Source organism: Kribbella sp. NBC_01510, assembly GCF_045040325.1.
Classification (GTDB): domain Bacteria; phylum Actinomycetota; class Actinomycetes; order Propionibacteriales; family Kribbellaceae; genus Kribbella.
In genome coordinates this window covers 4,415,801-4,469,452 of sequence record NZ_CP109418.1, presented here as the reverse complement: position 1 = coordinate 4,469,452, position 53,652 = coordinate 4,415,801, and the positions used below count along the sequence as shown (strand labels likewise).

General features: G+C 66.4%; 69 protein-coding genes and 1 pseudogene (2 of these 70 only partly in view). 37 read left to right on the top strand and 33 right to left on the bottom strand.

Annotated features, from left to right (window positions below; genetic code table 11):
* From OG558_RS22420 to OG558_RS22405, 4 genes are all read right to left on the bottom strand, one after another.
* On the bottom strand, window positions 1-196 hold the 5' end (the start) of the coding sequence (locus tag OG558_RS22420; RefSeq protein ID WP_405072044.1) for a ferredoxin reductase. It extends 479 nt beyond the left edge of the window; 196 of the gene's 675 nt are visible here — the first part of the coding sequence; the start codon lies at window positions 194-196; its stop codon lies beyond the left edge, outside the window.
* A 47-nt stretch (window positions 197-243) separates the two neighbouring features.
* Window positions 244-840 carry a sulfite oxidase-like oxidoreductase gene (locus OG558_RS22415; RefSeq protein ID WP_405072043.1) on the bottom strand — a complete coding sequence of 199 codons (597 nt, stop codon included), beginning with the start codon at window positions 838-840 and terminating at the stop codon, window positions 244-246.
* Window positions 840-1,337: a Dps family protein gene (locus OG558_RS22410; RefSeq protein ID WP_405072041.1), complete on the bottom strand. Its 498-nt coding sequence runs from the start codon at window positions 1,335-1,337 to the stop codon at window positions 840-842. Before OG558_RS22410 ends, OG558_RS22415 begins: the two co-directional genes overlap by 1 nt.
* Before the next feature lie 66 nt (window positions 1,338-1,403).
* Complete coding sequence (locus OG558_RS22405) at window positions 1,404-1,799, bottom strand: MmcQ/YjbR family DNA-binding protein (RefSeq protein WP_405072040.1); 396 nt, start codon at window positions 1,797-1,799, stop codon at window positions 1,404-1,406.
* Window positions 1,800-1,893: 94 nt separating this feature from the next.
* Between OG558_RS22405 and OG558_RS22400 the strand changes: the two genes are divergently transcribed.
* The 7 genes from OG558_RS22400 (at window position 1,894) to OG558_RS22370 (ending at window position 6,536) form a co-directional block, all read left to right on the top strand.
* On the top strand, window positions 1,894-2,433 hold the full coding sequence (locus OG558_RS22400) for a carboxymuconolactone decarboxylase family protein (protein WP_405072039.1): 540 nt from the start codon (window positions 1,894-1,896) through the stop codon (window positions 2,431-2,433).
* Between the two features lie 4 nt (window positions 2,434-2,437).
* Window positions 2,438-3,259: an isocitrate lyase/phosphoenolpyruvate mutase family protein gene (locus tag OG558_RS22395; protein ID WP_405072037.1), complete on the top strand. Its 822-nt coding sequence runs from the start codon at window positions 2,438-2,440 to the stop codon at window positions 3,257-3,259.
* Between the two features lie 31 nt (window positions 3,260-3,290).
* Complete coding sequence (locus OG558_RS22390; protein WP_405072035.1) at window positions 3,291-3,938, top strand: nitroreductase family protein; 648 nt, start codon at window positions 3,291-3,293, stop codon at window positions 3,936-3,938.
* 34 nt (window positions 3,939-3,972) lie between these two features.
* Window positions 3,973-5,316, top strand: coding sequence for an MFS transporter (locus OG558_RS22385; protein ID WP_405072033.1), 1,344 nt, complete (start codon window positions 3,973-3,975; stop codon window positions 5,314-5,316).
* Window positions 5,228-5,560 (top strand): GNAT family N-acetyltransferase, encoded by a 333-nt coding sequence (locus OG558_RS22380; RefSeq protein WP_405072194.1) that lies wholly within the window; start codon window positions 5,228-5,230, stop codon window positions 5,558-5,560. Before OG558_RS22385 ends, OG558_RS22380 begins: the two co-directional genes overlap by 89 nt.
* Before the next feature lie 81 nt (window positions 5,561-5,641).
* Window positions 5,642-6,052, top strand: coding sequence for a hypothetical protein (locus OG558_RS22375; protein ID WP_405072031.1), 411 nt, complete (start codon window positions 5,642-5,644; stop codon window positions 6,050-6,052).
* 106 nt (window positions 6,053-6,158) lie between these two features.
* The gene (locus OG558_RS22370) at window positions 6,159-6,536 is read left to right on the top strand and encodes a hypothetical protein (RefSeq protein ID WP_405072030.1); all 378 of its coding nucleotides are present in this window, start codon (window positions 6,159-6,161) and stop codon (window positions 6,534-6,536) included.
* Here OG558_RS22370 and OG558_RS22365 read toward each other — a convergent pair.
* Genes OG558_RS22365 through OG558_RS22355 form a run of 3 tightly spaced genes read right to left on the bottom strand, consistent with a single transcriptional unit; the run spans window position 6,526 to window position 8,343 of the window.
* Window positions 6,526-6,828, bottom strand: a complete 303-nt coding sequence (locus tag OG558_RS22365) for a DUF427 domain-containing protein (protein WP_405072029.1) — start codon at window positions 6,826-6,828, stop codon at window positions 6,526-6,528. The genes OG558_RS22370 and OG558_RS22365 overlap by 11 nt on opposite strands.
* Window positions 6,812-7,858: a GNAT family N-acetyltransferase gene (locus tag OG558_RS22360; protein WP_405072028.1), complete on the bottom strand. Its 1,047-nt coding sequence runs from the start codon at window positions 7,856-7,858 to the stop codon at window positions 6,812-6,814. Before OG558_RS22360 ends, OG558_RS22365 begins: the two co-directional genes overlap by 17 nt.
* On the bottom strand, window positions 7,855-8,343 hold the full coding sequence (locus OG558_RS22355; protein ID WP_405072027.1) for a DUF5709 domain-containing protein: 489 nt from the start codon (window positions 8,341-8,343) through the stop codon (window positions 7,855-7,857). The genes OG558_RS22360 and OG558_RS22355 overlap by 4 nt, the downstream gene beginning before the upstream one ends.
* Window positions 8,344-8,518: 175 nt before the next feature.
* Here OG558_RS22355 and OG558_RS22350 point away from each other — a divergent pair, with 175 nt between their 5' ends.
* Complete coding sequence (locus tag OG558_RS22350) at window positions 8,519-9,154, top strand: TetR/AcrR family transcriptional regulator (RefSeq protein WP_329474907.1); 636 nt, start codon at window positions 8,519-8,521, stop codon at window positions 9,152-9,154.
* Window positions 9,155-9,165: 11 nt separating this feature from the next.
* Here OG558_RS22350 and OG558_RS22345 read toward each other — a convergent pair whose 3' ends face one another.
* Window positions 9,166-9,537 carry a GNAT family N-acetyltransferase gene (locus OG558_RS22345; protein ID WP_405072192.1) on the bottom strand — a complete coding sequence of 124 codons (372 nt, stop codon included), beginning with the start codon at window positions 9,535-9,537 and terminating at the stop codon, window positions 9,166-9,168.
* Here OG558_RS22345 and OG558_RS22340 point away from each other — a divergent pair.
* The 3 genes from OG558_RS22340 to OG558_RS22330 all read left to right on the top strand — a co-directional run bounded on the left by OG558_RS22340 (window position 9,477) and on the right by OG558_RS22330 (window position 12,544).
* Window positions 9,477-9,827, top strand: a complete 351-nt coding sequence (locus OG558_RS22340; RefSeq protein WP_405072026.1) for a hypothetical protein — start codon at window positions 9,477-9,479, stop codon at window positions 9,825-9,827. The two genes, OG558_RS22345 and OG558_RS22340, sit on opposite strands and share 61 nt — an antisense overlap.
* Before the next feature lie 169 nt (window positions 9,828-9,996).
* The gene (locus OG558_RS22335) at window positions 9,997-10,557 is read left to right on the top strand and encodes an SLC13 family permease (protein ID WP_405072025.1); all 561 of its coding nucleotides are present in this window, start codon (window positions 9,997-9,999) and stop codon (window positions 10,555-10,557) included.
* Window positions 10,558-10,672: 115 nt separating this feature from the next.
* Window positions 10,673-12,544: a CASTOR/POLLUX-related putative ion channel gene (locus tag OG558_RS22330; protein ID WP_405072024.1), complete on the top strand. Its 1,872-nt coding sequence runs from the start codon at window positions 10,673-10,675 to the stop codon at window positions 12,542-12,544.
* A gap of 65 nt (window positions 12,545-12,609) precedes the next feature.
* Here OG558_RS22330 and OG558_RS22325 read toward each other — a convergent pair whose 3' ends face one another.
* Window positions 12,610-13,050 (bottom strand): SRPBCC family protein, encoded by a 441-nt coding sequence (locus tag OG558_RS22325; RefSeq protein WP_405072023.1) that lies wholly within the window; start codon window positions 13,048-13,050, stop codon window positions 12,610-12,612.
* Window positions 13,051-13,211: 161 nt separating this feature from the next.
* Between OG558_RS22325 and OG558_RS22320 the strand changes: the two genes are divergently transcribed.
* The 3 genes from OG558_RS22320 (at window position 13,212) to OG558_RS22310 (ending at window position 15,181) form a co-directional block, all read left to right on the top strand.
* The gene (locus OG558_RS22320) at window positions 13,212-13,469 is read left to right on the top strand and encodes a hypothetical protein (RefSeq protein ID WP_405072022.1); all 258 of its coding nucleotides are present in this window, start codon (window positions 13,212-13,214) and stop codon (window positions 13,467-13,469) included.
* A 180-nt stretch (window positions 13,470-13,649) separates the two neighbouring features.
* Entirely contained in the window at window positions 13,650-14,006 is a 357-nt protein-coding gene (locus OG558_RS22315; RefSeq protein WP_329474903.1) for a YciI family protein, read from the top strand.
* A 5-nt stretch (window positions 14,007-14,011) separates the two neighbouring features.
* Window positions 14,012-15,181: an RNA polymerase sigma factor gene (locus OG558_RS22310; protein WP_405072021.1), complete on the top strand. Its 1,170-nt coding sequence runs from the start codon at window positions 14,012-14,014 to the stop codon at window positions 15,179-15,181.
* Window positions 15,182-15,201: 20 nt separating this feature from the next.
* Here OG558_RS22310 and OG558_RS22305 read toward each other — a convergent pair whose 3' ends face one another.
* The 5 genes from OG558_RS22305 to OG558_RS22285 form a co-directional block, all read right to left on the bottom strand.
* Complete coding sequence (locus OG558_RS22305; protein WP_405072020.1) at window positions 15,202-15,660, bottom strand: nitroreductase family deazaflavin-dependent oxidoreductase; 459 nt, start codon at window positions 15,658-15,660, stop codon at window positions 15,202-15,204.
* Between the two features lie 49 nt (window positions 15,661-15,709).
* A complete protein-coding gene (locus OG558_RS22300; protein WP_405072018.1) occupies window positions 15,710-16,282 on the bottom strand; it encodes a TetR/AcrR family transcriptional regulator in 573 nt (190 codons plus the stop codon).
* 150 nt (window positions 16,283-16,432) lie between these two features.
* Window positions 16,433-18,751 carry an ABC transporter permease gene (locus tag OG558_RS22295; RefSeq protein ID WP_405072017.1) on the bottom strand — a complete coding sequence of 773 codons (2,319 nt, stop codon included), beginning with the start codon at window positions 18,749-18,751 and terminating at the stop codon, window positions 16,433-16,435.
* 5 nt (window positions 18,752-18,756) lie between these two features.
* The gene (locus OG558_RS22290) at window positions 18,757-19,494 is read right to left on the bottom strand and encodes an ABC transporter ATP-binding protein (RefSeq protein ID WP_405072016.1); all 738 of its coding nucleotides are present in this window, start codon (window positions 19,492-19,494) and stop codon (window positions 18,757-18,759) included.
* Complete coding sequence (locus tag OG558_RS22285) at window positions 19,491-20,105, bottom strand: TetR/AcrR family transcriptional regulator (RefSeq protein ID WP_405072015.1); 615 nt, start codon at window positions 20,103-20,105, stop codon at window positions 19,491-19,493. Before OG558_RS22285 ends, OG558_RS22290 begins: the two co-directional genes overlap by 4 nt.
* Window positions 20,106-20,220: 115 nt before the next feature.
* Here OG558_RS22285 and OG558_RS22280 point away from each other — a divergent pair, with 115 nt between their 5' ends.
* From OG558_RS22280 to OG558_RS22270, 3 genes are read left to right on the top strand one after another with little or no spacing between them, the layout of a single operon-like run.
* Entirely contained in the window at window positions 20,221-20,775 is a 555-nt protein-coding gene (locus tag OG558_RS22280; RefSeq protein WP_329474897.1) for a TetR family transcriptional regulator, read from the top strand.
* Complete coding sequence (locus tag OG558_RS22275) at window positions 20,768-21,481, top strand: ABC transporter ATP-binding protein (RefSeq protein ID WP_405072014.1); 714 nt, start codon at window positions 20,768-20,770, stop codon at window positions 21,479-21,481. Before OG558_RS22280 ends, OG558_RS22275 begins: the two co-directional genes overlap by 8 nt.
* Window positions 21,478-22,233 (top strand): ABC transporter permease, encoded by a 756-nt coding sequence (locus tag OG558_RS22270; RefSeq protein ID WP_405072013.1) that lies wholly within the window; start codon window positions 21,478-21,480, stop codon window positions 22,231-22,233. The genes OG558_RS22275 and OG558_RS22270 overlap by 4 nt, the downstream gene beginning before the upstream one ends.
* Window positions 22,234-22,237: 4 nt before the next feature.
* Here the strand turns inward: OG558_RS22270 and OG558_RS22265 are convergent, their stop codons facing one another.
* The 3 genes from OG558_RS22265 to OG558_RS22255 form a co-directional block, all read right to left on the bottom strand.
* Window positions 22,238-22,384: a hypothetical protein gene (locus OG558_RS22265; RefSeq protein ID WP_405072012.1), complete on the bottom strand. Its 147-nt coding sequence runs from the start codon at window positions 22,382-22,384 to the stop codon at window positions 22,238-22,240.
* Between the two features lie 328 nt (window positions 22,385-22,712).
* Window positions 22,713-23,918 (bottom strand): MFS transporter, encoded by a 1,206-nt coding sequence (locus OG558_RS22260; RefSeq protein ID WP_405072011.1) that lies wholly within the window; start codon window positions 23,916-23,918, stop codon window positions 22,713-22,715.
* Window position 23,919: 1 nt separating this feature from the next.
* Window positions 23,920-24,399: a peroxiredoxin family protein gene (locus tag OG558_RS22255; protein ID WP_405072010.1), complete on the bottom strand. Its 480-nt coding sequence runs from the start codon at window positions 24,397-24,399 to the stop codon at window positions 23,920-23,922.
* Window positions 24,400-24,495: 96 nt separating this feature from the next.
* On the opposite strand from OG558_RS22255, the gene OG558_RS22250 reads away from it, so the two are divergent.
* Entirely contained in the window at window positions 24,496-25,128 is a 633-nt protein-coding gene (locus OG558_RS22250) for a TetR/AcrR family transcriptional regulator (RefSeq protein WP_405072009.1), read from the top strand.
* A gap of 127 nt (window positions 25,129-25,255) precedes the next feature.
* Here the strand turns inward: OG558_RS22250 and OG558_RS22245 are convergent, their stop codons facing one another.
* Window positions 25,256-25,975, bottom strand: a complete 720-nt coding sequence (locus tag OG558_RS22245; RefSeq protein ID WP_405072008.1) for an SDR family NAD(P)-dependent oxidoreductase — start codon at window positions 25,973-25,975, stop codon at window positions 25,256-25,258.
* A 62-nt stretch (window positions 25,976-26,037) separates the two neighbouring features.
* Between OG558_RS22245 and OG558_RS22240 the strand changes: the two genes are divergently transcribed.
* Window positions 26,038-27,087, top strand: a complete 1,050-nt coding sequence (locus OG558_RS22240; RefSeq protein WP_329474890.1) for an AraC family transcriptional regulator — start codon at window positions 26,038-26,040, stop codon at window positions 27,085-27,087.
* Between the two features lie 345 nt (window positions 27,088-27,432).
* Here the strand turns inward: OG558_RS22240 and OG558_RS22235 are convergent, their stop codons facing one another.
* Window positions 27,433-28,716 carry a hypothetical protein gene (locus OG558_RS22235; RefSeq protein WP_405072007.1) on the bottom strand — a complete coding sequence of 428 codons (1,284 nt, stop codon included), beginning with the start codon at window positions 28,714-28,716 and terminating at the stop codon, window positions 27,433-27,435.
* Between the two features lie 275 nt (window positions 28,717-28,991).
* Window positions 28,992-29,639, bottom strand: coding sequence for an ABATE domain-containing protein (locus tag OG558_RS22230; protein WP_405072006.1), 648 nt, complete (start codon window positions 29,637-29,639; stop codon window positions 28,992-28,994).
* 99 nt (window positions 29,640-29,738) lie between these two features.
* Here OG558_RS22230 and OG558_RS22225 point away from each other — a divergent pair, with 99 nt between their 5' ends.
* From OG558_RS22225 to OG558_RS22200, 6 genes and pseudogenes are all read left to right on the top strand, one after another.
* The gene (locus OG558_RS22225) at window positions 29,739-30,275 is read left to right on the top strand and encodes a carboxymuconolactone decarboxylase family protein (protein ID WP_405072005.1); all 537 of its coding nucleotides are present in this window, start codon (window positions 29,739-29,741) and stop codon (window positions 30,273-30,275) included.
* A complete protein-coding gene (locus OG558_RS22220; protein WP_405072004.1) occupies window positions 30,272-30,736 on the top strand; it encodes a nuclear transport factor 2 family protein in 465 nt (154 codons plus the stop codon). Before OG558_RS22225 ends, OG558_RS22220 begins: the two co-directional genes overlap by 4 nt.
* Before the next feature lie 26 nt (window positions 30,737-30,762).
* Window positions 30,763-30,897, top strand: a pseudogene (locus OG558_RS22215) (MOSC N-terminal beta barrel domain-containing protein); the annotation flags it as partial.
* A gap of 132 nt (window positions 30,898-31,029) precedes the next feature.
* Complete coding sequence (locus OG558_RS22210; protein WP_405072191.1) at window positions 31,030-31,488, top strand: MOSC domain-containing protein; 459 nt, start codon at window positions 31,030-31,032, stop codon at window positions 31,486-31,488.
* A 740-nt stretch (window positions 31,489-32,228) separates the two neighbouring features.
* A complete protein-coding gene (locus OG558_RS22205) occupies window positions 32,229-32,462 on the top strand; it encodes a hypothetical protein (protein ID WP_405072003.1) in 234 nt (77 codons plus the stop codon).
* A 624-nt stretch (window positions 32,463-33,086) separates the two neighbouring features.
* Window positions 33,087-33,959: an LLM class F420-dependent oxidoreductase gene (locus OG558_RS22200; protein ID WP_405072002.1), complete on the top strand. Its 873-nt coding sequence runs from the start codon at window positions 33,087-33,089 to the stop codon at window positions 33,957-33,959.
* A gap of 116 nt (window positions 33,960-34,075) precedes the next feature.
* Here OG558_RS22200 and OG558_RS22195 read toward each other — a convergent pair whose 3' ends face one another.
* The 4 genes from OG558_RS22195 to OG558_RS22180 all read right to left on the bottom strand — a co-directional run bounded on the left by OG558_RS22195 (window position 34,076) and on the right by OG558_RS22180 (window position 37,081).
* Complete coding sequence (locus OG558_RS22195; protein WP_405072001.1) at window positions 34,076-34,513, bottom strand: hypothetical protein; 438 nt, start codon at window positions 34,511-34,513, stop codon at window positions 34,076-34,078.
* A gap of 453 nt (window positions 34,514-34,966) precedes the next feature.
* A complete protein-coding gene (locus OG558_RS22190; RefSeq protein ID WP_329474852.1) occupies window positions 34,967-35,368 on the bottom strand; it encodes a hypothetical protein in 402 nt (133 codons plus the stop codon).
* A gap of 689 nt (window positions 35,369-36,057) precedes the next feature.
* Window positions 36,058-36,924, bottom strand: a complete 867-nt coding sequence (locus tag OG558_RS22185; protein WP_405072000.1) for an alpha/beta fold hydrolase — start codon at window positions 36,922-36,924, stop codon at window positions 36,058-36,060.
* 4 nt (window positions 36,925-36,928) lie between these two features.
* Window positions 36,929-37,081 (bottom strand): DUF6596 domain-containing protein, encoded by a 153-nt coding sequence (locus OG558_RS22180; protein ID WP_405071999.1) that lies wholly within the window; start codon window positions 37,079-37,081, stop codon window positions 36,929-36,931.
* A gap of 55 nt (window positions 37,082-37,136) precedes the next feature.
* Between OG558_RS22180 and OG558_RS22175 the strand changes: the two genes are divergently transcribed.
* From OG558_RS22175 to OG558_RS22165, 3 genes are read left to right on the top strand one after another with little or no spacing between them, the layout of a single operon-like run.
* Window positions 37,137-37,925: a YafY family protein gene (locus OG558_RS22175; protein WP_329474850.1), complete on the top strand. Its 789-nt coding sequence runs from the start codon at window positions 37,137-37,139 to the stop codon at window positions 37,923-37,925.
* 23 nt (window positions 37,926-37,948) lie between these two features.
* Window positions 37,949-38,338, top strand: a complete 390-nt coding sequence (locus OG558_RS22170) for a VOC family protein (protein ID WP_405071998.1) — start codon at window positions 37,949-37,951, stop codon at window positions 38,336-38,338.
* A complete protein-coding gene (locus OG558_RS22165) occupies window positions 38,338-38,715 on the top strand; it encodes a hypothetical protein (protein WP_405071997.1) in 378 nt (125 codons plus the stop codon). Before OG558_RS22170 ends, OG558_RS22165 begins: the two co-directional genes overlap by 1 nt.
* 81 nt (window positions 38,716-38,796) lie before the next feature.
* Here the strand turns inward: OG558_RS22165 and OG558_RS22160 are convergent, their stop codons facing one another.
* The gene (locus tag OG558_RS22160) at window positions 38,797-39,285 is read right to left on the bottom strand and encodes a VOC family protein (protein ID WP_405071995.1); all 489 of its coding nucleotides are present in this window, start codon (window positions 39,283-39,285) and stop codon (window positions 38,797-38,799) included.
* 348 nt (window positions 39,286-39,633) lie between these two features.
* Between OG558_RS22160 and OG558_RS22155 the strand changes: the two genes are divergently transcribed.
* Both OG558_RS22155 and OG558_RS22150 read left to right on the top strand, forming a co-directional pair.
* Window positions 39,634-40,839, top strand: coding sequence for an MFS transporter (locus tag OG558_RS22155; protein ID WP_405071994.1), 1,206 nt, complete (start codon window positions 39,634-39,636; stop codon window positions 40,837-40,839).
* A gap of 280 nt (window positions 40,840-41,119) precedes the next feature.
* On the top strand, window positions 41,120-41,896 hold the full coding sequence (locus OG558_RS22150; protein ID WP_405071993.1) for a GNAT family N-acetyltransferase: 777 nt from the start codon (window positions 41,120-41,122) through the stop codon (window positions 41,894-41,896).
* A gap of 67 nt (window positions 41,897-41,963) precedes the next feature.
* Here the strand turns inward: OG558_RS22150 and OG558_RS22145 are convergent, their stop codons facing one another.
* Window positions 41,964-42,602 carry a TetR/AcrR family transcriptional regulator gene (locus OG558_RS22145; protein WP_405071992.1) on the bottom strand — a complete coding sequence of 213 codons (639 nt, stop codon included), beginning with the start codon at window positions 42,600-42,602 and terminating at the stop codon, window positions 41,964-41,966.
* 203 nt (window positions 42,603-42,805) lie between these two features.
* Between OG558_RS22145 and OG558_RS22140 the strand changes: the two genes are divergently transcribed.
* From OG558_RS22140 to OG558_RS22125, 4 genes are all read left to right on the top strand, one after another.
* Window positions 42,806-42,922: a DUF5709 domain-containing protein gene (locus OG558_RS22140; RefSeq protein ID WP_405071991.1), complete on the top strand. Its 117-nt coding sequence runs from the start codon at window positions 42,806-42,808 to the stop codon at window positions 42,920-42,922.
* A gap of 78 nt (window positions 42,923-43,000) precedes the next feature.
* A complete protein-coding gene (locus OG558_RS22135; RefSeq protein WP_405071989.1) occupies window positions 43,001-44,050 on the top strand; it encodes a GNAT family N-acetyltransferase in 1,050 nt (349 codons plus the stop codon).
* A gap of 73 nt (window positions 44,051-44,123) precedes the next feature.
* Window positions 44,124-44,897, top strand: coding sequence for an SDR family NAD(P)-dependent oxidoreductase (locus OG558_RS22130; protein WP_405071987.1), 774 nt, complete (start codon window positions 44,124-44,126; stop codon window positions 44,895-44,897).
* Window positions 44,898-45,168: 271 nt separating this feature from the next.
* Window positions 45,169-46,014: an alpha/beta fold hydrolase gene (locus OG558_RS22125; protein WP_405071985.1), complete on the top strand. Its 846-nt coding sequence runs from the start codon at window positions 45,169-45,171 to the stop codon at window positions 46,012-46,014.
* Between the two features lie 85 nt (window positions 46,015-46,099).
* On the opposite strand, the gene OG558_RS22120 is transcribed toward OG558_RS22125, so the two are convergent.
* Entirely contained in the window at window positions 46,100-46,768 is a 669-nt protein-coding gene (locus OG558_RS22120; protein WP_405071984.1) for a sigma-70 family RNA polymerase sigma factor, read from the bottom strand.
* A gap of 382 nt (window positions 46,769-47,150) precedes the next feature.
* Between OG558_RS22120 and OG558_RS22115 the strand changes: the two genes are divergently transcribed.
* Window positions 47,151-47,780 carry a uracil-DNA glycosylase family protein gene (locus OG558_RS22115; RefSeq protein ID WP_405071983.1) on the top strand — a complete coding sequence of 210 codons (630 nt, stop codon included), beginning with the start codon at window positions 47,151-47,153 and terminating at the stop codon, window positions 47,778-47,780.
* Window positions 47,781-47,900: 120 nt separating this feature from the next.
* Here the strand turns inward: OG558_RS22115 and msrA are convergent, their stop codons facing one another.
* The 3 genes from msrA to OG558_RS22100 all read right to left on the bottom strand — a co-directional run bounded on the left by msrA (window position 47,901) and on the right by OG558_RS22100 (window position 49,016).
* Window positions 47,901-48,449, bottom strand: a complete 549-nt coding sequence (gene msrA, locus OG558_RS22110) for a peptide-methionine (S)-S-oxide reductase MsrA (RefSeq protein ID WP_405071982.1) — start codon at window positions 48,447-48,449, stop codon at window positions 47,901-47,903.
* Window positions 48,446-48,607: a hypothetical protein gene (locus tag OG558_RS22105; protein ID WP_405071981.1), complete on the bottom strand. Its 162-nt coding sequence runs from the start codon at window positions 48,605-48,607 to the stop codon at window positions 48,446-48,448. Before OG558_RS22105 ends, msrA begins: the two co-directional genes overlap by 4 nt.
* A gap of 148 nt (window positions 48,608-48,755) precedes the next feature.
* The gene (locus OG558_RS22100; RefSeq protein ID WP_405071979.1) at window positions 48,756-49,016 is read right to left on the bottom strand and encodes a hypothetical protein; all 261 of its coding nucleotides are present in this window, start codon (window positions 49,014-49,016) and stop codon (window positions 48,756-48,758) included.
* Between the two features lie 270 nt (window positions 49,017-49,286).
* Here OG558_RS22100 and OG558_RS22095 point away from each other — a divergent pair, with 270 nt between their 5' ends.
* Window positions 49,287-50,204, top strand: a complete 918-nt coding sequence (locus OG558_RS22095; protein ID WP_405071978.1) for an NADP-dependent oxidoreductase — start codon at window positions 49,287-49,289, stop codon at window positions 50,202-50,204.
* A gap of 136 nt (window positions 50,205-50,340) precedes the next feature.
* Here OG558_RS22095 and OG558_RS22090 read toward each other — a convergent pair whose 3' ends face one another.
* The 3 genes from OG558_RS22090 to OG558_RS22080 all read right to left on the bottom strand — a co-directional run bounded on the left by OG558_RS22090 (window position 50,341) and on the right by OG558_RS22080 (window position 51,706).
* The gene (locus tag OG558_RS22090) at window positions 50,341-50,466 is read right to left on the bottom strand and encodes a hypothetical protein (RefSeq protein WP_405071977.1); all 126 of its coding nucleotides are present in this window, start codon (window positions 50,464-50,466) and stop codon (window positions 50,341-50,343) included.
* Window positions 50,467-50,719: 253 nt separating this feature from the next.
* Window positions 50,720-50,935 (bottom strand): hypothetical protein, encoded by a 216-nt coding sequence (locus OG558_RS22085; RefSeq protein ID WP_405071976.1) that lies wholly within the window; start codon window positions 50,933-50,935, stop codon window positions 50,720-50,722.
* Window positions 50,936-51,076: 141 nt separating this feature from the next.
* On the bottom strand, window positions 51,077-51,706 hold the full coding sequence (locus tag OG558_RS22080) for a hypothetical protein (protein ID WP_405071975.1): 630 nt from the start codon (window positions 51,704-51,706) through the stop codon (window positions 51,077-51,079).
* A gap of 86 nt (window positions 51,707-51,792) precedes the next feature.
* Here OG558_RS22080 and OG558_RS22075 point away from each other — a divergent pair, with 86 nt between their 5' ends.
* Window positions 51,793-53,652 carry the 5' portion of a thiamine pyrophosphate-binding protein gene (locus tag OG558_RS22075; protein WP_405071974.1) on the top strand. The gene runs 69 nt beyond the window's last position, so the window shows 1,860 of its 1,929 coding nt (coding positions 1-1,860); it begins with the start codon at window positions 51,793-51,795; its stop codon lies beyond the right edge, outside the window.

Below are 53,652 nucleotides of genomic sequence, written 5' to 3'. Positions count from 1 at the left end.
CGTCCACCAGATAGGGCGACACCTCGCCGTCCTCGAGTCGCTCGACGGTGAGTTCCAGGTACGCGTCCTCAGGCGCCGACGCGATCGAGTAGCTCCGCTCCGTCTGGTACCCGTCAGGTGCCGTCAGCCGCACATCCACGTGCTGACCGGCGCGGTGTCCGGCCCAATCGGGCATGGCCAGCGCGATGGTCTTCACCCGCGAAGTCTCGACGGTGATCGAGACCACCGTTCTGGTCTGCCATGTCAGTCGCCCTGGTAGCGCTGCTCTTTCCACGGGTCTCCATAGTTGTGATAGCCGAACATCTCCCAGAACCCGGGCTGATCCGCGCTGCGCAGCTCCACCCCGCGGATCCACTTCGCGCTCTTCCAGAAGTACAGGTGCGGTACGAGAAGTCGCGCCGGGCCGCCATGCTCCGGATCGAGCGGCCGGCCGTCGTACTCGTCCACAATCCAGGCCTTTCCGCCGCGGAGATCCGCCAGCGGGACGTTCGTCGTGTAGCCGCCGTCGCAGAACGCCAGCGCATGTGACGCTTGGCCCGACGCGGCATTGAGCAGGGTGTCGAGCGAGACGCCCGACCAGGTCGTGTCCAGCTTGGTCCACTTGGTCACGCAGTGGATGTCGACGGTGACCTTCTCGTGGGGCAGCGCCTGGAACTCCGCCCATGACCAGGAGACCGGCTCGTCCACGGTCCCACGGATCGTGAAGTCCCACTTGTCCAGTGGCGTGTACGGCGTCGGCCCGGCGGACAGTACCGGGAAGTCCCGGGTCAGGTACTGGCCCGGAGGTACGCGCGAAGACTCGGCCGGTCGTCGGCCGAGGAAACCTCTGGTGACTGCCATCAGGCCTTCTTCCCCAGCTGCACACGCAGCAGCCACTGGTGCTTCTCCAACATCCCGACCACCTTGATCAGTACGTCCTGCGTCACCAGATCCGCCCCACCGACCGAGCCCAGCCGCTCACGGATCCGCTCAGCCACGGCCGCGACCCGCCGACCGAGCTCCCAGACCACCGCGTGATCGGCCGACGACTGCACCTCGACAGGTTCGACACGCGATCCGGATGCCACTGCCGAGCTCTGCCCATCGGGTACGAATCCCAATGTCACTGCTCGCTCAGCCACAACATCCGCGAGCTCGCGCCACTCCCCCACCAGCTCGTCGAGGAACAGATGCAGGCTGTGCGCAGCCGCCCCGACCACACTCCAGTGCAACTGCTTGCCGATCAGCGACAGGTCAATCAGATCCTGCAGCACGACCTGCAACTCCGCACCGACGGCCGCCCGCTCGTTCGGATTGTCCAGCGGCGGCAACTGCACCGAGTTCGCAACAGATTCCATAGCCATACCCCACCTGTGTCATGGCCAGCACCGGACCTTTCCTCACCGCCCGCACCAATCGCCACATCACGTCCCGCGGTGCGCCACCAACTGGTAGGAGTCAGTGACGAGCTGCTTCACCAGGATCTCGTCCACGGTGCCCCCGCCTTCCACCGTGATCCAGTGCTTCTTGTTCATGTGATAGCCGGGGGTGATGTCTGCGTACTGCTCACGCAGGGCCACCGCGTTGTCCGGATCGGCCTTCAGGACCACGACGGGCCGTCCTGGCAGATCCGTGATGAGCATGAAGACCTTGCCATGCACCTTGTAGAGGTCCCAGTTCGGGTCGAGACGATGCTCCAGGTCGGCGCCCGGCAGGTTCACGGCGACGTGATCTGCGAGCTTTTGCAGCTCTTGCGTTTCCAACGTGATCAACTCCGTCCTCGCTTCGAATGGCAGGCGTTGTTCGTTGGTGGCGACCACGATGCGGATCTTTCGATCTGCACTTGTGGCAGTAAGAACCGGGGCCGGCCGGACACCAACCATTCGCAATCCCCCTACCGGAGGCTGATTCGCTGTGTCACGACTGAAGACCCCCGCGCTGGACGATCTCCCGGCCGGCCCGCGGCAGATCCTTGACAAGGTTGGCGCGCAGCTCGGGTTCGTCCCGAACATGTTCAAGACCATTGCCTCGAACCCGACCGTCCTCGAGGTCGTCACGAGCCTGCAAGGCACGATGAGCCGGGATCTGGACGCTCGCACCCGGCACAGCATCGCGCTGGCCGTGTCGCAGGTCAACGGCTGCGATTACTGCCTGGCCATCCACTCGTACTCCTCGTCCGAATTCGGCGGCATGTCGAGCGACGACATCGACCTCGCCCGCGCAGGCAGCTCGGTCGATCCCAAGCGCGCCGCAGCGGCTCGCTTCGCTCAGCAGGTGGTCGACAGCCGCGGACAGGTCCGCGACGCCGACCTCGCCGCGGTCCGGGACGCCGGGTACTCCGACCCGGAGATCCTGGCGATCGTCACGATCGCGGTGCAGGCGCTGCTCACGAACTTCATCAACAACGTGAACCAGACCGACATCGACATCCCCGCCGTCAACGCGGTCGGCTGACGCGATGAGCTCCGAGTTGTATGAGAAGTTCATGGCGCTGCACACCCGCGACGGTGGCCTCGTCCTGCCGAACGCCTGGGACGGGCTCTCGGCATTGATGCTGGCCGACGCCGGTTTCGAGGCGATCGCGACCTCGTCGGTAGCGCTGGCAGCCACGCTCGGCAGGCCGGACGGACGCCACGAAGTCACCCGCGACGAGCATCTGGAGCATGCGGGACTGCTCGGCCGGCTCACCGGGCTGCCCATCAACGGCGACTTCGAGGACGGGTACGGCGAAACGCCCGAGGACGTCGCAGCGACGGTCGAGGCCGCCGTCGAGTACGGCCTGGCCGGTATCGGTATCGAGGACACCTCGGGCAATCCGGAACAACCGATTCGCGACTTCGACGAAGCCGTCGAACGCGTACGTAGCGCGGTCGACGCGGCCAAAGAGCGGATCGTCGTCACCGGCCGTACCGACAACTTCATCCAGGGCCGCCCAGATCTCGACGACACCATCCGGCGTTTGACAGCCTTCGCCGAAGTCGGCGCGGATGTGCTCTACGCCCCGTACCCACCTGACCTCGACGCGCTGAACGCGATCATCACCGCGGTCGCACCGACACCGGTCAACGTCCTCGTGTCGCCGGCGGACAACGTGCTGACGGTCGCTGAGCTGCAGAAGGCCGGCGTCAAGCGAATCAGCCTGGGTCCGTGGCTCTACGTCCACGCAATGGGGGCCCTTGAAGAAGCCACCAAGGCTCTGGTCGCGGGCGACCTGGCCTCGGCTGCGACCGGCATCAGCTTCGAGCGCGTCGGCGAACTACTTGCCCACAGCAAGAACTAGACCCTTGATTGCAGGAAGAAAGTAGACAGACATGGACCTCGACAAGCTCATGGGCAAGCACCTCACCAGGTACTTCGATCCCAGCAGGACGATCCCCGCGGAGACACTTCAGCAGCTGTTGAAGTTCCTGCGTTCGACGCCCACGTCGACCAACATTCAGCCGAACCACTTCTATGTCCTCGCCACCGACGAAGGCAAGAAGCGGCTGGCGGACAACCTGGGCGAACGCTTCCAGGACAACGGCGAGAAGGTCCTGAATTCCTCGCACACCATCATCGTCACCACCCGGGCCGATCTGCCCGAGAGCCACGTCGAGGCGGTGTTCAGCAAGGAGCGCGCCGACGGCCGGTTCCCGGACCCGGCGAAGCAGGAGCTCTGGGAATCGATGACGCGCGACTTCCTGAACCTGCGCAACTACGGCTACAAGGACGTCAACCACTGGATGGAGAAGCAGACCTACATGGTGGTCGGTCTGACCATGATGGCCGCCGCTGAGCTCGGCGTCGAAGCCACGCCGCTCGAGGGGTTCGACCCGACCAGTGTCGACAAGGCGTTCAAGATCCGGGAAACCGGACACGCCACGACGGTCTTGCTGGCGCTCGGCTATCCCGACCCCAAGAAGCAGTACAGCAATCCGATCTCGCGCTTCGACACGGACGAACTGTTCACCTTCGTCTGAACGCCGGCGGCATCGGTCAGAGAGGTACGGCTCGATGGAAGACTCTCCCGCGGTGATCGACCAGGTCTACCGGGACAGCAGGCTCCGGTTGGCGTTCTTGTCGGCGGTGGTTTCGCTGGCGGCCGCGTTTGCCGCGTCCTCCGCGCCGATCCCACTGTTCAACCTGTACCGGGCCGAGGAAGGGTTCAACAACGCCGACATCTCGCTGACCGTTGTCGCGTACGACCTCCCCACCCTCGCCGCACTGCTGGTGATGGGACGGCTGTCGAATTATGTCGGCCGCCGGTCCACCGCGATCGCGAGCCTCGGGCTACTCGCCCTTGGCTGCCTGGTGTTGCTGAACGTGCATGCCGTCGGCACCCTGCTGGCCCGCCGGGTCCTGATGGGCCTCGGCGCCGGGCTGGCCAGCAGCAATGTCACCGCGTACGTCGTCGACGCTGTGCCCAGCAGGCCGGCCTGGCTGGCCTCCGTCGCGTCCAGCCAGACAGTTACGCTCGGCCTCGCCGTCGGCGCCATCGCCTCCGGTGCCCTGGTGCAGTACGGTCCCTCGCCGCGTCACCTCACGTACTTGGTTGCCGTGGGCTCCCTGTTTGTGTCTGCGGTACTGATCGTTGTCAGTCCGGAAACCGTCACCCGGACGCCGGGCGCGTGGCGATCACTGCGACCGAGCGTCCGGGTGCCGTCCCGTGTCAGAGGTCTGCTCCCGGTTGCGGCCGCGGTGTTCCTGTCCACATGGGCGACCGGGGCGTTCTACCAGGCATTCGTGCCGGGGCTGGTCGAGGATCAACTGCACAGCCGCAGCTCGCTTGTCCTCGGGTTGGTCTTCGCCGCGTTCATGGCGCCCAGCGTCCTGGGCGCTCCGCTCGGCGGCCGGTTCACGCCCGCGGCAGGACAGCGCGTCGGCATGACCGTGTTCCTGGCCCGATGGATCGGCATCACCACGGCGATCACCGCCGGTTCACTGACGGTCTTCATCGCGGCGACCGTTGTCGCCGGCGCCGCCCAGGGTATCGCGGTCAGCGCGGCGATCCGCGGTCTGCTGCACGGCAGTACCGTGGCCGACCGGGCACCGATCTTCAGCGTCATCTATCTCATCTGCTACAGCGCCGCCGCCTTCCCGACCTCCTGTCCGGCCAGCTCTCCAGCACTTTCTCGCTGCCGCAGATCGCTCTCGGGTACGGCGGACTCGCCCTCCTCACCACCCTCTTCACCATCGCCGCCGCACGCAACCCCACTAGCGAAAGGACGAGCCGATAATGAACGAAGAACGCAGGCCGGCCGCCGAGAAGGTGGTCGACAACACCGATCAGGGCCGCTTCGAGTTGTACCGCGACGGCGAGCTGGTCGGTTGGCTCTATTACACGCACCTGAGACCTGATCGGTACGCCCTCCGGCACACCGAGGTCGAGGCGAGTCATCAGCACCAGGGCGTGGCGAGCGCGATGGTCCGGCAGGTACTCGACCAGATCCGCGTTCGTGGGGGCACGGTCACGGCGATCTGTCCCTTCGTGGCCGACTACTTCTCGCGAACCACGGCGTACGCCGATCTGCTCGACTCCCGGCACCCGGGCTACCCCGATCGCGCGAGTGCCGAGGCGGCTGAACGGAAGGCCGGTAGATGAATTCTCAACGAAGTGCCGCGCGGTAGGTAAGAGCAGATCGGGGCAGTTGTCGACGATGCCGGCAACGTTCCGTTCGCCGCGGTGTTCGACCGCTTCGGTCGGCTGGCCGTGGCCGAGGCCGGCTCGAATTCCGTCGCGACGTACGCGGTCGAGCCTGGTCGTCGTCTGCTGAACAGGACCGCGACCGGACAGATGGCGACCTGCTGGATCGTCGGTGCCGGAGGCAACTACTACCTGTCCAATGCGGGAAGCAACTCGCTGGCCGGATATCACGCGGAGCGCGACGGCTCGCCCGTCGGCCTGGGCAACACGGCAACGGGTGAGGGTGCCGTCGACGCCGCTGCCACACCGGACCAGCGCTACATCTACGTACAGACAGGGAAAGTGGGAGCTGTCGACGCGTTCCGGGTCGGGTCCGATGGATCCCTGACAAAGATCAGCAGCACCGTCGTCCCCAACGCAGCCGGCGCGGAAGGCATCGCAGCCAGCTGAGCACCTGATACAGAAGCCCGAGTGGGCACCCACTCGGGATTCTGCGGCATCTGCACCTCGCTCATCAGCGTGCGGCTGTGTCTCCAGGGTCGTGGGGAGGATCGACTTGCAACGCTTCGACTGCACCCAGCAAGCTGCGCAGGTCAGTCTCCTCCACCTGGACCTCCTCAGGGTCGTCGAGCCACCGGTCGGGTGTCTCGGGCTCGGCGGCGTCGGGCCGACTGTTGGCGATCAGTTCCAGGTCGGCCTCGACCTCGGCTGCCAGTTCATCCAGCGCCGGCCCGCGCTCGTCGTCCGGCAACTGTCCATCAGAGTTCATCGACTCGCCCCTTCGGCATGGTTACGCCCGACCCTCATCCCGACGCAGCGCGTGAACGGGGTCATCGAGTTCCCGCTGACGGTGCTCACCCACGACGTGCTCTCCCCGGCCATCGGCCAGCACCGTCTCGCCAACCACTACAAGGAAGTACCGCCTACCCGATGACCACTTGGGCGGTGTCGAACGCTACGTACCCGGTGAAGTCGTGGCCGACCGTTTCGATCGCCGACCGCTTGGGATGCGGGTAGCACCACGCGGCGTCGACGTACTCACGATGCGGCGTTTCCACGCTGTAGTACCGGGCCGGCCCCTTCCAGGGGCAGACATAGGGAGTCGGGCTGTCCTTCAGGGTGCCGATCGTCAGCGAGTCCGGAGGGAAGTAGCGACTCCCTTCGATCGAGATGATGTGTTCGCTGTCCGCCTCGGCGAGTAGCACGCCGTCAATCGTCGCTCGCACTGTGATCCTTTCGGTCGGGTCCGTCTCGCTTCACGGCCTCCCGGGCAGTATCGGGTTCGGGGCTGACTGCGCCGTCGTCGACGGTTCCCAGCAAGTAGTGCGTGAGCGGCGAATGCTCGTTCGGATGCTCGATCGGTTGCGTCGGAAGCCCTCGGCCTTCCAGCTCGTCCCAGGTCGAGTCGGCGATGCGCCACAGCCGGCGCGCGATCCGGCCGGCGAGGCCGGCGTGCGGTGAGTTGGGGTGCGGTCTGGTCGCCGAGCTCCACTGCCGCTTCGCCAGGGACCGGGCCACCTCCACGGCCCCGTCGGCCCCGTGCAGCTGCTCCAGGCTGGACACGACGTCGGTCTCGAACGATTCGTGCTCGGTCAGTAGCCGCTCGGCGTCCCGCCACGTCTCGGCGATGCTCAGATTCAGGAAGCGTGCATCCCCGTACGCCCTACCCTTGAGCACCCGCAGCGCCTGCTCGAACTTCTTGAGATTGTCCACGAGGACCGCGGTGTCGACATCGGAGGCCGCTCTGGAGGCTGGGAGCAGGACGTCGGCGACGGCCGCGGCATGTTGCGCAGCGACGGCCGTGAACTCGTCCAGGATGCGGCGTCTCGCGAACCCGTCGACCTCCGGATCCTGAGCACGCGCGGCGAGGTCCCTGAGGCTGGTGTGCTGAGCATGCACCAGTTGCTGCAGAGGGGCCGACCTGGAGCGCGGCCGGATCGCCGGGTGGGACGGATCGAGTACGACCAGGTACGTCGGATGGCCCTGAAGGAACCGCTCGACCGCCGGGCAGTAGTTCGTGATCCGGACCTCTTCGGCGATCAGGTCGTCGAGGACCGCCTGGATCAGGGCCGTACCGAGGCCTCGGCCACGATGATCCGCAATGACCTCGGTATGCCCCAGGACGCGCTGTCCACCGAGGACACGGAAGTCGAGGGTTCCGGCGGTCGTGCCCTCCAGGCGCAGCTCATAGCGCCGCAACTCCTCGTTCTCGACCACACTCAGCTCACGCTGGGCGTCGTACATCAGGGTTCTCATCGCTGTGCGGTCCTTCCGTGAGCCGTCGTGCCGATACTGGTTGTCCACTCGACCTCATCGAGCTCCAACGGCTCGTCGTCGACAACATGCACCGCGGCTTCTTCGGCGCTCGCGGCGCCGCCGTCGATCCCGACGTCGGCCGCGATCACCTCTTCCTCGAAGTCGAAGTGCGACCCCTCATCGGGCGCCACGAGACGACCGGCCCGTTCCTGTCCGACCTCTGGGCCGTCGACGGATTCCGGCAGGGTCCCGTACGGGTCGATGTCCGGCTCCTCCTGCGCGAGCCGCTGCTCGAACGTCTCGCCCTGCAACGCCTCCGCCGCGGTCGTACCGAAGCCCTCGCCGGCCGACCACTTCTCCGGGGGTGAATAGCCTTCGTCGAGTAGGTCGGCGACTCCGCGGCCGTCGAGCGTGTCGGAGGATTGGAGCTGGTCCTCGTCGTCCACGCTGTAACTGCCGTAATACTCGCGGCTGACCTCGCTCATACGTCCTCCTGACTGCGGGCCGACCACGTGCCGACTCCTCACGAGACTTGGTGTCGGTTACGGCCCGCGTGCTTACCCGTCCACGGACGTTACCGCGAGGTACACTCCCCCGATGGCGGAGAGCAGCTCTGAAAATGCCGCACCGATCGTTGCTCGGCCTCGATAGGCTCTTGGCGTGGCCGAGACAGTGAACGAGCTCGATCGCCGCCTGACCGTGCGCGGCGCGGCCACGCGAGCCCGGATTGTCGCCGCAGCCGACGAGCTGATGTCCCTCAAGGGCGCCGCCGCGACCACCTTGGACGAAGTGACGGCGGCGAGCGGGACCAGCAAGTCACAGTTCTACCGGCATTTCAGCGACAAGTCCGCCCTGGTCCAGGCGGTGATCGCGCTGCGCGGCAGTCGGGTGCTCGAGCGCGAGGAGCAGTACCTCCGACGGGTCGACTCGTTCAGTGGCCTCGAGCGCTGGTGCCGGGCCATCCTCCAGCGCGTCACAGCACGCCGCGGAGCGCTGGGCTGCGAGCTGGGCTCACTCTCGACCGAGCTCTCCGACCAGGACGAAGCCGCCCGCATCGACCTGGACGCCCACCTGACGTCCTGGATCTCACTGCTGACCGCTGCACTCGAGCGGATGAAGGCCAACGGGACCTTGTCCGACGACGCCGATGCCTCGACGCTGGCGACGGGCATCATGGCCGCGCTGCAGGGCGGCTATGTTCTCGCCCAGGCGGCTCACGATCCCGGGCCGATGCGTATCGCCCTCGAACTGGCGATGGACTCCGTCCGGCTGCACACAACGTCACCCGCCAAGTAGCACGTTGCCGTTCAGGCCGGACGCGGCAGGTCGAGGAGATCGCCGTACTCCGGGTTCAGCTCGATGAACCGGCGTACGACCGTGCAGTAATTCGAAACCCTCACGGACCTCGTGCGCATGTCGTCGAGAGCGCGGCCGACCAGCACCCACGAAAGTCCTCGTCCGCGGTACGTCGGCTCGATCACGGTGTGCGTGATCGACAGGCGAGAACCGATCACGCGGTAGATCAGCAGCCCAGCCTGCTCACCGTCGACCAGGAGCTCGTAGTACTCGTCGTCTGCGTGGTGGACGACGCGGACCTCCTCGGAAGCCGGGGTGCTGGTTGCGAGCCGGGCTGCATCCGTCGCCGGGTCGACGGCAGGCCCGGCTGACCGACCTCGCAGAGCAGCTCGAGGACGTCTCGCAGTACGGCGACACCTCCCGTGCCGACGCCCTGCGTACCGAACACGACGCGCTCATCCACGAGCTCACCGCAGCGGCCGGTCTGGGTCGACGTACCAGACGCCTCGGCGATCCCACCGAACGAGCACGCAAGACCGTCAGCGCCCGCATCCTGACACCATCTCCAGACTCGACCGCGCCCACCCGCAGCTCGCCGACCACCTCCGCACCTCCGTGCGGCTGGGCACAACCTGCGCCTACTGCCCGCACTCCCCAACCACCTGGCGCCTGAGCTGACGCCGCGCGCCCTCGTGGCCGGCGCTGAGCTTGCCCGCGAGGCGTTGGTGGCGTTCGGCGCTGGCGGAGTTGAGGCCGACGATGCGGACCGTCTTCCGGTAGCGCTCGTACTTCGTGGTGATCGCGTCGAGGGTGGCGACGGTCGAGGCGTCCCAGATGTGTGAGTGCGTCAGGTCGATGATGACGTTGTCCGGCTCCTCGGCGCCGGGCTGCTCGTCCTCATCTCCAAGGTCCCGACCAAGGACTACATGGGCAGCGTCGAATGGCAGACTCTGCTGTTCTTCGCCGGCCTCTTCATCATGGTCGGCGCCCTGGTCAAGACCGGCGTGATCGCCAACCTCGCGGACCTGGTCGGCGACGCGACCGGCGGCCTTCCCCTGCTCGCGGTGATGCTGATCCTGGTCGTCTCCGCGATCCTGTCCGGCATCGTCGACAACATCCCGTACGTCGCGACCATGAGCCCGATCGTCCTCGACCTCACCAAGAACGTCAGCGATCCGGCGCACGCCCACGCGTTGTGGTGGGCGCTGGCCGCGGGTGCGGACTTCGGCGGGAACGCGACAGCAGTCGGCGCCAGCGCGAACGTCGTCGCGATCGGCATTGCACTGCGGGCAGGCCACCCGATCAGCTTCTGGGAGTTCACCCGCAAGGGCGTGCTGATGACCGCGATCACGATCCTCGTGGCAGCGCCGTACCTCTGGCTGCGCTACTTCATTTTCTCCTGAAAGCACCGACCTCACTCCCACCACCTGACGAGGACCCGACACACGGCGACGTACCGGTCGGATCGGTGGATGGCATAGTGCCTCCAGCGGTGACGAATTGAAGGGGCTGGGAGACTTGGGGCGCTGGCGGGACAAGGTCCGGTACTGGTTCGACGGCATGATGTCGCGTGGTACGCCGGCATTGATCGGACTGCTCGGGCTGGCATCAGCCGTGATGGTGGTCGTGATCTCGGCGCTCGTACTGCTCCTCGCCCCGGGTGACGTCGCCGACCACGGTGCGTGGCACGGTGTGTTCTGGATGAGTTTGCTCCGGACACTCGATCCCGGCACGATGGGCGGCGACCAAGGTGGGCTCGTGTTCCTCGGGTTGATGCTGGCGGTCACGCTGGGCGGCATCTTCATTGTCAGTTCGTTCATCGGCGTCCTGACCACAGGCCTGGAGAACAAGATCGCCGTACTCCGCAAGGGCCGGTCGCGCATCGTCGAGCAGGACCACACCGTCGTCCTCGGATGGTCCGAGCAGATCTTCACCGTCGTGGCCGAACTCGTCCAGGCGAACCGGAGCAACCGGCGGTCCTGTGTGGCAATCCTCGCCGCCAAGGACAAGGTCGAGATGGAGGACTCGATCCGTTCGCGCGTTCCCGACCTCGGCCGCACCCGGGTCGTCTGCCGGTCGGGGAACCCGTTGCATCCCGCCGACCTCGACCTGGTCAGTCTGTCCTCGGCGCGGTCGGTGATGGTGCTGCCTTCGGACGGACCGGACTCCGACATCCACGTTGTCGAAGTGCTGCTGTCGTTGGGCAGCCGCGCGACCGGAACCACTGAGGGGCCCCATGTCGTCGCCGCCGTCGCCGACTCGACCAACCTGCGCGCCGCCAGGCTCGCCGGGGGCGGCCGGGCGCAACTGATCGGCGCCGACGAACTCGCCGTACGACTCCTGGTCAACGCCCATCGCCAGTCCGGCTTGTCCGCAGTGTGCGCCGATCTGCTGGCCTTCACCGGCAACGAATTCTATCTTCGGCCCGAACCCGGGCTGGCAGGAAAGACCTTCGGCGAGATCGTCCATGCCTACGAACTCGGCATCCCGGTCGGCCTTCGTCGCGTGGACGACGGGACCATCACGCTGAATCCCGATCTCGGCCAACGGGTCGGGGTAGCGGACGAGGTGATCGTGCTGGCTGAGGACGACACACTGATCCGGCTCGCTGACGCCTCGCCTCGCATCATCCAGAGCGCGATCTCACCCAGGCCGCGGCATGAGCCGGTGCCCGAACGCACCCTGATGCTGGGCTGGAACAAGCGCGCTCCGCAGATCATCGAACTCCTCGACAGATTCGCCTACCCGGGTTCGCAACTCCAGGTCGCCTGCACCGAACGCGTCGACCACCTGATCGATCCGACCGCCAACCTCAGCATTGCCATGACTCGCTGCGACCCGACCACCCGGACGGACCTCGAGGCCCTGCAGCCTCACACTTGCCAGCACGTGATCGTGCTGGCATCCGACGGCCTCGGCATCCAGGAAGCCGATGCCCGGACGCTCATCACCCTTCTGCACCTGCGCGACCTGGCCGAAGATCTCGACCACCCGTACTCGATCGTGAGCGAGATCAACGACGACGCCAACCGCGAGATCGCCGAGGTCACCCGCGCCGACGACTTCGTGGTCAGCGAGAAGCTCATCAGCCTCCTCCTGACCCAACTGACCGAGAACCGCCACCTGGCCGCGGTGTTCGAGGACCTTTTCAACCCGACCGGCGCCGAGATCTACCTGAAACCCGCCGCCGGTTACCTACTCCCCGGCATGCCCGCCAACTTCGCCACCGTCGCCGAAGCGGCCACCCACCACGGTGAAACCGCGATCGGCTACCGCGTCCACACCGACTTCTACCAACCGCCGTCGTACGGCGTCGTCCTCAACCCACCCAAACAAGCTCCGCTCACCCTGACCGACAAGGACCGCGTCATCGTTCTGGCCGAGGACTGACGAGCAGCAGGTCCAGCAGCGCCGTACCTGCTGGCTGCGGTACTTCGTCTTGTTCTGAACCGGCTTCAGCGGGACTCGAGGACCGATTTGAGGCGGGCGAGGTCTTTCTGGTTGGCGCGGCGCATGGCGGCAGACATCAACGGCGCGGCGACACCGGCGAAACCGGACGGTTCGCCGCGGTTGCGCAGCATCATCCGGGTGGCCTTTCCGCCGGCCGACGACCACTCGTAACTGGTCTCCATCGGGAACGGCCCCTGCGCCGTACGCATCACCAGCCGTTCGAAGGGAACCAACTCGACGACCTCGTACGTATAGGCAAGTCGTCGGCCGAGGAAATGCGCGACGAAGTCCATCCGCGAGCCGACCGCGACCGGCGGCTCGGTACGCCACTGGACCGATTCGATGTTCGCGTACCACTCGGGCGCGTTCGCCGGGTCCCCGACGTACGCCGCAACCTCGAGCACCGGCCGCTCGATCACGACTTCAGTGACCACGTCGACAGCCATCATCCCTCCTCGCCCCGACTGTAGGCCCACCGGCGAGGCCTCGCCATCAACTGACCGTCCGGCACTGTCCTGCGAAACTGCGACCTAGGGCTGTCGCCACCGACCGGGACAGTAGGCTCAACCCGCCGCGTCGGCAGGTGATCCGAACAAAGGAGAGACCCATGACCTCCTCTGGCGGGAGCGACTCTCGCGACCTGTACGACGAGCTCACCGACGACCTGCTCTACGACCCCGCGATCGGGCGGGCCACGATGATGGGCTACCCCTGCGTGCGGCTGGCCGGACGTTTCCTTGCGAGCTACGACGACAAGGCGGCCTGCCTGATCGTGAAGCTGCCGCGCGAGCGGGTCACGGAACTGATCGAGACCGGCATCGGCGACTCGTTCGCCCCGCCGGCAAGGTCTTCCGCGAGTGGGTGACGATCGCCAGGCCCGATCGCCAGGCCCGATCGCAAGGTGTGGGGCACCCTGCTCGCCGAAACGGTCGATTTCGCCCGGATCTCGCTCAATCAGGAGCATTGACTGTCCATCTTGTCCGTCCCGCGTTCGTAGTGTGGGTGAGAGCGGGAACTGTGTCTCGCGCCGCCGGAAGGATCCACGATGACCTATTACATGTTGCGGCCAGGACAAGCCGTCCAAGGTCCGCCGCCGTCCGACGGCGAGATGCAGGAGCACATGCAGGCGATCTGGCGGCTGGAAGCCGAGATGAAGTCGGCCGGCACCTGGGTCTTCGGCGGACGGTTGCACGACCCGTCGACCGCGACCGTCGTACGCGCCGAGGCGAACGACGTACTGACCACCGACGGGCCGTTCGCCGAAACCAAGGATCATCTCGGCGGCTTCTACCTGATCCAGACGACCGACCTCGACGGAGCGCTGGAGCTGGCCGGGAAGGTCAGTGCCCTGATCGGGGCCTCGATCGAGGTCCGGCCGTTCGTCGACGAAATGACGTCCTAGCGCCCATGGTGATCGACCGCGAGGCGATCGGCCGGATCTTCCGCACGGAATCCGGCCGGTCCGTCGCTGCCCTGGTCGCGATGTTCGGCGACATCGAACTGGCCGAAGACGCGGTCCAGGACGCGTTCGCGATCGCCGTACGGCGCTGGGCGGCCGACGGCATACCCCCGAACCCGGGCGGCTGGATCACCGTCACGGCAAGAAACCGAGCCATCGACAAGGTACGCCGTGATGCCCGAGGCAACCAATTGCTCCGGGCAACCACCACAGAACCGGCCGGAGCCGCGCCCGATGACCGGCTGCGTCTCATCTTCACCTGTTGCCATCCAGCACTCGCCCCACAGAGCCAGGTCGAACTGACCCTACGGCTGCTGTGCGGCCTGTCGACCGCCGACGTCGCCCGAGCATTCCTCACCACCGAACCGACCATGGCCAAACGCCTCGTGCGAACCAAACACAAGATCAAAGCGGCGAACATCCCCTACCGGATCCCCGCCGACACCGAACTGCCCAACCGGCTCCGCGCGGCCCTCGCCACCGTCTACCTCACCTACACCACCGGATACAGCCGCTCGCCCGACCTGTCCGAGGAAGCCATCGAGCTCGGCCGAATGCTCCGGCTGCTCATGCCCGACGAACCCGAAGTCGCCGGCCTCCTCGCCCTCATGCTCCTCACCCAGGCCCGACGACCAACCCGCACCGACGGCACCGGCGAGCTCGTCCTGCTACGCGACCAGGACCGCCGACAATGGGACCGCGACCTGATCCGGGAAGGACACAACCTCGTTCGCTGGTGCCTACACCGCAACCAGCCCGGCCGCTACCAACTCGAGGCAGCGATCGCCGCAGTCCACGCCGACGCCACCACATTCGCCGACACCGACTGGAACCAAGTCCTCACCCTGTACGACCAACTCATCGCCATCGCCACCACCCCGGTCGTCGCCCTCAACCGCGCAGTCGCAGTCGGCGAGGTCCACGGCCCAGCTCAAGGCCTCCACGAGATCGACCAACTCAACCTCCCCGGCTACTACCCCTTCCACGCGGCCCGGGCGGAATTCCTCCACAGACAAGGCCATACCGACGACGCCGCCCGCGCCTTCGACACCGCCGCATCACTCGCCCCAGAAGGCCCCGAACGCCGCTACCTCCAACACCGCGCCACAACCACCTGAGCGGCGCCGTAGCGATCGGGTCAGCGACCTCCGAACTCGATCCGCACCAGCCGGAGCCTGGTACCCACATCCGCGCGCAACGGGCCGTCGCCGGCGAGGTCCGGCAGGTCCAGCGTCCGCCCCAATGCCTTCGCGGATCGCTGGTGGCGATCGCGATACTGCGCGAGCCGCGTCGGCACCTCAGCTGCCGGAATCGGCTCGGCGGCCGACGACACTCCACGTCGAAAGCCGGTCCACACCCGCACATCCGGATGTGCCAGCACATTGCGGTACCACTGCGCGCCACGGCCGTACCCGGAGACGATCACCAGGCCGCGAGAATCCCACTCCAGCACCTCCAGTACGACGTACCTGCGCAGCCCGCTGGTCCGCCCGATGTGCTCGAGCATCACCAGCCGCCGCCCGAACACGAACCCCAGACCCGCCCGGAACAACGGAATCGGCGACCTCGCGAGCGCTCGAGGAATGCGCCGGGTCACAGCACGAACCGCCTGTTAGACCTGCGGCACAGGTTGTAGATCACCGCGCTCACCCTCCATCGATGTCAGTGACCAACCGGCGCAGCAGCCGAGCCGACGCAGCAGTATCCGGCCCGGCTCCCAGCCCGCGGTGCAGGACAAGACCGTCGATCGCGGCAGACAGCACCGCCGCCGTCGCTTCGGCAGCAGGCACCCCACGGTTTGCCAGCGAGGCCGCCAACTCGGACCGGAAGCCGTCCACCTCTGCGACGATCTGCCGGCGCAAGTCGTCGTCCCTGGTACTCGCCAGGTAGGCTTCTACAAACAGCAACGACATCGGGTCGGCGCCGGTGTACTGATCCACGGAGCCGACCAATCTGTCGACGATCTCCGCCGGGGTCTCGGCCGCTTCGAGCAACGCGCTCGCCTCGGCCAGCATCCCGCGCATCGCGGTCACCACCGCCTCGCCGAGCAGAGCCGGCATCGACGAGAAGTGGTAGTGCACGACGCTCGGACTCACCCCCGCACGCTCAGCGAGGATCCGGGTGCTCACCGCGGACCAGCCCCGCTCAGGCACGAGCTCGATCGCCGTACTCAGCAGCCGCTCGCGCGCCTGCAGTCCGTGCTCAGCGCCAGGCGGCACCACAGTCTCCGTTCAGGACGCTCGTCCTGTACGAACGCCCTGAGTTTACACCGCCACCCGCATCACAGGCCGTGGTAGGCCAGACCCACGGTCAACGCGGCCACGGCTTCATAGCCGTTGACGAGATCGCGATGACCGCATCTGTCGACGTCAACGGGATCGCTCTCGTACGACGCGGGCGATGTCGAGGCGGCGTACGGCGCGGACGGCCGGCCACTGGGACAAGGTCGCGGCCGCCAGTACGGCGACAACCGCCGCGGGAACGACCCACCAGTCGAAGGTGAGGCGGAAGGTGAACAGGTCGCTGCTGAACGACCCGAGGAACCCTCTGGCTGCCAACAGGCCTGCGGCGACACCGATCGGAAGCCCGAGGGTGGTCGCGGCCAGGTTCTCGGTCGCGATCGTGCCGGCCACCCGCCGCATCGGCACTCCGGCCGCACGCAACGTCGCGAGTTCGTTGGTGCGCTCAACGATGTTGACGGCAAGCGTCACGTACATGATCATCGCCGCGAGGATGGCGCCGAGCACCACCATCGTCCCGACGAACGCCCAGAACAGCCCCAGGAACTGGTCGAGCGAGGCGGTCACCGCGGTGGCATCGGCGTACGCCACGACCCCGGGGAGAGCCGTCATGGTGCGTCGCATCGCGTCGCGATCCACCCCCGACCCGAAGCGGACCAGATACGTGCTGACGGCCGAGTCCGGAAGTAACCGGGCCGCCTCCGATTCGCTGGTGTAGATCGCGGTGCCGACCGGCTCGTCCAAGAGACCCACCAAACGAAGGCCGGTCGACGCCTGTGCGGTGGTCAGCGTCACCACCTGGCCGACCTTGACGTGTAGCGAATCGGCAAGCCGACTCCCAGCCAGGAAGCCGTTATCTGGAAGGCTGATCGCCTTGCGATCGACAGACACGAAGCGGTGCATCTGAGTGTCGGTTCGAAACCCCGTCAACGTGGTGGCGTAGCTCCGGTCCCCCAGAACCGCCGTGACCCGGCCCACGCGGATCGGCTCCGCAGCCGACACTCCAGGAACCGAGCTCAGCCGATCCCCCGACCCGGCCGCGACAGTGACCGTCGCATCCTGCCGCTCGATCTGGCCGTACTGACGGCTGATCGCATCCGACAGGCTGGTCAGCATGCCGATCGACGTCAGCACCAGGATCAGCGCCAGTACGACGCCGAGCATCGTGGCCAATGTGCGACGCAGATTCCGACTCACGTCGCGCAGCGCCATCCGCGCGGCCACCGGAAGCCAGCGCGCCCCGGCAACCAGGTGACTCCATCGTCCCGGCGGTCGACTCGCCGTCTCGTTGCGCATCGCCTCGGCCGGGACGGTCCGCGCCGCGGTGACTGCCGGAACGGCCGCACCGACGAGCCCGATCAGCGCAGCGAAAGCGACTCCCATCGCAATCAGGTCGCCGTGGACGGAACGCGTCACCGTGTCAGGGATCCCCAGAGCGCCGGTGTAGCCGCGAGTCAGCGCGCCGGTCAGCGCCGTACCGAGCGCTGCGCCGCACAGGCCGCCGAAGAGTCCGATGAGCAGGCCCTGCTGGAGATAGTGGCGGACCAGCCGGCCGCGTCTGGCACCGGCGGCCATCAGAGTCCCGATCACGGACCGCTCGGCGAGCACCTTCCGCGCGAGCAAAACGTACGCCGCGACCGCCGCAGCCGTCAGGAACAAGAGCGGGAACGCGACAGACAACTCCGAGAAGCCGTTCAAATCCTCGTGCAATGTCGCGTTGGACGCCTGGTCGGCCTGGGTGGTGACATCGGCGGCTCCCGCGGTCCGCAGTGCTGCAGCGACCGCGCCCTCGTCGGCGTCAGCAGGGAGCCGAAGGAGAACCTGGTTCGGCACGCCGCCGTTCAGGCGCCGTACAAGATCCTCGTCCGCGAACACGACTGCGAACGCATGCGGATCCCCGAGCACATCCTGCCTGTTCCGTGCCGGCCACAGGTACTCCGCCGACCGGACGATCCCCCGCACCTTGAGGATCTGCCACCCGGCCCCGGCGTACACCTGCAGGGCGTCACCGGGAGCGAGGCCATAGGTATCGGCGGCGTGTTTCTCGATCAGAACGCCATCAGGGTCGTCGGCCCCCAGGTAGGTGCCGTGGTCCAGATCGACCGCATCGACGGCCGGCTGGCCGCCGATCGGCAGGCCGACGACCCGGCCGATCAGCTTGGTGCCATCGATGAGCATCGGCGGATCGACCTGCGTTCGAACCGTCACGCCGACCGCGCCGGCATCGCGAGCCGCGGCCGCGACCTTGTCCGGGTCGCCACCCGTCGCGATCAGGTCCGCGAATCGCAACCGCTCGTAGGTTCGCTGGTAGGAGTCACCGAGATTCCGGAATGCCCCCGCACTCGCGATGAACAACATGACCCCGAGAAGCACCGTTACCCCGACCGCAACAGCCTGAGCCCGCTGCCGGCGAAGATCACGCAGCGTCTTGCGGGTGATCGCGCGCATGCCGATCACCACGCCACATCGGCCGCATCGGCCGGCCGCGGATTGCGCCGTACCGAATCGATCCGGCCGTCCACGACCGTGACCACCCGGGTAGCGATCTGCGCGACGGACAGGTTGTGCGTGACCATGACGATCGTCAACCCATCGCGGTTCAGCCGCTGGAGCAACTGCAGGATCTGACGGCCGGTCGCCAGATCGAGCGCACCGGTCGGCTCGTCGGCCAGCAGCAGATCGGGCTCCGTCGCCAGCGCCCGCGCCAGCGCGACCCGCTGCTGCTGACCACCCGACAGCTGCGCCGGGAAATGATCCATCCGACCCTCGAGACCGACCTCGCCGAGCAGGCCAGGCACACGCTCCTTGTCCCCTCGCCCAGTCAGCTCGATGATCACCTCGACGTTCTCCCGAGCCGTCAGCGTCGGGATCAGATTGAAGAACTGGAACACGAAGCCCACATGGTCGCGACGGAAATCCGACAACCGCGCCAGACTCCGCTGCGAGATCTCCTCGCCGGCCACGACCACCTCGCCCGACGTGGCCGACTCGATACCGCCGATGATGTTGACCAAGGTCGTCTTGCCCGACCCGCTCGGCCCCGCCACGACCACGAGATCGCCCGGCTCGACGTCCACATCGACACCACGCAACGCGTACACCTCGGCATCGCCACGGCCGTAGGTCTTCGTGACACCACGCAGTCTCACCCCGGTCCCCGTCTCGACCAGCTTCGACATCTCCGTAGTCATGACACCTCCCCAGTGAACACTCCCTCGGTGTAGGCGGTGACCACCTCGGCCGCCCAACGCCGCATCCCGTCCGGACTCAACGGGTCAACTCCCAGCACCGCCGTGAGCTGGTCGCGCAACAGCACCATCGCCAGATCGTTGACCGTCAAGAACGCGGCCCGTACCGCGACATCGGCCGACCCGCGCATAGATCCGGCGGCCGTCAACTGCTCGATCATCACCACACCGGCGTCGAACAACTGCCGGAACAGGACCTGCCCGGCCGCGTCACCGTTCAACAGCAACCGCCGCAGGTACGCCGGAATCGGCGACCCCGGCGGAACCGCGGCTAGCATCAACTCCGCGAAACTCGCCGACGACCCGCCCGAGAAGTCACCCGGATCGGCCGCCACCGCCGCGAACATCTCGTCGAATACGCCCGCGACGTACTCATCGACCACCTCACGCAGCCGCTGCTTGGAACCGTAGTGATGAAGCACCAGCGCGTGCGAAACACCCGCGGCGGCCGCTATGTCTCGCACGCTCACCGCATCCGCACCACGAGCCGCGAACAACCCCAGCGCCTGATCACGAATCCGTGCTCGCGCCGTTAGATCATCGACTGACCGCATGGTCACCATACTAACCATCTGGTCAGTGCCTGGCTAGGCTCCGTCCAGGCCAAGGCGAGAATGCCAACTCATCCCGTCCTTGTCGGCGGCGAATGTTAGTGGCTAACATTTGGAGGTGGGTTCACGGGCGGATCGGACGCGGGACCGGCTGCTGACGGCGGCTCTGGAGTTGTTCGCCAAGCACGGGTACGACGGAACGAGCGTGAGCGAGATCGCCGCCCGGGCCGGGGTCACGGAGATGACGTTCTTCCGGCATTTCCGTGCCAAGGCGAGTCTGCTGGTGGACGATCCCTACGATCCGGTCATCGGTGCGGCGATCCGCCGGCAGCCGGTTGGTCTTGATCCGATCACCCGCGCGGCCCGGGGAGTCCGTTCGGCGTGGCGTCAGCTTCCGCCGCCGTCGGTGGAGGAGGTGAGGGTGCGGCTTCGCATCGTCGCCCAGACCCCGGCGCTGCGAGCGAGCATCGCCGGCGGGACGGCCGCGACCGAAGCAGTGATCGCCGATGCTCTGACCCGGGGTACGACCAGCCGGCAGGAAGCGTTGATCGCGGCGGGAGCGGTGATGGGCGCACTCAACACGGCCCTGCTCGAGTGGAGCCTGACCGACGACGATGCTCTCGGAGAGGCGATCGAGACCGCCCTGGATCTCTTGGAGGATCGGAGTGGCTGAGCACGCGGTCGAGGCACGAGATCTGGCCCGTACGTTCGACGACGGCACCGGTATCCGGGGCGTGGACATCTGGGTCGCGGCAGGTGAGGTCCATGCGCTGGTCGGGTTGAACGGTGCCGGAAAAACCACACTGATGCGCCTCCTCCTGGGCATGCTCAAGCCGGCCACCGGCACGATCACCATCGCCGGCCAAAACCTGGAGCACACCGACTGGACGGCGGTCGGGCACCTGGTCGACTACCCGCTGGCCTACCGGGAGCTAACCTGCAAGCAGAACCTCGCCCTCGGCGCCAGGCTGCGCGGGGTCACGCCGGCCGCCATCATGAACATGGTCGAAGCAGCGATCGCCGAACTCCGTCTGACGCAGTACGCAGATCGCCGCGCCGGCAAGCTGTCACTCGGCAACCGCCAACGCCTCGGCCTCGCCTCGGCACTGCAGCACGACCCGCGCTTCATCGTGCTCGACGAACCCACCAACAGCCTCGACCCATCCGGCGTGATCCTCCTCCGGGAAGCACTCCTGCGTCGGGTCGAGGCCGGTGCCGCCGTACTGGTCAGCAGCCATCATCTCGACGAGGTCGCGCGCATCGCCGGTCGCATCTCGGTCCTGAATGCCGGCCGGATCATCGGAACTCTCGATCCCCACGGTGTCGACATCGAGCGCGCCTTCTTCGACCTCGTACACAGTGACGACGTGGCCGCATGATCACCGGCCTCGTCACCGAGTTCGCCAAACTCGTGCACGCGACCGTGGTGCGAGTCACCACGGTCCTTGTGGTGCTCGGGATCTCCCTCATCTGCGCAGCGATGCTGCTGGCAGTCCACACCGACGATCCCCAACTGGCCGCCAAGCTCGGGCCACTCATCGATCCCGGCGGTTGGGCCGGCTACATCACTGTCGCCATCCAGGTGACCGGCGCAGCAGGGTTCGTCGGGTACGGCGTCGTACTGAGCTGGCTGTTCAGCCGTGAATTCGCCGACGGCACCATCACCGGCCTGTTCGCGATCCCGGTCTCCCGGCCCACGATCGCGGCCGCGAAGCTCGTCGTCTACCTGGCGTGGGGACTCGTCACCGCTGCCGCCCTACTGTTCACCCTGATCGTCCTCGGCCTGGCCAGCGGACTCGGCGCCATCCCCGCCGATGTCGTACCATCCATGGCCCGGCAGTTCGGTCTCTCCGTCTTCACCATCGTCCTCGCGACTCCCGCGGCGTGGGCAGCAACCCTCGGCCGCTCGGTGCTCGCCGGAATCGGAACCACGATCGCCATCCTCGTCCTGTCCCAGGTGAGTGTCATTTCCGGAGCCGGCGGCTGGTTCCCGTTCGCCGCACCCGCGTTGTGGGCGATCAACAGCGACATCACCGTCACCCCCGTCCAACTCACTCTCGTGCTACCAGTCGTAGCAGTCAGCGTCGCCCTGACCCTGTCGTCCTGGCGGCACCTCCAACTCGACCACTAGACGATCAGTCGGACTCCACCGATGTCCCTCCGGTGGCCAAGTCGATCAGGCGCTCAGCAACCAGCGCGCACCGCTCCTCGACCCGGGACCGGGCCGGGCCGCCGTACCGAAGCCAGGCCGAGGCACTGAGTGGATCAGCCCAGACCTCCATCAGTGAACCTTTCCGGCGTCCGCCCGAGACCCCTATATACCAATCATCAGTTCTGATGAGGATGATCTCGTTGGACAAGCGTCCTGGAACATTTCGCTTGTATTGAGCGATCTTTGAGAGTTCATGACGTTACGCACGACCACTCAACGGGGTGCCGACAGTCGAGCGGTCACAGGCCGCTTGATTCAGATTGGCTGCATCATCCCTGATGGCTCCTCTCGTCGCCCGCCACGTCAGTGCCGCTCGTCTTACCAGCGGCCACCGATAATGCGTGGGGGCGACTAACAGGCTGATCGCGGCATGTAGGGTCCGCCGGAGCGATTGGCCGTCAGCGCCGGCCATCTGCGAGGGCGAGCGCGGCGGGGAGCCTGCGTAACCGCAGCATCGCGACCGTCCCGAGCAGTGGCCCGATGGCCAGCGGCAACAGCGCGTACCGCCAGCCGACGACATCGACGGCGACCGGGACGAGCCGGATGCTGACGATGGTGAGCGTGAACCCGAGCGCGAGCTGCAGAGCGAGCACCGACCCCGCGTAACGCGGCTCGGCCAGTTCGGTCACCGCGGCCGAGAACTGCGCGGAGTCGGCGATCACGGCGGCGCCCCAGACGAGCATCGTCGCCACGAGTATGGGAAGCGCGGCCCCGTAGATCAGCGGGCTGACCAGGCAGCAGGCCGCGCTGAGCAGCATCGCCGCGCTGGTGATCGCGGTGCGTCCCAGCCGGTCGGCCAATCGTCCGGCCACAACGGCTCCGAGAAGGCCGGCCACCCCGATCGCCAGGAACGTCACCGTACCGGTCTCGAGCGAGCCAGGGTTCGAATGCACCTGCGCCGCGACGAAGAACGCCGACAACCAGCTCCACAGCGCGTACAGCTCCCACATGTGACCGAGGTATCCCATCGTGGCCAACGGCAACGGCTGCTCGCGGGCCAGTGCCCGTGCCGCAGCGCCGACGTCGAGCGGAGGCGTGGGAACCGCCACCGGTCCCGGGCGCACCGTCCAGACCGACACGGCCCCCAAGACGGCGAGGCCGGACGTAACCCCGATCGTCGACTGCCAGGGGATGTGGCCGAGACCGCGCACCAGGTGTGGCGTCCCTGAGCCGAGGGTCAGCGCGCCTACGACCACGCCGGTCGCCACGCCGCGTCCGCGCTCGAAGTGCGTGGCGACCAGCCGCACCGCCGGGGCGTAGACTCCGGCGAGCGCGACGCCGACCAGAAAACGGATCGGCAAAGCGAGCGCGAGGCCGTGGGCCATCAGCAACCCTACGTTCGACACGCCTGCCACGACCGCAGATCCGGCGATCAGCCAGCGCGCCTGCAGCCGGTCGGGCAGGTTGAGCACCGCCCCGCCCACGCTGCCGATCACGAAGCCGACCTGAACGACGATGACCAGCCACGCGGCGCCGGTTGACGTCAAGTGCCAGTCGTCCTCGAGAGCCGGCACGATCGCCGTCGCGCTGAACCAGGACGCATTGGCCAGCACGGCCGCGAGGGCCACGAGGACGAGAGCTCGGCGCCGCTCATGGTTGGCCACGTCAGCCCTCGTGTGCCTTGATGTAGCGGAGGAATCCGACAACGTCGTCCGCGACCAGCCGTCCGATCGCCTCGCTGGAATACACCGCCGTAATGACCTCGCCCTGTGGATTGAGTACGAAGCCGGACGACTGCAGGTAACTTCGATCGGCGCTGACAGACGCACCGGTTGCCTCCGACACCTTGTCCACGTCGGCGCTGTGGGCGACGGGGAACCTCAGCTTGTGCTTCTCGACGAGATCGGCGCTGGTCGCCTCGTCGTCGACGGAGAGCGCGACAACCTTGGCGTTCAGCTCGGCGAGGGTCTCCGACGCGCGCGAGAACGCGGCGAGCTGGGCGTTGCAGTACGGGCACCACGATCCGCGGTAGATCAAGACGATGCCGAACGAGCCGGCGAGATCATCCGGGAGGCCGATTGAGCCGCCACCCACCGCCGGAAGCGACAGGGACGGGAACTGCTGGCCGTTGTGCAAACGAGACACGGGATTCCTCTCTGAACTCCAATGAAATGGACCAACTGGTCCACCTTGATGGAATCGAATTGGACTATCAAGTCCAATTGGGATTACGATTCGAGGATGCCTACGAAGCTCCGCGCCGATGCGCCCCGCCTCACCGCACGCGGCGCCGTGACACGAGCGCGGATCGTCGCCGGTGCGGCGGAACTCATCTACGAGCGCGGCGTTGGCGGCACCAGCCTCGACGACATCATGGCGGCCACCGGCACGAGCAAGTCGCAGCTCTACCACTACTTCGCCGACAAGGACGCGCTCGTGCTGGAGGTGATCCGCACCCAGCTCGCCAAGGTCATCGCCGGGCAGGAGACGCAGTTGCGCGAAGTGTGGTCGTGGGACGGCCTGCAGCGTTGGCGCGATCACGTCGTCGAGGCCACCCGTGCCACAGGTGGCGTGGGCGGGTGCCCGCTCGGCTCGCTGTCGAGCGAGCTTGCCGACCGCTCGGAGCCGGCTCGTCGCGTGCTCGCCGACTGCTTCGCCGAGTGGGAGAAGTACCTGTTCGACGGGTTCACCGCGATGCGTGCCGACGGTGAGCTGTCCGCGGACGCCGACCCGCAACTGCTCGCGACCGCGGTGATGGCCGCGCTCCAGGGAGGGTTACTGCTGTCCCAGGCCACTCACGGGGTCCAGCCGCTCGAGCTGGCCCTGGATATGGCACTGGATCACGTCAGGAGTTGTCGACCCGCGAACCACTGAGCGGCGGTCGGCTCAACGGGTCGAAACTGATGAAGGAATTGATTGCCGGCGAACTCGGGGCGGTCGTGATGGACGACGTGCGCGGCGCTCGACATCCCCGCCCCACCAGCGCCGGTCAGGAATCAGCTCAGCCGGCCAGCATCCGCTCGAGCTGGATCGGATCGCCGAGGTACACCTTCCCGGCGCCTTCCGAAGCGTCATCCGGCCAGACCACGGTGTCGCCGGCTGCGATCCCGGCAACGATTCTGCGTGCGACCTCTTCGGGGGCGGCCTTGTCGGCAGCGACACCTGCCAGCATGTCCGTGTCGATTCCGCCCGGGTACGCTCCGACAACCGTGATACCGCGGTTGCGAACCTCGGCGCGCAGAGCCTGGGTGAATGAGTGCGCGGCGGCCTTCGACGCCGAGTATCCGGCCATCGGTCCTACCGGAGCCAGGGCGATCAGCGTCAGCACATTGGCGATCACAGCCGGGCCGTTCGACTCCAGTACAGGGACGAACGCCCGGCTGACACGGACGGTACCGAGGTAGTTGGTGTGCATGTCGCGCCCGAAGAGGTCGATATCGCCTTCCAACGGACCGCCGAATCCGAGAACGCCGGCGTTGTTGATGAGCAGGTTGACATCGGACGCAGCAGACGCGGCCGCGTCGACGCTCGCCTGGTCGGTAACGTCCACGGCAAGGATGCGTACCCGCGGATCGCCCGCGACGGCCGGGTCGATGGTCTGCGGATTCCGCGCAGTGGCGTACACCTTCGTGGCTCCGCCGGCCAGTAACTCGGCTACGAAGCAGGCCCCCAAGCCGCGGTTGGCCCCGGTGACCAGAGCTGTGCTTTCGTCGATTTTCACAATGATCTCTCCTTCGAGCAAATGAACGAGTAGACCGTATTGCGTCCTACGTACGCGGATCGATGCTTGATACTCGCAATATCTTGCCCATTCGTCTCACCGTGGATCGACTCGCGCACACAATGGATAGCATCGAATGTATGGACCTGTTGGCTGAGGTGCTGGCTGCCGCCGGCGTACGCGGCACCGTGGCGGCATCGGTACACGCCAGCGAACCGTGGGGGCTCGAACTCGATCGCATACCCGGTGCCGCCTTCCACGCGATCACCGCCGGGACTGCGTGGCTTCGGTTGCCCGGCCGGCCCGACGTGCGACTCATGCCAGGCGACGTTGTGTTGCTGCCGACCGGAACGCCGCATGCACTGTCCAGCGAACAGGACGTCGTCCTCGAGCCGTTCGACCATCTGGCGGCCGAACAGGCGCTCGCAGACGACGGTGTGTTGCAGGTCGGAAGCCGGCCCGGGCGCACCCGGATTCTCTGTGCCTCTTACAGACACGACCCTGCCGTTGCGACGCCGCTACTCACGTTGCTGCCAGACCTCGTGCATGTCCCCGCCGGGACAGGCGGCGCCGCGCTCGACGACACCCTACGGCTGCTCGGCAACGAACTCACTCACCGTCAACTGGGCGCGGCGACGGTGCTCGACCGACTCGTCGACGTCTTGCTGATCCACCTCCTTCGCGCCTGGATCGACACGGAGTCGGTCCGATCCTCCGCGTCGTTGTTTCGGGCGCTCGGCGATCCCGTCATCGCGGCCGCGCTCTCAGCGCTCCACAGCGACCCTGCACGTCCGTGGACCATCGACTCGCTTGCGGACGAGGTGGCAGTCTCCCGAGCAACACTGGCCAGACGCTTCCCAGCGCTCGTTGGTGACACGCCATCGGCCTATCTCACACGCTGGAGAATGGATCTCGCCGCCCGCAGACTTCGTGACACCGACGACCCGATCGAGCAGGTCGCGAAATCCGTCGGTTACACCTCGGTGTACGCGTTCTCGCGTGCGTTCTCCCGTACTCGAACCCAGCCCCCGGGTCGCTATCGAGTTGAATCTCGTGCCGCCGACCGCGGCCCGGGTTCGGACGAACCGCCACCGGCCAGGCCTTCCCTGTAGTGACCTTCGCTCTCAGCCGGATCCTGGATGCGGCCACGGCCGTGACCGGTGCAACGTCGTTGCCTGCTGAGATCCCGGCATCGGCGACCACGGTGACATCGAGAAGCTGGTGGGCGGTCACGACCGACTCGATGACCGGGAGCAGCGTCTTGGTCTCGGCTGCGGTAGGTGAGTACGGATGCCCACGAGCCGGTCAGATCATCGGGAAGGCGCAAGGTGCCGCTGCCGACGCGGGCGAGTCCAGGGCCGGGAAGACTCAGCCGTTGGCCAGTCCGGTCATCCGTGAATCCCTTCTTAGTCAAGGCGGTGGGGCGCCCGGCTGGGCGCCCCACCGCGTCAACTGGTTCAGTGCTGCGAATCGGGCAAAGGTGTCGCAAGGTTGTCGGTCGGTGCCTCGTCGATGAAGCCGATGACCGGGCAGTTGATGATCACGCCCTGGGCGCCGTACGGCGCGCCGCCAGGCCCGGTGATGAGGTCGGGTCGGCTGGCAGCCAGGTTGAAGATCTGGTTCTCGTCGATCTGCCGCTTGTTCAGCCCGAGCCTGATGGCCTTGTCGGTCCATTGCCCGAACTGGGCCTCCCAGATCGGGCTGTACGCCTCCGCATGTCGCGGGTCCGCCAAGGTTGGGAAGTCGCCCTGGACGTTGAGCGCGTCACCGCCGTTGCGGAGTGCGTCGATGAGTGCTGTGTTGCCGACCGAGGCGTCCTCGTTGGCGTGGCCGTCGAGGATCAGGTGCGCGATGCCCTGCGCCTGCGGGTTGTTCGCTCCGGTCTGTCCGTTGAGGAACGGGAAGATCCGCTCCCGGGCCGACCCGAGCGCGTCGTCGCCGCCGTTGTAGGCGATCTGCGAGAGCGCCGGCACATAGGTGGCACGCTCGAGGGTGGCGGTGCCAGGGTCGTTCGACTCGGTGCTGATGTAGAGGATGGGCTGACCCGCGTCGAATCCCTTCACCAGCAGCAGGTCGACCCACGACTGATTGAACTTGCCGGGCCCCGCGGGCGGCGCGATGTGGATGCCCAGGACGCGGTCCTCGGTGTTGGTGTGGTGGACCACGTCGAACGGACCGTCGCCGGTGGCGACGATGGGTGCGTTGTAGACGACCGGCGAGCCGGCCAGCCGGATGAACGGGCTGTAGTCGGCGTCACCAACGCCCCCCGGCTGGGCCTTCGCCGGCGGGAACCCGTCCGGCCCAGGTACCAGGACCCGGGTCGGGCTGAAGTCCGGCGCGCCGGGCCGGTCGATGACCGCCGTACCGAACCGGTTCTCCTCGGGAGTCGGTGCCACGACAGTCGCTGTCTGCACGCAGGTGGCGCACCCGATCCCCACGTTGTTCAGCTTGGCGGCGTGGTTCACATCCAGATCGGCGGCGATGCCCGGATCAGACGCCTCGGTGATGACATACCACACGGTTTCGCCTTTGACCGTTGCCTTGAACAACGGCAAACGGACCGTCTCACGGGTCAGATCCACCTGCAGCGCGCTGCGGATGGTGAGTTTCTCGGCCGGCAGCAGACCGCTCTTCTGGCCCGGGAAGCTGGACGCTGAGGTCTCGGCCGCCTGCGCCTGCGTGTGCGTAGCGGCGACCGCGCCGCCACCGACGGCCAGCGGCACCACCAGCGCCATGGTCATCGCCGTTTTCCGTGCACGGCGACCAGTTGGCCACCGGAGTACTGGATTCATCGCTTCTCTCCTCGGAGACAGCTCACCAGTCCCGTCTGGACTGATTGGTCCAGCCAAGCCGAGGCACGGCGGACCGTCTAGCCCAGTGCGATTACCTTTCCCTTATGCATGAGGCGAAGGCGCCGACGCCGATGCGCGCCGGGAATCAGCCTCGACATGGCACTTGCCCGCGGGCGCAGCCACGCATCAGGCACAGAGGACCGACGCGAGGGCGGCGAACTGACCTATCGCGGCGTCGGTCGACTGAGCTTTGGATCCGTCGCCGACGTGTGGCCGGAGTGCCTGGCGTAGTGCCGTGCGGCCCGTGCTCGATTGCCACAGGCAGCCGAGCACCATTCCCGCCGCGGATGATCCTTGACGAAATAGAGCACGCAGCCGGGCGCGTGGCAGGCACGCAGCAGTGGTGCCGTGGTGTCGGTGAGCAGGTCGATCGACTCGCTTGCGACAGCCGCCAGCGCCGCGGGCACCGGTCGCCCGACTGGCGAGGTGTCCTGCTCGAGTACTCCGTGGCGGAGCTGAAGCCTGGGACCTGCCGTACTGCTGGCGATCGTGTTGATCTCATTGATCGCGGTGCTCACGTCAGGGATGGCAGAGACGGCCGCCGGACGATCGTCCTCGGTCAGCAGAGCCGCCAGCCGGCGTAACGCGTCACGCAGCCGCAGGCCGATCACGAGGTCGTCTTTCGTGACGGTGACCGGCGTGGCGGTGAGGCCGACGACCCGCAGCCAGTCACCGAGCTGGCCACGATTGCTCAGGGCATCGTGCACGCCGCCACGATCGGCCCAAATCGTGTTCATCAACCGAACCGGCACAGGTTCGCCCGGAGTCGCCCAGGCCACCGGTACGCCGACGGACGGTTCTGCTCTAGCCACATTTCTAACGGTACCATCCGCTTGCAACCATTACACCGAACAGCTACGCTTCTAACGGCACTCAGCCACTTTTGACGTTAGAAACCCTAAGGATCTCAGATGACCGGCTTGCCCCTGATCGACCCGAACGCAGCGACAGAACCCGCCGCCGGCCTGCTCGCCGCCGTACGGAAGAGCCTCGGCGTGACCCCCAACATGACGAAGGCGATGGCGAACAGCCCGGCACTACTGAAGGGGTACCTCGAGTTGTCCGGGGCACTCGGCACGGGGGTGCTCCCGGTGGCCACCCGGGAACGCATCGCCCTGGCAGTTGCTCAGGGCAACTCCTGTGGATATTGCCTGTCGGCACACAGCTATCTCGCCGAGCATGTCGGTGGCCTCGGCGCCGCGGAGATCGCATCCGCACGCAAGTCGGACTCCAACGATCCGAAGACCACCGCACTGCTCACCTTCGCCACCGCAGTGAACGACAACCGGGGCGAGGTGAGTGAGGCGGACCTCGAAGCGGTTCGTTCGGCTGGTGCGACCTACGAGGAGATCGCCGAGACGATCGGGCACGTCGCCCTGAACGTTCTCACCAACTACTTCAACAAGGCAGCCGACGTCGACATCGACTTCCCGGTCGTCGAGGTATGAGCACCGCCATCCCGCCACTCGCACCACCCTTCGACGAACTCACTGCACGCGCGAAAGTGCAGGCCGCCGAAGATGCGTGGAACAGCCGAGACCCACAGCGGGTCGCCGCGGCCTACACGCCGGACTGTCGGTGGCGTAACCGGTCAGAGTTCGTCACCGGGCGGGAGGAGATCGTTGCGTTTCTCACGCGGAAGTGGCAGCGCGAGCAGGACTACGCGCTACGCAAGAGTCTGTGGAGTTTTACCGCGGACCGAATCGCGGTGCGGTTCCAGTACGAATGGCGCGACGAGTCCGGTCAATGGTGGCGCAGCTACGGCAACGAGAACTGGGAGTTCGCTCCGGATGGCCTCATGAGCAGTCGGGAAGCCAGCATCAACGACGTCCCGATCAGCGGCACGGATCGGCGCATCACCGGCCCACGAGCAGCAGACGAACACGACCTGCCGATTCCACTGCAATGACCCTTGAAGCGAAGGAGTGAGGACCCGTGCAGATCTCTGGTCTGTGGCGTTACCCGGTCAAGTCGCTGGCGGGCGAACCGATGCAATCGATCCAACTCACCGATGACGGTGTCGCCGGCGACAGGCTCGTACATGTACGCGGTGACCACGGTGTGCTCACCGGCCGGACTCGGCACGGGTTACTCACGCTACCTACTCACACAGGTCCCGATGGTGTTCCACTGATCGCAGGTCACCCGTGGCACACCGATACTGCCGGCCGACTCGTGCGCGAGCACGCCGGTGCAGATGCAGTGCTCACTCGGTACGACGGCCCCGAACGGTTCGACGTACTCAACCTCCTGGTCGCCACCGATGGCGCCGTCCGCGCTCTTGGGTACGACGTGCGCCGGCTGCGGCCAAACCTGCTCATCAGCGGTGTACCTGAGGAGGCCGAAGCTACCTGGCCGGGGAACGCAATTGCTATCGGCGACACGCTGATCGGCGTGCACTCCGTCCGACAGCGCTGCATCGTCACCACCATCGACCCTGACACCGGCGCCCAGGACCTGGACGTCTTCCGCCGCATCAGGCGTTCGTTCGGAGGCAGGCTCGCTCTGAACTGCTGGACAATCAGGCCGGGCACCATCGCGGTGGGCGACGCGGCCAGGCTGGTTTCGACCACCGAGCAGCCCGCAAATCTGGGCGGCTGGGTCACGGGGGTTCCTTATCCTCGATCCGCCGATGGGGTGTCAACGGCAGGCGAAGTTTGACCAGAACCCACCCCGCCGTTGACAGCGCGCGAGTGAAACCAGGGCCCGACGATCCCGAGCCTGGTGGCCGCAACAATGAGGTCGCCGGACTCGGCCTGCAAGTCGTCACCACGCAAGGCGTGAACTTCAGATCACCACGTCCATCGGTTTCGACACGTCTCGGGGCCCACCTCGGTCTGCGTCGCGACCGTCCCCGCAGTCAGTCCTGCAGCCGTCAATTGGCCAGTCTCGAGGTCGCGGTCACCACCGTCAGTGGTGCGGTGTCAGATCTCGCCTCGATGGCCACACAGTCAGCCGCAGGTCTTCAACGCACCTCTTTTACGCACCTCAATCAGCGCGAGAGGATGATCAGCGATGAGAACCTACGCGATCAGCAGAACCGTCGAATCCCTTACCAGCAAGCGATTGCGCTCATCATCGGCAATCGACGATCAGTCTCTCCCGCAAATCAGCGGGTTCGGGGTTCGAGTCCCTGGCGGCGCACAAAAGCCCAGGTCACGCGAGTGTCTTGGGCTTCGTTGTGTTCGGCACGAAACCACAAACTGACCACTTTGCCGGTTCGACGCTTCCGGCGGAGCTGCCACGATCCCTCTGCGGGCATCACTCAGGCGGTATCTCCGACCTTCAGCTGATCGTGACTGTGCGTCACATCACAACGCTTCGCATCATTGCCGACCTTCCCGATTCGGCACCCCGTCCAGCGTTGAGCAGCCAACCATCACACAGGTTGGAGGCTTGACATGTCGAGACCGCCGCTGCCTATCGGAACCTGGGGAAGCATCTCCACCCGGGTTGAGAAGACCGACGCAAAGGGCAAGCCTGTCACCTGCCTGTCGAAGGCCAGGATCCGCGACCACGACGGTCACGTGCGCCCGGTGACCGCCGTCGGCAAGACCAAGACAGCCGCCGAGCGCAACCTACTCAAGAAGCTCCAGGATCGTGCCAAGACCAACCGGTGGAACTCAGCCTCCTGAGAACGAGCCTGGCCGCCGACGAACGGGCCATCCAGGCCGATCTCCCCGACCTGGTCACCTTCGTGATCGGCACCGGCGTCCGCATCGGCGAAACCCTCGCCGTCCTCTGGTCCCAGGTCGACCTCGAAGCCGGCACCGTCGAAATCACCCACACCATCCCGCATCCCTGGCGAAGACCTCCTCCGCAAGGCCACCAAGACACGAGCCGGCGAGCGCGTCCTCAGCCTGCCCCGCTGGGCAGTTTCCATGCTTCGTGCCAGGCACGCCGCCGGCATCCGTCTCGACGATCCGATCTTCGGCGTACCTGCTGACCCGCGACCACGCGCTCGCCGAGGACCTGGTCCAGACCGCGCTGGCCAAGGCCTGGTTCCACTGGTCCCGCAGGTCACCGCGACGACGGAAGTCGAGCAGGGGTCGCGGCAATGGGTGCTGCGGGCGTCGCCCAGCTCCACCCTCAAGCTGTTCGACCGAACCCGTCTCGGCGTAGCCGACCACCTTCTCGTCGCGAGCGCGGAAGACCGTTGTGCCCTCGCCTGATGGACGGCCGTCGATTGAACGAGGTCAGGTGTGGGTGTTAGGTGGAGAGCACATCAGCTCGGTGGCTCATCGGAAGGAGACCCCCGGATGGAACTCGGTCTGCAGATTCCTGACTTCACCTGGCCGAACGGCGCGGCCGCGCTCGGCCCGGAGCTCGCAGCAGTCGCCCGGACGGCCGACCAGGCCGGCTTCGGCTACTTGGCGGTGATGGATCACTTCTTCCAGATCCGCGGTGTCGGGCCAGCAGAGCACGACATGCTCGAGGCATACACGACGCTTGGATTCCTGGCCGCTCACAGCGAACGCGCCAAACTGCTCACCGTCATCACTGGCGTGCACTACCGGCATCCGGGCCTGCTCGCGAAGGCGATGACCACGCTCGACGTACTGTCCGGCGGCCGCGGCATGATCGGGCTCGGCGCCGGCTGGAACGAAGAAGAATCGCGCGGTCTCGGCTTCCCGTTCCCGCCGGTCGCCGAGCGATTCGAGCGGCTGGAAGAGACACTCCAGTACCTGCTGCAAATGTGGTCCGACAACGACGGCCCGTTCAACGGACAGCACTACCAGGCCGAACGGCTCATGAACGTCCCCCAAGCACTCAGCAAGCCGCACCCGCCGATCATGGTCGGCGGTGGTGGCGAGAAGAAGACGCTGCGCCTGGTCGCCAAGTACGCACAGGCGTGCAACGTCTTCAACACGCCCGATCTCGAACACAAACTCGACGTCCTCAAAAAGCACTGCGAGAACGAGGGCCGCGACTACGACGACATCACCAAGACCGTCTATCACCTGATCGACACCGGCGAGAACGGCGAGAAGACCAGCGAACTGATCGACGAACTCGGCCGCCTCCACGGCCTCGGCTTCAGCGCGGCCATCGGCATGGTCCCGCAGGTCCCACGCCTCGACGTACTGGAACATATCGGCTCGGAAGTCATCCCAGTCGCCAAAGCCTTCTGAAACACGTCCTCCCCACAAGAGACAACGCCGCAACGACGAGGCGCTCAGCCACGCCAGCGAAGGAGGGATAGGTCAGATAGTCGGCATCATCGGGGCGCCTCTCCGGCGGGCGACAACTAGCCACCTACCGGCGCGCCCTCAAGAACAATCTCCGCCCCGCCATCGGCGAACTCCACATCGGTGAAGCCATCACCCAGCGCCTCGACACTGTCCTCACCAACATCAAGGATCACGCCGGCGCCCCCACCGCCGGAACCTGCCGTGCCGTCATCTCGGGCGCGATGAACCTTGCCGTCCGGTACGGCGCTATCACCGTCAACCCCGTCCGCGAAGTCGACGCCATCGAAGCCAGGCCGAAGAACCCACCCAGAGCACTCACTGCGGCAGAAGTCACCCTCCTGCAGAAGAGCCTGACCGCCGACGAACAACCGGTCGAGGCCGACCTTCCCGACCTGGTCACATTCATGCTCGGAACCGGCGTCCGGATCGGTGAAGCCCTCGCCGTCCTCTGGCACCAGATCGACCTCGACGCCGGCACCGTCGAAATCACCCACAGCATCGCCCGGCCACCCCGCGAAGGCCTGATCCGCAACCTGAGCCAGATCCGTAACCCTCGCGGGCGAACTGCCGTGGGCTCCCCCCGGACGGCGCCCTCCCCTTTGCATCAAAGCCGGTGCAATGTCCTCAATCGGTCGAGCGGCGACGCCCAGAACTAACTGCTCACGGGAATTCGCGGACGCACCGACGGGTCGGGTGAGTGTTGCCATGAGCACCGATCATTGCCGCCCGGCATGACCTAGGCCGCTGCCATCTCATCGCCCAGGAACCATAAACTCGGTGCTGCGCCGTTCATCCCGAAGCCACCGACGACCAGGTCGACACCCTCGTCCCTCTCCTGACCGGCCTAGCCTTCGACCGCCTCGCCCTCAGCGTCCCTCCTACCGCCTCGCGCCGAGGGAGCGTGAGAGGGGAGCCAGGTCGGAGGCGCGACGTCGGCATTGGTCCCACTACTTCGGTACACCGTCGCTAATCGAGAGCCACTGACTCCAAGCCGAGCAAGTGGTGTATCCGCCGCCCGCGCTCAGGTCCTTCTCGCAGACCATGATCCGGATGTATCCGGTCTCAGCCATGTCATAGTTGCAGGCCGTCTCACCGTTCTGGGCACCGTTCGAGTCCACGCACGCACCAGAGCGGCCGTAGTCGGTCTCCCAGCGCGTCACCGCACTCTTGCCGTCGAACCTCCAGTCGAGGGTGCCGACCCAGTCGCCGTCACTCTGGAAGTTTCCCTCGTCTCCGGCGGAGTTCTCCACCTCCCCTGGCCAGCTCGGCCACTCCACCGCGTGCGCCGGCGAAGCCACGAACGCCGCGATACCGACAGCTCCGACGAGGACGCCTGCCATCTTCTTCATTCCTACTTACCTCCACAGTCGATTGGGGAAAAATGTTACGAGAAGAATCCAGAGTCGGCCAATCAATTACCGTAGAGTCGAATGGAACGTAGCGAGAGTTCAGGCCGGCCAGGCGATCATCGACCGCGGGAACTCCCCCGGCCGGTCGCCGAGCTGCACCTCGCCGACACGTCCCGTGCCGAGGTCGATGGTCCAGCGCTAGAGCTGGATCGGAGTCATCTGCGACGCAGTTTCCTCGCGCGTACTCGCCCTCAATCTGCCTCTCGAGGGCGAATCCCCGCGACGCGCCAGTGCGTCAATGCCCTCGGCGAGCCTCTGCCGCCATCCGGTCTGCAAATCTGCCGCGAGCTAGCTGCCAATATGCCGACGGGCTGCCTGCAGATCTGCCGCCCCCGGCACGCGGCACGCCCGACGCCCACACCGGTTGGAGGCAAGACGTGCCGAGGCCACCACTGCCCATCGGAAGCTGGGGCGAGATCTCCACGTGGGGTCGCTCAGACCGACGACACTGGCTGCTCTCTCAAGCACTTGCTGGTTGATCGAGGTCGGCAACGTAACGCAGGGCGGTCATCAGGCCATCGGTGGATAGCAGGCGGCTGCCTGGATGGGCGAGACTGTCAACGCCGGCCGCTGCGAGTTCACTACTGCAGCTGGCGAACGGCGGCGATCACCCGGGGCCGCCGCGGAGGTCAGCGGTCAGCCAGCGCGGCGACAGCCGCGGCGACCTCGGTCGGGAAGTCCTCTTGGAGGAAGTGCTTGCCACGGACCGTGGGGATGTCGTCGAGCCGGGCCGCGAGGCGAGCCTGTACGCCGTACGTCCGCAAAGGCAACGCGGTATCCCGGCTGCCCCACAACAGCCCCACCGGACGGGCACCGGAGCCGAGGACGGCCTCGTATCGCTGCCGCTTCTCGACCGTTCGCTCGAACGATCGCATGATCCGTAAGAAGGCCCGGCCGTTGTCCTCGCCCAGAAGGAGACGCAGGTGCGCGTCGACCTCCGCGGTCGGCACGTCAGTGCCGAAACCGATCGTCCGCATCAGCGTACGGAACACCACCGGTACTCGAGCCGTCGTCAGCCACGCCCGCCCCAGAACACCATGGGCGAAGGGCTCCATCACCCACGGCCGGCGAAAGGTGTCGACGGCAACGATCGTGTTCAGCAGCAGAATCGAACGCACCCGGTCCGGCACCGCGGCCGCGATCTCGAACCCGACCGGTCCGCCGATGTCATGCACCACGAGGTGGACACGATCCAACCCGAGCGCGTCGAGGGCAGCGGTCGCCCACCGGCCAAGCCCTGTCCAGGAGTAGTCGAAGTCGTCCGGCCGGGCGGCCAGCCCCAAGCCGGGCAGGTCGAAGGCGATCCCACGCAGCCCGCGTCGGACCAGCTCGGGCAACACCGCACGGTAGACGAACGAAGAGGCCGGTACGCCGTGCAGACAAACGACCGGCTCCGCGCCGGGCGACCCCTGATCGAGGACGAAGCTCGGTACGCCGTCCGCCGTGAACTCCCGTCCCGCAGCACGATGAGCGGCCAACACCTCGTCAACAGTCACACCATCACTCTCCCACCGGATCGCGCAAAGAGCCGCGATGGCCCTTCAGCAGGACGACGTGACCGTCGGCTTCGCGCGCTGGCACCCGGGCATCGGTCAGCAACATCATGGCCAGCAGGCCGATGACCTCCGGCTCGTCGGGCATCAGGGCAACCACGATCAGGACAACTGAGGATGTCCTTTTTGTCCACGGCCGCGTCTAGCCTGCGGACATGAACCGGATCGATCGTCTGTACGCCCTCGTCGAGGAGCTGCGCGCGGCCGGGCCGAGGGGCCGTACGGCGCGGCAGTTGGCCGGGCATTTCGAGGTCAGTGTCAGGACCGTGGAACGCGATCTCAGTGCGCTCGGGCAGGCCGGCGTACCGCTCGCGACCAAGCAAGGACGCACCGGTGGCTACACGGTCGACCGGTCGATGAGCCTGCCGCCGCTCAACTTCACGTCCCGTGAGGCGACCGCGGTTGCCGTGGCCCTGAGCCGTGCCGACCATGTGCTCTTCGCCCGGGATGCCCGGAGTGCGTTGCAGAAGATCGTGGCCGCCATGCCGGAGCGCGCACTCGAGGAGGCCCGTGCGGCCGCCACGAAGGTCAGGTTGCTCGTCCACCCAGTGCCTCATCCCGATGCGGAGATCGCCGAGACTGTCTGGCAGGCCGTGCGCGACAACCACGTGCTGCGCATCAGCTACATCGACGTCGGCGGCGTCGAGACCGAGCGGGAGGTCGAGCCGCAGCACGTCGTCGTCGGTCCCAACGGCTCGTATCTCACCGCCTGGTGCCACCTCAGACACGAAGACCGGGTGTTCCGGATGGATCGCATCACCGTGGCCGAGCGCACCACGACACCGCCACCTCCGCGGCACGCCGTCCCCGAGGTGAAGGTCGACGGCCACGAGACGAAGCTGCCGGAGTCGGCACTGCGTCCTGAAGATCTTCTGCCCAACACCGACATAGGGGTGTCGCGAGCCAGTGCGACGGTGGGTGCAGCCCGTCGTCCCGGCGGGTGATCCGCACGATGAAGGAGACACTCATGAACGCCCCAGCTCCCGGCACCCTGGCCTGGTTCGAGGTCGCCACCAGCGACCCCGACGGCGCCCAGAAGTTCTACGGCAGCCTCTTCGACTGGACCTTCGACGCCGACGGCCCGGCGGCGACCGGCGGCCTGGACTACCGCAACATCAAGGCCTCCGGCGCCGACGGACCGATGGGCGGCATCTTCGGCACCGGCGGGCAGATGCCCGGCCACGCGGTGTTCTACATCCTCGTCGCCGACGTCGAAGCCACCTGCGCCGACGCGGAACAGCTCGGCGGCACGGTGGTGAGCAAACACCTCGACCCCGGTCCGGGCGCCCCGGCGTTCGCCTACCTCCGCGACCCGGCAGGTAATCAGTTTGGCGTCTTCACCCCATCGAAGGCCTGATGACACCAAACGCGCAGCGCCCGTCCCCGCCGGACCAGCCCGGCGGGGACGACGCCCGCGACCTCTACGACGAACTCACCGACGACCTCCTCTACGACCCCGCCATCGGCCGGTCCACGATGATGGGCTACCCCTGCGTTCGGCTGGCAGGACAGTTCCTCGCGTCGTACGACGAGCAGGCCGGTCGGCTGCTCGTGAAACTACCCAGCGAGCGAGTCGCCGAGCTCGTCGGGACCGGCACCGGCGACCAGTTCGCGCCCGCCGGTCGAGTCTTCCGCGAGTGGGTCGCCATCGCCACGATCGACCGCCATCTCTGGCGCACCCTCCTCGCCGAGGCCGTCACCTTCGCCCGGACGAGCCTCGGCGGGCAGCCGTGACGGACAGCAGGCCAGGCTTCGGCGGAAGGTGATGGTGGCTAGCACGATCACCTCACGCTGAATCGATCGTTCCCAGCAGGGCTACGACCCGGCCGAGCCGAACAGCTCGGCCATCCGGCGCATCAGCTCCTCGGGCGTCACGTCCTCGATGTGCGACGCGACGGTCCACCCGTGTCCGAACGGGTCGACGATGTGCCCGTCCCGGTCGCCGTAGAACTGATCCTCCGCCGGACGCCGCAGCGTCGCGCCGAGCTCCACCGCGCGCGCGATGACCGCGTCCACGTCGTCGACGTAGATGAACAGCGAAGCGGGAGAGCCCGGCAGCCCGCCTGGGGGCGGCGCAGTGGTTCCCCGCTGGCGGTCCTCGTCCTCAACAATGACGACCGAATCGCCGATCTGGATCTCTGCGTGAGAGATCGTCCCTGCCGGGCCGGGGAAGCGCATCCGCTCGGTCGCGCCGAACACCGAGCTGTAGAACTCCAGCGCCTTGACGGCACCCGCAACGGTGAGGGCTGGCGTCACCCGGCGGTACGAATCGGGGATAGGGCTGGGCTTTGCTGCCGCTGTCATCTGGGTTTCCTCCGTCGGTGCACTCGTGGATCTGCCCTGTCCGGGCCGCTCGGATGCCGCGCTCTACCAGTAAGACGATCGGAGGAACGGCGCATCCGACAACCGCCAGGAGATATCTGCCCAGTTTGCACCGGCCTGCGGGCACATCTCTCCGCTGACCGGCGTGGGTCGGGGCCGGAGCGACGTCGAGGAGCGGATATGCGCCCTGCTGGTAAGACGGCGTGACGGATCGACGCACATCACATGTACGAGGACGCCATTCGCTCGTCCCTTGCTTACCGGTACGGCGGGATGCGCCCTTTGGCACGGACTGGAGAGAGGCACGACTCGATGCAGAATGTGGCACCGGTGATCAATCTGCGCCCGCGGGACAGAACGCTTCCGCTGGCGTTCGTCTCCGCAGTGGTCTCCCTGATGGCCACGTTTGCCGCGGTGGGATCGACGATCCCGCTTTTCAACATCTACCGGGCCGAGGAGGGGTTCACCACTGCCGACGTCTCGCTGACGGTCGTCGCCTACTCCGCCGCTACTCTCAGCACGCTGTTGGTGTTTGGCCGACTGTCCAATCATGTGGGCCGACGGCCCATCGCGTTCGCCAGCCTCGGACTGCTTGTGGTGGCTTGTCTGCTGCTCTTGAACGTGCACGACATCGGCGTCCTGATCGCCGGTCGGCTCCTGATGGGCCTCGGTGCCGGGCTGGCCAGTAGCACCCTCACCGCCTACATCGTTGACGCCGCGCCGGCGAGGCCGACCTGGCTGGCTTCCGTTGCTTCGAGCCAGACGGTCATGCTCGGTCTCGCCGTGGGTGCCATCGCATCCGGTGCCTTGGTCCAGTTCGGTCCATGGCCACGCGGCCTGATCTACCTGGTTGCCATCGGGTTGCTCCTGCTGTCTGCCGCACTCGTCGCCATCAGCCCGGAAACCGTGACGCCGACGCCGGGCGGCTGGCGATCACTGCACCCTGGCGTTCGCGTACCGGTCCGTGTCAGACATCTGCTCCCCGTTGCGGCCGCGGTGTTCCTGGCCACCTGGGCGACCGGGGCCTTCTACCAGGCCTTCGTGCCCGCACTGGTCGAAGATCAACTGCACACCAACAGCTCACTCGTTCTCGGACTGGTATTCGCCGCCTATATGGGCCCCAGCGCTCTGGGTGCTCCCCTTGGCGGCCGGTTCTCACCAGCCGCGGGCCAGCGCATCGGCATGATCGCCTTCTTGGCCGGGTGGACCGGCCTGATCACGGCGATCGCCACCGGCGCATTGCCCTTGTTCATCGCGGCAACCATCATTGCGGGAGCCGCTCAGGGCATCGCCATCAGCGCCGCGACCCGTGGCCTGCTGTTCGGCACTACCTTGCCCGACAGGGCACCGACCTTCGCCGTGGTCTATCTCCTCAGCTACAGCGGCGCGACCGTTCCCAGCCTCATCTCCGCCCGGCTCTCCGACATCTTCGCAGTACCGGAGATCGCCCGCGGATACGCCGGGCTTGCGATGGTCGCCACGCTGGTCACTGCCTTCGCTGCACGAAACCCGCACGACCAAGTGCAGCCAGAATGATGAGCACACAAAGAGGCCTCATCGGTCCACTTTCGGACTCAGCTCCGTCACACCCACCCGATGCTCCGATCGCCGATGGCCTGCCATCACAAGCCAAAATCGATCTGGATCGTGCAATCTTGGTCGTATCGTGGCAGCGTCGACGTGTCGCCAGCCTGCCAGGGGCACCGCGATGCGATGAGCCATTGGAGGACTATATAGTCCGTTCAGGGACGCGAGCCAGCCCCAGGCTATGAGGCGTCGCGGTCAGGTCAGCGAGCAACACACAGAGGAAGTAGCGATGACTGATCAGGTTCTTCGGCCCGATGGAACGGGCTTCTACCTCGCGGGCGGCGAGCTTATGGTCGCCAGCCCCGCCGAGCAGGCGATAACCGGCGGCCAGCCGGCCGACTTCAGCGTTACCGCGGGTCTGTTCGGCAGTGCCGATATGGATTTCATGTTCGCCAGCTGGAACACCACCCAGGCGGATGATCTGCGTCGCGTACGGTCGGAGGACGGGCGCTTGGTCCTGCCGTTGCGGACACAGCCGGTGATGCTCAACTCACTTCCGAGCAAGGTGCGAGTGCAACTGCGTACCGCCACAGGACCCCACGACGCCGAAGGCCTCTGGCAGCTCGTCCTTCACTTCCGCAATCAGGCGGGATCGAGCCTGACCTGGCACGCCTGTCTTCCCGCCGAAGCGTTCGGTACAGGCTGGCTGGCTCCTTTGGCCGACCTGCTGACCATCGACGGCGCGGACGGTGCTGATGCCGCGACCACCACGCCGGCGGTCGCCGTGGTCCACCACGCAGACGACGAGTACTACGAACTCCTCGTCGACGGCCAACAGGCCGGACTCCTCGTCTACCACGTGATCGGCTCGCACCTCTCGATCACGCACACCGTCATCGAACCGACCTACCGCGGCCAAGGTCTTTCGTGGGCGCTGGTCGGCCGCGCTCTCGACGACATCCGTACGAGCTCTGTCACGGTGTCGAACTACTGTCCGGTCGTCAGCCGATTCATCGAGAAGAACCCTGACTACCGCGATCTCCTCAGCATGCCGCGGCCGGCCTGACCCTCCCTCGGACAATGACCCGGCCCTCGGCGACTCACCACTTCCGAGCCACGGTCCCGCCGCTGTTCTACTTGTCGTTGGCCGACTTTGCGTGCGCTCGGACCGAGTCCATCGCCAGATCGAGTGCGATACGCATCGGCCCGGGATCGCGGGCCGCTTGAGCGAGAACATACCCACCCTGGAGTGCGGCCATGATGCCCGTCGCCAGCGTCTGTGGATCAGCGTCCTCGGTCAGTGTGCCGTTGGCCTTCATCCGCTCGAGCGCGGCGGTCAGCAGCGAGATCCAGGATGTCAGGTGCGCGTCGAGATCGACGCGCGCTGCCTCGTCCTGATCGGAGAGCTCGGTCGACAGTGACCCGAGTTCGCAGCCCAGCGCTCCACGACGTGCTGTGACTCGCTGGAGTATGGCCCTGCACCACCGATCCAGGCCACTCAACGAGTCAACCCTGCGGAGGTACTGCTCTTCACGTTGGAGCACGCGCCCGCCCCGCAGTGCGATGACCGCCTGGACCAAAGCACTCTTGTCGCTGAAATGCCGGTAGAACTGTGACTTGCTCGTCCCACTCGCGGCCGTCACTTCGTCGAGGGTGGTCGCTGCGGCACCCTTCAGAGACATCAGCTCGTCGGCAGCGGCCACGATCCGGGCTCTGGTGGCCGCGCCGCGAGCGGTCAGGCGGCGATCGAGCTCATTCACTGTCTCGGGCACGAAAAGAGCTTATCGGGACCGAGCAACGATTGCCGCCGACTGTGGAGATGCCCGACGTCCGTCGGCGTGCCGGCCACCGCCATCACAACCGGCGGTCGGGACGGCGGTCGATGATCTCGCTCGACGGGTAAGTACCCCTGCCGGGGCCGACACCAACCTTCGTGAGGAGCCGGCGCGTCGCCGGCCGGTCTGCAGGAGGACGTATGAGCGAGGTCAGTCGCGCGGCCGACGTCGGGATCGACGCAGGCGCGGCGAGCGCCGAAGAAGCTGCGATCCACGTTGTGGACGACGAGCCCCTGGAGCTTGATGAGGTCAACTGATCGACACAGCACCGACACGATGACGCTGACCTGTCACCAGCACGTGCAGTGCCGGCTTCGGGAAAGGACCGCAGAGCGATGAGAACCCTGGTGAACGATTCCGAGCGCAACCTGACCGTGGTCGAGAACGACGAGTTGCGAAGGTACGAACTACTCGTCGCGGGAACGACGGTGGGGACCCTCGACTTCCGTGTCCTCGGGCCACGGCGTGTCCTCGGTCATACCGAGATCACTGAGGATCAGCGGGGCCATGGACTCGCCACAGCCCTGATCAAGGCAGTCCTCGACGACCTCATCGCCGAGGGAGTCCGGATCACGAACTACTGCCCTGCTGTCGAGCGATTCCTTCAGCGCCATCCGGAGTACGTCGTGGTACTCGATCCATTGCACCCGCCGATCCAGCCCCGCTCCAGGCCCCGGGCAGGCGGGAGACAGCAGATGGATCGTTCCGGTCCCCTGCAGCAGATCGTGCATGCCCAGCACTCCAGGCTCAGAGAGCTGGCCGCGCGTTCTCAGGATCCGAGCACCGACGGATTCGAGAGGCGTCGGATCACGGACCAGTTCGCGGCCGTTGCCGCACAGCATGCCGCGGCCGTCGCTGACGTCTTGCTGACCGCGGCCAGGACGTCGTCCGGTGAGGACGCCGCGGTCCTGCTCGAGAATCTCAAACAGTTCGAGCAGGCGCTGCGGGTACTCAAAGGTCGGGCGTACGGCGACGCGCGCTTCCTGGACCTCAGCGCAACCGAGACCTGGCGAGAAGCCGAACGCCTACTGGCCGAGCACGAATCATGGGAGACGAGGGTCGTGTCCGGACTGGAGCGAGTTCATGGAGCCGACGGCACCACAGAGCTGGCCCGCGCCTTGGCGAAACGGCAATGGAGTTCGCCGACGCGACCGCACCCCAACTCGCCGCATGCCGGAGTCGCCGGACGAATAGCGCGCCAGCTGTGGCGCATCGCCGACTCGACCTGGGACGAGCTGGAAGGACGCGGGCTTCCGACCGAGCCGATGGAGCACGCGAATCAGCATACGGCCTTCTCTCATTACCTCTTCGGAACCACCGACGACGCCGACCCCACGGCCGGACCCGATACACCTCACACTCACCAAGATCCCGGGAACCAGTAAGCCGGACCTCCGATCAGCACACAGATAGGGACATCCGGGTCACTCCGGCCCGGCACGGATCGAGGGAAAGCTCATGAGTGGATACTTCGAAGGTCGCAAGCTCATCGTGGTCGGTGGGAGCAGCGGCATGGGGCAACAAACCGCAGTGGATATCGTCGGGCAAGGGGGCAAGGCCGTCATCGTCGGGCGTCAGCAGGCCAAGGTCGACCAGACGGTCGCCGAGCTCGGTGAGAAGGGCGAGGCCTGGGGGATCACTGCCGACCTCGCGGATCGCAAGCAGGTAGAAGACGTCCAGGAGCAACTCGCCGCTGACCATGCCGATGCGACGCTGCTGGTCAACGCGGCCGGATTCTTCATCCCCAGGGAATTCCTCGACTACAGCCAGGAGAACTACGACGCGTATCTGGAGCTGAGTCGGGCTACGTTCTTCCTGACCCAGACGGTGGTGCGAGGTATGAAGGCTGCAGGCTCCGGTGGTGCGATCGTCAACATCGGCAGCATGTGGGCCTATCAGGCAGTGGCGGCGACGCCGGCGACCGGGTACTCGATGGCGAAGGCCGGCCTGCACGCCCTGACCCACAACCTGGCCATGGAACTGGCGGCTGACGGCATTCGCGTCAACGCGGTCGCGCCCGCAGTGGTGGCCACACCGTTGTACGAGGGCTTCATCCCCGCCGACCAGCTCGAGGAGGCGGTGAAGGGATTCGACGGCTTCCACCCCCTGGGACGGGTCGGAACAGCCCAGGACATCGCCTCGTCGATCGTCTTCCTCCTCTCACCCGAGGCCAGTTGGATCACCGGGGCGATTCTGAACGTCGACGGCGGCGTGATGGCCGGGCGCAACTGACGGCCGAGCACGCGAACCTGGCCGGTGGTTGCTACTGAGGTATGCAGAAGCACTCGCGGGGCCGGCCAGGGGCGGTCGACGACCAAGGCTTGTCTACCGAGCAGGGCTCCGCTCCGAAATCTCAGGTAAGAAACCGATCTGTCGCCGTGGCCATTTCGTACGCGCGGGTGGCCGCACCGATCAGGTGATCCCGAACGATGCCGCTGACGAGCGAGCGCTCGATCACGTCCCTGTGGAATGAGTGTGGAGTGCCCATGACGAGTTTCAGACCGTGTCTGCCGGCGGGTTGGAGGTCTTCTATCGCGAAGCGGGTAAGCCGGGAGCACCGAAACTCCTGCTGCTGGGCGGATTCCCTTCCTCGTCTCACCAGTTCCGGAACCTGATGCCGGCCCTCGCCGACAGGTTCCACCTGGTCTCGATCGACTACCCCGGGTTCGGGAACACCGAAATGCCGGATCCGGCCGACTGGGACTACACCTTCGACCACCTCGCAGAGATCGTCGACGAGGCATTGCTCGCCATCGACTTCACCGGCCCGATGGGGCTGTACATGCAGGACTACGGTGGCCCGATCGGGAACCGGCTGATCTCGCTTCATCCGGACTGGCTCCAGTGGCAGGTCATCCAGAATGCCAACGTCTACGAGGAGGGGTTCACCGAGATCTGGGACGGGATGCGTCACGGCCTCTGGGCCAACCGCAATGCCGAGACCGAGGCGCCACTCGAGGCCTTGCTCGAACCGGAAGCAGTGAAAGCGATCTACCTGACCGGCCACTCCGATCCGACGAAGATCAGCCCGGACAACTGGAACCTGGATCTGCACTTCCTGGCCCGGCCGAACGCGCGCAGAGTGCACCTGGATCTCTTCTACGACTACCGGACGAACGCCGCCCAGTACGCCGCCTGGCAGCGACGACTGCGCCGCGACCAGCCGAGAACGCTGATCTTCTGGGGCGAGGGAGACATCTTCTTCACCCCGGCCGGTGGCGAGGCCTATCTGCGTGATCTCCCCGACGCGAAGCTGGTTCGTCTCGATTCCGGACACTTTGCAACAGAGGACTGCTTGCAAGAGATCGTTGACGGGATCAACAGTTTCTACGACGAGACCGTCAGATAGCCCGAACTCCGACCTCCCCCGAGCGCCTGTCCCCTGCCGGGTGCGGTGGGTAAGCCCGCTCATCCTGCCCGTCGGCCGACGCTACTCATGCGATCTGCTGCTCCGCCAGGTAGCCGGCGTCGACCAAAGCGGTTCGCAGCTTACGGCGGGCATCGAACATCATCTTGTAAATCGCGTTGTGTGTCGCGCCGAGCTGATCAGCGAGCACGTCGGTGGGCATCCCGTTCAGCACCAGCGCGACGAAGACGATCCGTTGCTTCGCCGTCAGATTCTCGTCGACGGCACGATGGACGGCCTTCATGAGATCCCGGCCTTCGGCCTGCGCCTCTGGCTCGATCCCCAGCCGCGCAGGAAGGCGGTCCCAATCCTCTTCGTCGAACGCGACGCCGGCCCGCTGCCAGAAGTGCCGGTTGACCTTGGCCGCCACGTCGAAGATCACGAACTTGTACGCCCAGGTGGTGAACTTGCAGTCACCGCGGAACGTCCCGACCTTGCCGCAGATCGCCAGTAGGGCATCGGCGGCTGCTTGGTGCGCGATGTCGTCCAGCTCCGGCCCGACGAGTCGCAGCCTCGCCGCTCGCCGCCCGGCCTCCGCCCTCGCGGCTCGCAGGAGAATCTCGTACAAGCGTCGGCTCGCCAGCTCACACCGATCCCCACCGCCGCTCAGGTCGCGAACCCAAGCACGATTCTCCCGGGCCACCTCTGGGGAGACGACACGTACCTGCGACAACGACTCGGAACCTTCGCTCTTCATGGATCTCCGGCGATCAACGGAACGTAGTGATCACTGGTCCAGCGCCTCAGTGCCGGACCGGCGAAACAACATGGTGGACGATACCGTCCATTAAAGACTCCGTCCACTCGGCGACGAGCGACCCTCGGCACAGCGCGAGTCCACCAGCCACTTCAGGACGACATGCGCCTCGATCACCGAGACAGAAGGTGATAGTGAACACATCACGCTTGAGCAGGACTTGACCGCAGCAAGGCACAGTTCGCGCTCATCGTCGCATGACCATGTCATCAACTGGTCGATCTCGTCCTATTTCTCGCAACAACGGCTGCACCCGGAAGGTCGACCAGGTCATCTGACACGAACAGGCATCGCCAGATTTCAGGGACGGATTGAGAGCCGCGTGGACGAACTCACAGCATTGCGTGACGAGATCAGGAACGACGCCTCGAACGCGTGGGCCACAGAGCGTGGGTACGAACCGATCTACTCCGCATCATCGCGTTCGAAGATCGTCGTTATTGGCCAGGCGCCCGGCCGGCAGGCTCAGGACAGCCAGATCCCGTGGAACGACGCCAGCGGCATCAGACTGCGGCAGTGGCTGGGCGTCACCGACGCACAGTTCTTTGACCCGGACAGGATCGCCCTGCTGCCGATGGATTTCTACTATCCGGGCAAAGGCGCCCACGGCGACCTCCCTCCACGCCCGGCCTTCGCGTTACGGTGGCACCAACGAATCCTCGAGACGATGCCTGGACTTCGCCTCACAGTTCTCATCGGCCGCTACGCCCAGAAGCACTACCTGGGAACCAGCGCCAAGAGGAACCTGACCGAAACCGTCCGCGCCTATCGGGACTATCTTCCGGACCGGATCCCGCTCGTCCACCCCTCACCCTTGAACTTCAGGTGGCAGGCAAAGAACCCGTGGTTCGAGACGGAGGTGATCCCCGCTCTGCAGACGCTCGTCGTGGATGCTGTCTCCCACGCTCCCCAGGACACTGCCGACGACCGGCCGCCCAGGAGCTACTCGTAGCGGCCGTCGAATGTCACGCCATCACGAAGGCCGGTGAACCGCAGCCCGACGATCCGCTCGTCCTCGACTCGTTGGTGGCCTCCGAGCCACCGTGGCTTACGGCACATCGGAGTCGACAAGTCAGGCGGTGGTGCGCCGCGGGAGCACCCAGCCCGGACGTACGAAGTGGCAGGTGTAACCGGCCGGGTACCTGATCAGGTAGTCCTGGTGCTCGGGCTCAGCCTCCCAGAACGGACCAGCGGGCTCGATCGTCGTCACGGCCTTGTCAGGCCACAGACCTGACGCGTCGACGTCGGCGATCGTGTCGCGAGCGACCTTGTCCTGTTCGGGCGTGAGCGGAAAGATCGCCGAGCGGTAACTCGTGCCGACGTCATTGCCCTGACGGTTCACCGTCGACGGGTCGTGGATCTGGAAGAAGAACGCCAGAATGTCACGGTACGTCGTCAGCGCCGGGTCGAAAACGATCTCGACCGCTTCTGCGTGACCGGGATGATTGCGGTACGTCGCGTGGTCGTTCTGCCCACCGGTGTATCCAACACGCGTCTCGAGCACGCCGGGCTGCCGGCGAATCAGGTCCTCCACCCCCCAGAAGCACCCACCGGCGAGGACGGCCGTCTCGGTGCCGGGCTTGCGGGTGACCTGCCCGGTGTCGTGAATTCCGCTGGTCATGATGGATGCTCCTCTGTGCTGATGGTGTCTGACGTCTCGAACATCGACCGGTACTCGTTGTGCAATGCGGGCTCGGTCCCGTCTCTCTGCGTGACGTGGAACTGGCTGTCGGTGAGGCGGCTGAGCGCCTCCGGAGTCTTCCTGTCGTCGTGCGACACGGTTTCTCCTCCTCTGACGCCGCTGGCTGCGCCGTCACTGGCAACAACACTGCAGACAATCGATTTGGTCCCGGATCCCGTAGAACCCGTTGTGACCGCGATCTCAGCTCGGCTGGGCCATCCGCAACATGAGCGATAGAGCAGTAGCTCAGATGTCATCCCGGCCGTCACTGTGCAGCTGACTGTGCAGATCATCGTCCTGCACAGCGGCTAGCAGTCCGTCGGCATCTTCCGCGCATGCTCCGCACGCAGCAAGGTGCGACGCCAATCCGGGGTACTGCCCGGCAGCGTCGACTCCGGCCGCGAGTAGCTCGGCATAGATGTGCAGAACAGCCATTGCCTCATCACACCCGACGTCACACGGGTCGGTGGCCAGGAACCGCTCCAGTCCCTCCCGCCACCCGGTCATGACCTTTCACCTCTCCCCGTGATCAGTACCTTTGGCAGCCGACGGCTCCCTGCTGGATATCCGTTAGTGGTCGGATGGGCGCGGATCTTACGCCACGGATCGACGACCTGATGTTGATCGCGCCCTTCCTCAACGGGTCGCTCCCACGGCGGCGACCTCGTGCCGACACTCCTCTCGACCTGCCCGGTAAGACGTCGAAGGTGTGGTGCCGCCAATGCTTGTGAACCGAGAATGCGTTGTAGGCGGACGCTGGATACTGGGAGGTGCCTGATGAGGGCGATTGTGGTGACGGACCAGGCAGCAGGAACGGCCGGAATGACGCTGACCGAGCGTCCTGACCCGCCGGCGGCGATCAACGACGTCGTCGTCGAGATTCATGCGTCGGGCTACGTCCCGACCGAGCTGGAGTGGCCGTCGACCTGGACCGATCGTGCCGACCGCGACCGGTCGCCGTCGATCCCGGGGCACGAGCTGGCCGGAGTGGTCAGCGCACTCGGCTACGGCACGACGGGGCTGTCGGTGGGACAGCGCGTGTTCGGCCTCGCCGACTGGCATCGCGACGGCACCCTGGCGGAGTACGTGGCGATCGAGGCACGCAACCTCGCCCCGCTCCCGGGCGACGTCGACTTCACGGTCGGTGCGAGCCTGCCGATTTCAGGGCTGACCGCGTGGCAGGGACTGTTCCAGCACGGCCGCCTTCAGGCAGGCCAGAGCGTCCTCGCGCACGGCGCGGCCGGCGCAGTCGGCACGATGGTGACCCAGCTCGCGCGCGAGGCCGGCGCCTACGTCATCGGCACAGGACGCGCCGCCGACCGTGAGAAGGCGCTCGACTACGGTGCACAGGAGTTCGTCGACCTCGCCGGCGACTCGCTGGAAGACGTCGGCAAGGTCGATCTGGTGTTCGATCTCATCGGCGGCGACATCCAGAAGAGCTCCGCGGCTCTGATCAAGACCGGAGGGACGCTGGTGACCGTCGTGGGGCCACCCGAGGCGCGGCCCGCGGACGGCCTGGCGATCGACTTCGTCGTCGAGGCCGATCGCGCCCAACTGAATGAGATCGTCCAGCGGGTGCGAGACGGCCGGCTGCGGACGAACATCGGCACCATCGCGACCCTCGACGATGCTGTCGCCGCTTTCAATCCCACTGAGCGGCTCAGGGGAAAGACGATCATTCGTGTTCGTCCGTAGCGCACGGACAGGCAAGCGGTCCCGTCTCCGCTCAGTACCGCGATGACGTGAGGCAACGGTGCTGAAGAACGGCCGGGCGAAGGCCGTTCTTCGGCACCAGGGAACGATGTCCGTGCCTCACGACGAAGCCAAGGAGTCAGGGCGCGATCTCGAGCCTGGTGATGAGGTCGTTGGCGAGCGTGAAACGGTAGATGATGTCGACGACGCCGCCGGGGAAGTCGCCCTCCAGGTGGTTGGTGACGACATATTGGGTGTCGTCCAATTTCTCGATGTGGCTGACCTCGACCGTGTAGATGTAATCGCTGGCCTCGGCTCCCGCCAGCGGTGGATCTCGTCGTGACCGGTGTAGGTGTTGCCGTTGTCGATGACGGTGGCGTCGGTCGCGAACGCCGACAGCAAGTCGTGAGCATTCGCCTTGTGCTGGGGATCGGCCTCGCGCAGGTACCTCGTGATCGCCGCCGGCAAGTGCTTCGCCGTCTCGGCGGCGGTCGGGTCGGGCGGGGTCTGGATCGTCATCAGTCGCCTTTCAAGGTGGGGGTGAAGGTAATGCGGTACCGCAAAGCCGGAGTTAAGCCGGAGGAAGAGCTGGCCAGCGACAGATCGATCAGATCCTGCAGGACGACCTGCAGCTCCGCACCAACCGCCGCCCGCTCGTGCGATTGTCCAGCGGCGGCAACTGCACCCAACCAGCAAGAGATTCCATAGACATACCTCCCCAGTGTCACGCCCACCGCCCGACCTTTCCTCACCACCCGCACCGATCGCCTACTCGCCGAGGCCAGAACCTCCTCAAATGTTCCCGGTCCATCAACCAAGCCAAGTGGGTGGCGGGCTGCCGCCACGTACAGCCGTGTGCGGCCTGGTGGTGTGGATCAGTTCGCGGGCAAGGCGGCGAGGGATCGGCCGGTCTTGAAGAAGCTCGTGAGGGCAGCCGTCTCGGAGAGCTCGGTCATCAGTCGGGTGGCGCCGAAGGTTGCGTTCCAGAAGTCGCCGGTCCGTGGTGTCCAGGGGCCGACGTACGCATACGGCTCCGGAATGTCATCGTCACCGGGCGATACGCCGTAGTTGACCTTGTCCAAGGTGATGCCGACGTCGAAGTGCTCAGGCCAGAGAACGGGCGTTTGTCGCGGGTCGAGTGTCCGTAGCGCGGCGTCCCCGCGGACGAACGCGTCGGCGAGCAGCCGGGCCGCCGCAAGGTCGACCTCGACCTGCTCGTCCGGGGAGATCTTCGGCCCGCCGGAGTAGACGTCATCGAGCCGGTGCACGCCGACTCGGGCAGCCGCCGCCACCTCGGCGTACGTGCCGATCAGCCGGATCGATCCGGTCAGGGTGACGAGCGTGTCGGTCTCGACCCGGAGGTCCGGGGCGTTGACGGTGCCGAATCCGCCCGGCACGATCCGCAACCTGATCCCGCCGCCGTTGCGGTGCTGAGATCCGGCGAGGATCAGCTCGGCGACACCGTGCAGCGAGCGTCGGGTTACGGCGAGCGAACGTTCGTCCATGACTGCAATCTCCTCCTGTAACGCCTGGCCCGTGGCAGGCACTGACCCATCAGAAGGTCCGTGTCGCGGAGGGTGGGAGACGTTACATGACAGCGAACTGGCATCGCGTGGATGAGGTCGACGTACCGGCCGATGGACGAGTCCGCAGTGTCGTGGTGGACGGTCGAAGCATCGCGCTCGCCCGATGCGGGGTCCGGTTGGGTGCCCTGGAGAACAAGTGCCCGCACCAAGGCGGGCCGCTGGGTGAGGGCTCGATCGAGAAGGGTCTGCTGCGCTGCCCGTGGCATGGCTACGACTACGACCCGATCACCGGTCAGCCGCCGGAGGGATTCTCCGACAGTGTCCCGTCGTATCCGGTGGACGAGCGCGCCGACGGGGTCTACGTGCAACTGCCGGACGCACCGCAGCAGATCCGGACGGTGGCCGACGTACTGGTCGAGACATTGGTTGCCCACGGCATCAGTCATGTCTTCGGCATGGTCGGGCACTCCAACCTCGGGTTCGCCGAGGCGATGCGCCGGGCCGAGGAACGCGGCGAGCTGACCTACATCGGCATCCGGCACGAAGGAGCGGCCGCCTTCGCCGCCAGTGCCTACGGCAAGCTCACGGGTCGTCCCGCGGCCTGCTTCGCGATCGCCGGTCCGGGCTCGACCAACCTGCTCACCGGTCTGTACGACGCCAAGCTCGACGAGGCACCGGTAGTCGCGATCTCGGGTCAGGTCCCGTCGAAGGTCCTCGGCCGGGGCGCGTTCCAGGACCTCGATCTGACCGCGGTCTTCAAGGACGTCGCGGTCTCCAGTACGGCGGTGCAGGCCGGCAGTGACCACGCCGAGCTGGCGGCGCTGGCGGTCAAGCACGCGATCGACGGCCGCGGCGTCGCCCACCTGGTGCTGCCGGACGAAGTCCAGGTCCTTCCGTCCGAGAGTCCGGCGAAAGGTCCTGCCGGGCGGTTGTCGCGGCGGCGGATCCGGCCCGACGACGACACCTTGGCCCGAGCCGCTGCGATGATCGGCGACGCCCGCCGACCAGTGCTGATCGTCGGGCACGGCGCTCGCGGGGCAGAGGACCAGGTACGCGGGCTGGCCGAGCACCTGAACGCACCGGTATTGACCACGTTCAAAGCGAAAGGTCTGGTGCCGGACACACATCCGCTCGGCGCCGGGGTACTCGGCCGCAGCGGTACTCCGGTCGCCAGCTGGCTGATGAACGAGTCGGACCTGCTCATCGTGGTCGGCGCATCGTTCTCGAACCACACCGGCATCGCGGCCTACAAGCCGATCATCCAGATCGACGACAACCACACGGCGATCGGCCGCTTCGACGCCGTCACCGTCGACGTCCTCGGCGACGCCGGACTCGCCCTGGCCGCGCTGACCGGCAGGCTCACCGACACCAAGGCGGACGATCAGCGCCCCGACCTCGCCGAACGCTGGGCGATCTGGCGGGCGGAGAAGGCGCGCCGGGTGAACGACGACCGCGGCCGCGGCGTCTCGGCGGCCGCCGTGTTCGGCGCGCTCTCCGGGCACCTACCAGCGGATGCCGTGCTGACTGTTGACGTCGGCAACCACGCGTACTCGCTCGGACGCTATCTGGAGTCGAAGGGCCAGCCGGTGCTGATGTCGGGCTATCTCGGCTCGATCGGCTTCGGCTATCCGGCCGCGCTCGGCGCCTGGGCCGCCGCGCCTGGCCGGCCGATCGTCGCGGTCACCGGCGACGGCGGGTTCGGCCAGTACGCCGCCGAGCTGACGACCGCGGTGAAGTACGGCATCCCGATCAAGCATGTGCTGCTCGACAACCACTCGCTCGGCAAGATCAGCAAGGAACAACTCGCCGCCGACTACCCCGTCTGGCACACCTCACTGCGCAACCCCGACTGGGCGGCGTACGCCGAACTCTGCGGCGCAACCGGGATCCGCGTCACCCGCCGCGCCGAGCTCGACGACGCG

Excerpts from the sequence above, each read along its gene's own strand:
- OG558_RS22385 (WP_405072033.1), top strand. The coding sequence starts at position 3,973 with ATGGAAGACTCTCCCGCGGTGATCGACCAGGTCTACCGGGACAGCAGG.
- OG558_RS22295 (WP_405072017.1), bottom strand. The coding sequence starts at position 18,751 with ATGCGCGCGATCACCCGCAAGACGCTGCGTGATCTTCGCCGGCAGCGG.
- OG558_RS22270 (WP_405072013.1), top strand. The coding sequence starts at position 21,478 with ATGATCACCGGCCTCGTCACCGAGTTCGCCAAACTCGTGCACGCGACC.
- OG558_RS22415 (WP_405072043.1), bottom strand. The coding sequence starts at position 840 with ATGGCAGTCACCAGAGGTTTCCTCGGCCGACGACCGGCCGAGTCTTCG.
- OG558_RS22190 (WP_329474852.1), bottom strand. The coding sequence starts at position 35,368 with ATGAAGAAGATGGCAGGCGTCCTCGTCGGAGCTGTCGGTATCGCGGCG.
- OG558_RS22285 (WP_405072015.1), bottom strand. The coding sequence starts at position 20,105 with ATGCGGTCAGTCGATGATCTAACGGCGCGAGCACGGATTCGTGATCAG.
- OG558_RS22200 (WP_405072002.1), top strand. The coding sequence starts at position 33,087 with ATGGAACTCGGTCTGCAGATTCCTGACTTCACCTGGCCGAACGGCGCG.
- OG558_RS22320 (WP_405072022.1), top strand. The coding sequence starts at position 13,212 with ATGACCTCCTCTGGCGGGAGCGACTCTCGCGACCTGTACGACGAGCTC.
- OG558_RS22150 (WP_405071993.1), top strand. The coding sequence starts at position 41,120 with ATGACTGATCAGGTTCTTCGGCCCGATGGAACGGGCTTCTACCTCGCG.
- OG558_RS22175 (WP_329474850.1), top strand. The coding sequence starts at position 37,137 with ATGAACCGGATCGATCGTCTGTACGCCCTCGTCGAGGAGCTGCGCGCG.
- OG558_RS22100 (WP_405071979.1), bottom strand. The coding sequence starts at position 49,016 with ATGACCGGGTGGCGGGAGGGACTGGAGCGGTTCCTGGCCACCGACCCG.
- OG558_RS22360 (WP_405072028.1), bottom strand. The coding sequence starts at position 7,858 with ATGAGAACCCTGATGTACGACGCCCAGCGTGAGCTGAGTGTGGTCGAG.
- OG558_RS22265 (WP_405072012.1), bottom strand. The coding sequence starts at position 22,384 with ATGGAGGTCTGGGCTGATCCACTCAGTGCCTCGGCCTGGCTTCGGTAC.
- OG558_RS22095 (WP_405071978.1), top strand. The coding sequence starts at position 49,287 with ATGAGGGCGATTGTGGTGACGGACCAGGCAGCAGGAACGGCCGGAATG.
- OG558_RS22325 (WP_405072023.1), bottom strand. The coding sequence starts at position 13,050 with ATGGCTGTCGACGTGGTCACTGAAGTCGTGATCGAGCGGCCGGTGCTC.
- OG558_RS22240 (WP_329474890.1), top strand. The coding sequence starts at position 26,038 with ATGCTTGATACTCGCAATATCTTGCCCATTCGTCTCACCGTGGATCGA.
- OG558_RS22235 (WP_405072007.1), bottom strand. The coding sequence starts at position 28,716 with ATGACCATGGCGCTGGTGGTGCCGCTGGCCGTCGGTGGCGGCGCGGTC.
- OG558_RS22120 (WP_405071984.1), bottom strand. The coding sequence starts at position 46,768 with ATGAAGAGCGAAGGTTCCGAGTCGTTGTCGCAGGTACGTGTCGTCTCC.
- OG558_RS22410 (WP_405072041.1), bottom strand. The coding sequence starts at position 1,337 with ATGGAATCTGTTGCGAACTCGGTGCAGTTGCCGCCGCTGGACAATCCG.
- OG558_RS22130 (WP_405071987.1), top strand. The coding sequence starts at position 44,124 with ATGAGTGGATACTTCGAAGGTCGCAAGCTCATCGTGGTCGGTGGGAGC.
- OG558_RS22395 (WP_405072037.1), top strand. The coding sequence starts at position 2,438 with ATGAGCTCCGAGTTGTATGAGAAGTTCATGGCGCTGCACACCCGCGAC.
- msrA (WP_405071982.1), bottom strand. The coding sequence starts at position 48,449 with ATGACCAGCGGAATTCACGACACCGGGCAGGTCACCCGCAAGCCCGGC.
- OG558_RS22170 (WP_405071998.1), top strand. The coding sequence starts at position 37,949 with ATGAACGCCCCAGCTCCCGGCACCCTGGCCTGGTTCGAGGTCGCCACC.
- OG558_RS22220 (WP_405072004.1), top strand. The coding sequence starts at position 30,272 with ATGAGCACCGCCATCCCGCCACTCGCACCACCCTTCGACGAACTCACT.
- OG558_RS22315 (WP_329474903.1), top strand. The coding sequence starts at position 13,650 with ATGACCTATTACATGTTGCGGCCAGGACAAGCCGTCCAAGGTCCGCCG.
- OG558_RS22355 (WP_405072027.1), bottom strand. The coding sequence starts at position 8,343 with ATGAGCGAGGTCAGCCGCGAGTATTACGGCAGTTACAGCGTGGACGAC.
- OG558_RS22250 (WP_405072009.1), top strand. The coding sequence starts at position 24,496 with ATGCCTACGAAGCTCCGCGCCGATGCGCCCCGCCTCACCGCACGCGGC.
- OG558_RS22080 (WP_405071975.1), bottom strand. The coding sequence starts at position 51,706 with ATGGACGAACGTTCGCTCGCCGTAACCCGACGCTCGCTGCACGGTGTC.
- OG558_RS22390 (WP_405072035.1), top strand. The coding sequence starts at position 3,291 with ATGGACCTCGACAAGCTCATGGGCAAGCACCTCACCAGGTACTTCGAT.
- OG558_RS22160 (WP_405071995.1), bottom strand. The coding sequence starts at position 39,285 with ATGACAGCGGCAGCAAAGCCCAGCCCTATCCCCGATTCGTACCGCCGG.
- OG558_RS22225 (WP_405072005.1), top strand. The coding sequence starts at position 29,739 with ATGACCGGCTTGCCCCTGATCGACCCGAACGCAGCGACAGAACCCGCC.
- OG558_RS22165 (WP_405071997.1), top strand. The coding sequence starts at position 38,338 with ATGACACCAAACGCGCAGCGCCCGTCCCCGCCGGACCAGCCCGGCGGG.
- OG558_RS22205 (WP_405072003.1), top strand. The coding sequence starts at position 32,229 with ATGTCGAGACCGCCGCTGCCTATCGGAACCTGGGGAAGCATCTCCACC.
- OG558_RS22135 (WP_405071989.1), top strand. The coding sequence starts at position 43,001 with ATGAGAACCCTGGTGAACGATTCCGAGCGCAACCTGACCGTGGTCGAG.
- OG558_RS22290 (WP_405072016.1), bottom strand. The coding sequence starts at position 19,494 with ATGACTACGGAGATGTCGAAGCTGGTCGAGACGGGGACCGGGGTGAGA.
- OG558_RS22310 (WP_405072021.1), top strand. The coding sequence starts at position 14,012 with ATGGTGATCGACCGCGAGGCGATCGGCCGGATCTTCCGCACGGAATCC.
- OG558_RS22140 (WP_405071991.1), top strand. The coding sequence starts at position 42,806 with ATGAGCGAGGTCAGTCGCGCGGCCGACGTCGGGATCGACGCAGGCGCG.